This window comes from Bacteroides sp. A1C1 (assembly GCF_004328515.1).
Taxonomy (GTDB): Bacteria; Bacteroidota; Bacteroidia; order Bacteroidales; family Bacteroidaceae; genus Bacteroides; species Bacteroides uniformis.
In genome coordinates this window covers 2,191,514-2,249,184 of the sequence record NZ_CP036491.1, presented here as the reverse complement: position 1 = coordinate 2,249,184, position 57,671 = coordinate 2,191,514, and the positions used below count along the sequence as shown (strand labels likewise).

Below are 57,671 nucleotides of genomic sequence, written 5' to 3'. Positions count from 1 at the left end.
CAGGTTCCTTTTCTCCGTCAAAGTAAAAATAGAGCATATTATCTGTCGGTGTAGGCGTCCAAATACGATTGATTACTCCAGGGCCCTCCATTTCTGCAATCACCAGTTTATCCCCTTCCTTTCGGAGGAAAGAATAAGTTCCGGCAAAACCATCGTCGTTACCCCATGTTCTGTCATAACTCGAAAACTGCTCCACATAAGAATCGGTACGATACTCGGGCAGTTTATCCACTCTTTTCAACAATTCCAACTCATCTGTCCATCTGTACGGGTTTTGAGCTGTAACATACATCCCTGCCAGCAGAAAAGCGAACAAGAAAATCAAGAAACTTTTTTTGTTGATATTCATTACATTTAATTTATAAATCCATTGATAGAGAAAAGGCAGGAAGGGATATTTTGCTTCCTAGCACCCCTTCTTGCCATTTTCCCTTTCAATGAAAGGATTAATAATAAAAGTTATTCTATACTATCCATGAAAATCCAATCAATTCCCCTCGGGCATTACCACCATAACATTTATACCAAAGAATTTAGCCCATTGGGTGTTGTCAGGACCTGGTTGCAATTCAATATTGACAGTTCCGTCTTCAGCCGGTTCAATACCTTTTACAGCTGCTACTCTGTCCGGATTGAAATCGTTCACTAAGCAAGCAGAGCCTTCATTAGCTCCTATAACTCGATATTCAGTCTGTGTATTACTATCGTTTATATGTCCATAAAAAGTAAATGTATATTTTTCCCCCTTAGTCAAACCGGACATCTTGAAACTACTTACAGGAATGGTTATACCATCACTAAAGAACATATCTTCAGAAGCAGTCTTTGGGAAGCCCAATGTATTTTCCAAACCACGTTCCAAAGTACCACTAAAGCCTTTTTCTACCACCAGGCAGAACGGCGTAGTGTTTCCCTTGTCATCTTTCAAGTTTTCCAGTGCAGGATCACCTGGGAACCGATAATTATTAAACGGAGCAGGAGATTCTATAGGACCAAAGTCTATGTAAATACGAGCAGGAGATTCCTTATAGTCCAGCAATTCAGTGATTATTTTACTATTGACAATAGCATTGTGTGCAGCCGCCTTTGACAGTTTCACATCATATCCAATCAAGTTATCGGGACTATAAGAAACTTCATTCTTTCCGAATAATGCTTCAAACCAAGTACATGCTGCAGCAAATTTAGCTGTATTTGCATTCAAATGGAAAGCATCTTGTAACATATCTTCACCGATATAACTTGTACGACCATTCTGAACAGTTGTTCCAACAGGCACAACTAAATCAATCTGTACCGATGATTCCTTGGCTGCCCATACAGCTTCTACAATCGCATTATACATTTTAAACTGATCTCTGTCATAATTGGCAAAACCATCTTCGGCAGCAGACTTTGCATAAGCCCAAGGTTGATGCAGCAAATACTTCACATCAGGATTGGTAGCCAAACCATCCACAAGTTCCATTAGCTGCGGCAAATATGTTTGATATCCATCCTTCAGACCAGCCATAGCCATTGATTCTTCAAATGCAATATAATCCCAGTTTTCACCTTTAATTATACTTTTCAATGACTGGTTGCTTTGAATACTCGAACTACCATCTACTGCAATACGATTATACTGATATACTGCCTGATTGTCTGTAACATTCTTTACATGGTCTTCCAAAGAAGCGTTTTCAACATACATATTACCTATAACCAAAGAAATACCAGCATCCTTAGCTATATCATACAAATAATTTGCAGTCGCATCATTGGCCAATCCACTACCAATAGTCAAAATTTTGACAGATTTTTCACCTTCGGTAACTGTCAAGTCAGCAAAATACATCAATTTTTTATCTGCAGTTTCCACTTTTATAATCGTTTTTCCTGCAGCAATAGCTGTGATAGCACCTGCATTACCATCTAAACTTTCAGCGGTCGCCACATTGGGATCAAGCACACTCCATAACAGCTTATATGACTCACCTGCTATTTCATCGACAGTTGCAGTGACTTTAATTTTCTCACCAACCGTCAAGTAGACTGACGATTGGTCAATACGTACAAATTTACGGTTAGACAAATCCACATCATTATCATCCGAACAAGATGTCAATGCAAGAAATGTCAACGCCATCATCCAAAAAATGAATTTCATTGATTTCATAGTCATTCTCTATTATTTTATTGATATCCGGGAGCCTGTCTCAATTTAGGGTTTATATCCATCTGCTTTTGTGGAACAGGCCATAAATACATTCTTTTGTTGAAGGTACGGCTCTTATAAAAAGTTCTCTTATAGAAAGCTTTTGGATTACTGTCATCATCGCTTCTTTCAGAACCATCATGGTTCATTCCGTACAATTTACCACCCAAATACTTTTCTCCAAGTTTCCAACGACGGATATCATGGAAGCGGACACCTTCACAATTGAATTCTACGCGACGCTCCTGCTGAATTGCAGCACGCATCTCCTCTTTGTTAAGCCCTTCTTTCAATGCCGGAATTCCAGCCCTTTCTCTGATCAAATTCACATATTTATAAACATCATCATTCGGAGACGGCAAATATTCATTCAATGCCTCGGCATATCCCAGATAAGCATCAGCCATCCGATACAAGATACCGGGTTGATAAGTATATTTCTTATCAATAGGAGATACATCCAACGAAATACGCTTTCTTACATTATAACCATTTTGAGGGGAATCAAAGGTCATATCTGTATCCAAACCACCCTGCAAAAAGTTCACATTCCGATTGGCAACCCCTAACCAGGCATTATTATATATCACCGATACATAAAAACGAGGTTCACGATTACAATACATATTGTATGTGCCTTCCATTGTTATAGGATTCATACCAGTTTCTTTATTGCTCAATGCTGTAGGACCACCTCCCGGCCATTGAGTATATCGCAGCTCAGCTTCAGTGGAGAACCCTTTTTCTACATAGCCAGAATTAGGATTGATAATCGGCGATCCGTCTTCATTATAGCCCCAAATAGGAACCTCACCATTCTTCATATAAAAAGCATCTACCAACTCCTGAGTCACTCCCATTGCAGCATTACCTTTGATACCTTTGGGCAAGTGGTGATCTTGCCAGTACTCAAGGTCCTGATTGAAAGGCCTACCAAAAATAATTTCAGTATTTCTATCGGAGAAACGCTTCAATGACATATTGTAATAAGACATAAAGGGGTCAATGCTTCCATCCGGATTCTTTTCATAATATAGTTTATACCCCGCAGCTTCTGCAGCATTAATTAGTTCCAAATGAGCATCAGCAGCTCTTTTCCATTTATTGATATCTTCTGAAGAAGCAAACAAATTTTCCCCCTCGGAATTCTTCCAATCCTTTAAATCAGGATTACCATTGAACAACGGACTTGCAGCATAAAGTAATGTTTTTGCCCTAATGGCCAAAGCCATAATAGAAGTCGCTTTACCCCAATCTGCATTACTAGGATAAACTGCCGGTAAATTTTTTGAAACGTCCAGCAACTCTTTATCGATCCAATCAACAATCTGGTCATAAGGAACCTGAGGGGTCATTAGCTCTGATTCCGAAGCATCTACCGGATAAATCACTCCAGGAGTAAATGGAATAGGTCCATATAACTCAATCATCAATGAATAATAGTAGGCTATCAGAAAGCGAACTTCATTCTTCATCTGATTTACATAAGCCTCCGTCAAATCTATTTCAGGTATGACTCTTACTTTCTCCAAAAAAATTAACCCCGCACGTATTCTTTTGGGAAGCTCCACCCAATAATTAGGATTCCAGTCGGATATTGGGCTCCAGTTACCTGTAGTATAGGCATAGACATTAGCCCAACCGTAAGGACTCCAATCCTGAGGAATAGTTATATCATCTCCCATAATATTATAACCTTGATCCTTAAAATATCCCCACATAGGACTTGGGACTGATGAATACACACCCGCCAGCCAATCTTCTGTTCTAACCTTATCCGAGAAAATCATTTCCATAGTCAACTGATCATCCGGAGCTTTATCAAGAAAATCATTACAGCCAGTCGCCATCACCATAAAAAGTGATAAAAAAGCTGACACTACTATTGATTTATATTTTTTCATGTCTTGTATCTTTTTAATTGTTGAAATTGATGCTTAATCCGATTGATATAGATTTCATTTGCGGATATCTCAATCCATCGTTTGTTTCCAGCTCAGGATCCCAAAGTTTGAATTTGGAAAAAGTAAGCAAATTGGTGCCTCTCAAGAACAGACGGCAGTTTCTAACCCCAATTTTATTCGTCCAAACAGGAGGAAGAGTATAGCCTAACTCTAAATTCTTCAATCGCAAGAAACTCATATCACGCAACCACCAAGTAGAGGGCCGTTCATTATTAGCTACCGCCTTGTCTCCCATACGTGGCCAGAATACATTCTGATTAGGATTTTCGGGAGTCCAGCGATCATCGATATTTGAATAGATATTACCTGCTCCCAAAGAAGAACCTGGCAACCAGGTTTCACCTCCAAGTATTCTGTCTGTGTTACCAGTTCCTTGGAAGAAAATGCCCAAATCAATTGATTTGTACCTTACTGTCGCTCCAAATCCATAAACGATTTCAGGAACAGAAGTACCACCAATAGAAGTCTCATCTACAGCGGTAATCTCACCATCCCCATTCAAGTCTCTATATCTAATATCACCAGGACGCAGATTACTGGCGTCACTAAAATTCTGTTTAGGAATACCTTCTTTCAACCTTCCATTCTCATCAAAATCATCTTCGGTAAACAGCCCTTCAGCAATTAAACCACGTAATTGTCCGACTGGCTTACCTGTAGCAGAACGATAAGTACCGATAATTGATGCAGGTTCATCAATTTCTATCACTTTGTTATGAGCATATGTATAATTTGCCATTACTGAAATCAACCAATCTTTATTAAATTGATGGTTAACATTTAACGACATATCAAAACCTTGATTGTTTACCTTACCAAAATTTGCCCAAATATTTCTGTTAAATCCTGCAGAACCAGGTACATTTGTCCGTTGCATGAAAATATCTTCCCGTTTCTCTTTAAACACGTCCATCACCAAATTTACGCTATTATTCCATAACCCTAAATCCAGACCTACATTCATCTTAGTTACTGTTTCCCAAGTTAAATTGTCAACGCCTATTTCACCCTCTGAACGCCCCAAACGATACACGTTCGCATCCGTACCCCAAGTATAAGATCCCGTATCAACAATAGTAGAAATATAGGCAAATCTACGGTTACCCCCAATATTGCTGTTACCAGCTTTTCCCCAACTGGCTCTTAGCTTCAAATTAGATATAACGTCAGATAAAGGTTGCATAAACTTTTCTTGTGAAGCAATCCAACCCACAGCTACAGCAGGGAAAAAGCCAAAGCGTTTGCCAGGAGCAAAGTTTTCAGAACCATTATATCCAAAATTCAATTCCGCAATATAGCGGCTATCGTATGTATATGAAAATCTTCCGGCTATTCCTTGGCTACGGTAAGGAAGAGTTTCTCCCTTGTCATAATCCTTTTGGTTATACAAAAACATGGCATTTACATCGTGCACCTTGTCAAAAACACGATTATACGAAAGCATACCTTCCAAATAAACACTTTGGTCACCCCATTCCGCACCTTTAGCATATCCTAAGAACTGCTGTCCGTTTTCCTGAATAGTTGTTACTAAATCACCATTCTCATCACGCGATGTAGCCGGATTGTAGTAATCAGGATTCTTTGATCTGCTTACCGAATTTGCAGAAAATTTGTCAAAAGAGAAAGTCACCTTTGCTTTCAGTCCTGGTGTAATAAATTTCAAATCCTGCTCAATAGAAGTCAATGATTCAATCTTATTATGATTCCATTTTTCATATCCCCGTTGAGTAGCCCAAGCCCAAGGATTCTGTTTATTGGCTACACGTGGAATACGACCATCAGAATAAATGGCAGGATGCACATAGGGAGGAACACGCATCGCCTGATAGAAAATACCGGTATTAGTCTCCTCACTTCCCGGAGGAGCATTTCTTGTCTGAAGAAATACACCTAAATTGGCACGGAACAAAGTGGTAGGAGTCAAGTTCACATCCACATTTGAACGAACCGTATAGCGGCTGACTTTGAGAGAAGAATCCCACTCCTGGTTTTTGTCACGTTCAATAATACCACTTTCATTATAATATCCTACCACCAATGAATAACGCAAAATATCAGTACCGCCATTCACACTTACATTGGCTTTGGTATTGTTGGCATGGTCTTTGGATACAAGATCCCACCAATCTATGTCCGGATATAGTTCAGGATCTGTCTGATTCTTATAATTCAGTAAGGTAGCATCGCTGACAAACGGGGCTCTTCCTTGTTCAGCATACATTTCATTAATCAATTCCAAGTACTTCACACTACCGATATAATCAGGAACTTTGATAGGTTGCGTAAAAGAGTGTTCAAAACGCACATCTACCTGAGGCTTTCCAATCTTACCGCGCTTGGTTTCAATCATTACCACCCCATTGGCACCACGCACACCATAAACTGCACTGGCAGCAGCATCCTTCAAAACAGAGAAAGAGGCTATTTCCTCAGGATCAATATCATGCAAAGATCTTTCTATACCATCTACTAAAACCAAAGGATTAGTATTTCCGGTAAAACTACTGATACCACGAATCCAAAAATCCGAATTATTGAACCAAGGATCACCACTTCTTTGAACTGCAATGACACCAGGAAGCATACCTGCCAAATTATTACTTAAGGAGCGGCTGGGAGCCGCAGCAAGTTTAGCCGGTTCTATATTAGTGATAGAACCAACCACAGAAGCTTTTTTCTGTGTTCCAAATCCCACTACCACCACTTCATCAAGGGCAGCAACGTCCTCTTCCATAGATACGTCAATAATACCCTTAGAGCCAATTGGTAACACTTTGTCTTTAAAACCTATATAAGAAAATTTCAAAGAAGGTTTTTCACCACTTAACACAATTGTATAAGTACCATTGATATCAGTAACCACACCATTGGAAGGATTATCAGCTTCTGTAACATTTACTCCAATAAGTAACTCACCTTGTGCATCCATCACACGTCCGGTCACCTTCTTGGGCGACTGAGCAAATATGTAATGCATATTCCCGATAGAGATTAAAAATATCAGGAGATATTTTATTAGTAATTTTTGAAAAATGTTTTTCATATTAAATTTTTATTGACAATTAATTAACTATATAGAAACCATATAATTTACTGCTAATATCATAATCTTGCCACTATAATGGCAAAGTCGTGTCAATGTATTGGCAACATTGTGCCAACACGATGGCAAAGTCTTGCCACTTTGTTGGCAAGACTTAAAAAATAGTAATACTTAAATATGGACCTATACGAAAAGAGGAGAACTATTTATTCATTTCCCCAAAGAGTTGCTTTATTACCCTTAGCTTTACGCCAAGCGTCACGCCAACGATGTATGTCCATGTGATTGATGAAAGGCTTCGGTGCCCTCTGGGCTTTCGTAGGAGCTGCAGGAAGAGATACTGCTGAATCCTGATACCAATAGGCAACGGTTGCCAAATCCAAGGTCAAGTTATTATTAGAACCATGCTCTATCGTGCCTTTAACACTCTTCTCAAAGAAGATGGGATCAGCTATGAAAAAACGGTAAACATGGGTACGTCCCAACCAGCCGATGTCATTATTAACACGCGGATACCCGAAATAAGGATGCGAGAATGCCTCTTTAGGACACCAGGAAGTATTGAAAAAATCTTCCGTACCCGTTCCTATCAATGAAGGTGTTTTTTCTCCGTCAATGAACCACATATCATCCCCTTCACCATACCACATAGTAGTAGGACAGTGCACATAGTAGTTAATACCTACAAAATGGCCTTTTCCTTGTGTCTCTACAAATACGTAATTGTCCTTACCGGTAGTATTCGGTTTCTGCTCTCCGGTAAGTCCCCATTCCGTCTCACCTTCGGGAAGGGCCTCTGTGAGGTTATGGTTGTACCATGCATGGAATCTGCCCATATCTTTGGGAAGTTTGTCCATCTCCAAATAATCTACGTAGAAATAGAAGGCATCAATGTTCCTGTCACTTTGATTTTCGATTTCAATACGTGCGCCTTTCTCAAAAGGCATAGTGAAATAGCATGACATACCAGTACCGTTTTCAGGACCTGATGAAAGAGGCAATGATGCATAATTATATCTTTCGTCCCATCCCTGCCCAAAGAAAGGTCCGATAGGAGACTCTACCGAGGGATAGTCGTTTCCATCCCAATACATACGGATGATGATGTCATTTCTGCTCAACGTGGGAGGAGGAGGCGCAATGGTCACCCAAATATGGTTGATGGCTCCTGCCCCCTTGATGTCCGCAATAATCCGCTTTTCACCTGGCTTGAAAGGTTCCAGATGGTCTCTGTTACCTCCCGTGGGGTCGGTACTGGAGATTCTCTTGTTTTTTACACCCGACTTCAACTTTGCCAAGTCAAACATTTCGTTCGTCATGTTCGACTGTGCAAATACAGTAGGAAAGTACAATCCCAAAACAAGGGAAAGTAACAAACTGAATTTTGTAATTTTTCTCATGATTTTTTGTTTACATTGATTAATTAAATGATTAGTATTCCAATAAATAAGGTTTCTCATTGAATGTTTTCCACAGCAATTCTCCAAACAATGTATTGGCCCATGCAAACCAGCTCCTTGTGAATTTCTTGGGGTCATCCTTATGGAATGACTCATGCATGAATCCGGTACCAGCATGCGTTTTCTGGAGCATCTGAATACACCGCCGTAACTCTTCATCATCTTGAGCGGTCAGGGCTTTCATTATCAGACTCATCGGCCATATCATGTCTGTACCAATATGATGTCCTCCTATCCCTTCAAAATAAGAGCCTTTAAAGAAATAAGGATTGTATTCCGACCACACAAATCTTCTGGTATTGGCATAAATTGCATCATTCCTATCAACACCACCCAGATAGGGTAATGCCAGCAGATTAGGGACGTTGGCATCATCACTAAGATAAGCCGATCCAAAGCCATCTATTTCAAAAGCATAGATTTTACCAAACTTCGGATGATTCACCACGGCATAAGTCTGCAAAGCATTATAAACTTCTTTACTCAACGCCAACAGTTCATCAGCCAGTACATTGTCTTTGGTTATCTTTTGAACCATTTCGGAAGCCTGCCTCAAACTGGCCACCGCAAAGAAATTGGACGGGACGAGAAAAGGAAAGATAGTGGCATCATCACTAGGCCTGAAAGTAGAGCAAATCAATCCGACCGGATTTACTTTATAGCCCACTCCACCCATAGGAACAGCATCTATAGCCCATTCCGAAGTTCTGCGAAAACTATAAGGTCCGTTACCATCTTTTCGCTGTTGTTCCTTGCAGACCCTTAAAATTGTCTCTATCGCCTTCTTCCATTGCACATCGAAAGGAGCAGTATCATTTGTCTTTTTCCAGTATCCATATGCCAGACGAATGGGGTAACAAAGGGAATCCAATTCATACTTACGTTCGTGAATACCCGGTTTCATCTCTGTATGATCGCTGTTCCATCTTGTATACTTCGTATCATCATCATAGAAAGCATTAGCATACGGATCCTTCAATATGAAGGAGGTCTGCTTATTGATAACGCCAATAATCAATTTCTGCAGATTCTTATCTTCAGACATGAAATCCAAATAGGGATATACTTGAGCAGAACTATCCCTCAACCACATAGCATCAATATCACCGGTAATCACATATGTATCCGGCCGGCCATCCTTTTCTGAATAAAAAACAGTTGTGTCCAATGTATTCGGAAAACAATTTCCAAACAACCAGCCCAGTTCTTCATTTTTGACCTTCTGCTTAAAAGTAGCAATGGCCTTTTCAATGGCAACACTCATGAAATTCCTTTCTGATTCAGGCTTTCTTATTGTTGGAAACGATGAAAAAGAGGTAGCTGTCGAAGCTAAACCTGGATTTGCAAACAGCAAGCTTTCATTCAGTGCATATCCCGCTCCCAAAAGGCCCACTCTCTTTATAAAACTTCTTCTGTTCATGTTATAAATCTATTGATTAAAAATATTATCCTGAAGCAACCTTCTTATCCTAACAAACTAACAACTGATTGAAATACAATTTCAACTGATAAACATCACCCTTATAACCTTCTGATATGTAATAGCGCTCCTCCATCCCTTGCCAGATTCAGTTCAATGATATCCTTTCTTGTAACTTTCCGCACCAGTCTGTCCAGATTGTTTGGATTCCGCTCCACATCCTCCGCATCGGTATAGATCGTTGCTTGGTAGCCCCCCTCACTAAGGAAGTCCAATTTCAATTTCAGATTCCTTTCCGTACCGTTGTTTAGCAAGCCTACCCACCAGTCCGAACCGCTCCTGCGGGCCACCGTGACATGCTCATTCATTTTTGCCAGCGGAACTCTTATCTCATCCCACGTTCCCGGCACGGTACGGAGCACCTCGAACCCCGGTTGACCTTCATAAGCCTTTGGCGTATCGCACAACGAGGTGAGATGGTTTTCCAAAACCACATACATGGCCAACATATGGCAGCGTGTGCTCATTACATGAGGATTTACATACTGTATCTTGAACTCCGAGCGCGGCAGTGCCCTGAACCCTCCCAGGTGATAGTCCGTCGCTCCCGCCAGCATCCTGGTGAAGGGTATCGCAATGTCATGATCCGCATTCACCAGCGTGTCCCACTTGCATACCTCGTAGTTGAGCGTCCCCTCCCTCGTGAACTCATTCGGATAGGTCCTCACCAGCCCTGAGGGCTTGCTCGATCCGTGGAACTGTATGAAGAGCCTGTGCCTTGCCGCACATTCCAGTATCTCCTCCTGGATACGGATCATTTCCTGGTCATTGCGGTCCATGAAGTCCACCATGAGTCCCCTGACCCCCCATTTCTCATACAGCGTGAATGCCTCCTCCAGCTTGTCATAGAGCGGTCTCCAGTGTACCCACAGATGTATGCCCACCCCCTTGCTCCTTGCATATTCCACAATTCTTGGCATGTTCAGGCATGGTATCGGTTTTGTGATGTCCGCATTGGGTCCCGCCCATCCGAAATTGAAGTTGTCATCATAGTACCAAGGAGTTTCCGCATATCCGTAGATTCCATGTACATCCAAGCCATTGCGCGCAGCAAAATCAATGTAGTACTTGTTCGTGTCGAAATTGTTCCCTGGAGAGAACGTGCTGTCCGGCACGACATTCCCGTTCCACCATGTGAACGTGGTCCGGCAAGGCTTAATCCATGAAGTGTCTTCAATCCTGCATGGTTCGTTCAGACTTGTTAGTATGTTCGTCTCCAGTAATCCTCCTACCCGGTCTGCAACGGATATCACGCGCCACGGGGTACGGTGTGGGAAACTGTCTATTTCAACCTTTATTTTTTCCTGCCCGAGTTTTGGCGAGAGCTTTCCCACCAGTCCACTCTTCTCCTTCACCAGGTACATTCCCGCGTAGTCCCTTATTGCCGCCTCTGTTATTGCCAGGGCCACCCCATTGTCGAATTCGAATGTGGCGGGCATCTCTATCAGCCTCTTCCTTGCGACCTTGTCATATCTTACATGACTGTATACCCCTTCGTGTGTATTTACATACCCGGGCAGGTACATGAGCAACGCCATCGGGTTTCCTTGTAAGTTGAACTGTGTCCTTTCATCGTACATCACGTATGAATTCCATGTTTTCTGCTTGGGAAATTCGTATCTGAATGCTATCCCATCATTGAATGCCCTTACAGCCAGGTTCACCGTTCTCTCCTTCCCGTTCTTCTCCACCAGGGGGACTATCATCTCATTGCAGTGGTTTCTTGCCTTACTGACCTTTCCTACTACCAGCTCGTATGTCTCGTCTATCTTCCTCCTTTGTACCTTTCCCGCCTTGAGTCCTGCCCCGAACTCCCCGCTGTCGAACTCGAATCCCAGCCTTGAGTCCTCCAGCAACTGCTGTTTCCCATATTTCACGCTGTAAGCCACTTTCTCAGGCGCTATGTCCAGCACAAGCTTCAGCTTCCCGTCGGGAGATGCCACAGAGAACTTCTGCTGGGCTGAAGCGGTACCAAGGCAGAATAGAAAGGAGCATATAATAAAAAGTTTATTCCGTATCATTTCTTTTGACTTTTACAGTGTATTCTACCAATGAGAACTCAATCAATAATCTTGCCCGAAACACTATAGCGCTTCACATCAATAGTACCATAGACAACCTCCAAAGAAGGCTTCCCATGTTTCCATTCAATAGTACCAAACCCAGTATCAGTACTGATGAAGCTCTTGAAATCGCCAATCTTCGAATCTATATACATCGTACCATCAACAGCATCATACCTTACTCCCGTAAGCCCCTGCAACATGCCATAACTGGCCATAGCACGCGCATACCAATGACCGCACTCTATCTCATCAAACGGATTTCTCACCCTTCCGTCATACCGCTTCCGGCATTCACGGACAATATCCAAACCCTTCTCCACTTCACCCTTCATCATCAGATGGCTCGCAACCTGATACTCGATACCGGTCCAGACCTCATTACTATATACGAAAGGCAATGACAGCATGCCGCCTTTTGGCCATGTGCAAAGTAAAAGACCGCCATCCTTCCCACAAGCATAAACTGGCCGCTGGGGATTGAAATGGTCCGTCAGATCATGTTTCAGATTATACTTGTGAACAGCTACCAGATGACTCTTTACCTTTGCATTGTCAAGTACCTCATCCAAACCACATACAGAAGCCATCCACATGCCCAAAATACCGTCGGACAAACAACCGGTACCATATTGGTATTTCGGTCCCTCCTTCTTGAGAAGTTCCATGGCTTCCTCCGAATAACCGCCGCCAAAGGACATTACCTCCACCGGATTGGGAGCCTGAAGGCCCTCCCACTGGATTTTCTGTATGAAGTACTCTCCATCAAAAAGAGAAGTCTCCATATACTTCTTGCCCTTAGCCAGTATAGCTGTATACTCCTTAACAGGTTCCTTCAATGTTTTTCCCATCTCAATAAATGCAGTCAAAGCACCCAAATAGAAACTGGTACACATTCCGTCTGGTCCCCAAAACTCAATATCATAAGTATTGTGATGCGGTTCTTCAAGATAGCCCTTACGCAAAGGGTCCCAGGTACGGATACAATAGTCAAGACTCTTCTTCACCAAGGGGAAGAGCTCTTTCATCCACTGGGTATCCCCGCTTATACGCCATTCACGATATACCTTCATGATGCCCCCCAACTGCCCGTCGGCCGCAGCATGGAAGTTATGCGGAGGTGCAGAAATAGGAAGATTGACTCTGAAGTTCTGATGGCCTTCGGAATTCTGTGCAACGTTGAATTCTGTCTCGCGCAAAGTTCTCTCCAAAGATGGGAACAAATGAGGCAAGGCCTGTGCATAGTTCCATACATGCGTACAGCTTCCGTGGCAGGAACCAAAAGAATCTTGGCAACCTTCCCAAGCCCAGAACCGTCCGTCCCACTGACGCAACACGGTAGGAGATTTTAAAATAGTCAGATTGGCGGCAACTGCCTCCACTACTTCTGCCGGCAGAGTGGAGCTGTAAAATGCATCACTGAACAATTCACTGTTTTTCTTCAACATTCCACTATTCACATCCCAATAACCAACAACGTCATGCAGGTTCTTGAAACGTTCCGAATACCAAGGTCTGTACACAGTCTCTGTATTCTCCTCATCCGCCAGAAATTGCTTTTCCTCTTCAGAAGAGTCTATCACCTGCCAATCACCCCAATTGACCCCCTCAAAATCAGCAAGCAATGTTGCTGCGGAAGACAAGCTATAAAGATTCTCGTTCTTATTGTCCGTCAAGACAAATTGGTCAGCAAGAATATGTCCCCAAGGATATACATCCAGGTCAATAACCTTCACAATGGCCTTCTTACCCTGATAGGCCTTCAGATCCCACACCACTTCATTCAGAGTCTCCGTCTGATTACCTACTGCTGTTTCTACAATCTTTCCGTCCACTACAAGATTCACGGAAGTACGGTCTGTCTGGTTACCTCCACCTACCAAAAACTTCAAGTATCTTTTTCCAATATTGAATTCCGAAGACTGAATGATACCCGTCAATCCGTCACCACCTTTATCGAATGAATTCAGCAATTGCCGACCGACAAAACCGCTTACAAGCTGCTGGCCGGAAGCTGTACCCTTGCAAGGACTTCCAACAAATGCCTGCCCCTCCTTTCGCGCAAAACCGATAGATAAATTGGAATCCGGCAGATACCAGCAGAAGTTTACTTTGACTGTCTTTGCCTCACCTGGCTGTAATGCCATCGGAACATAAACAGAAGCTCCTGGAACAGCACCGTCAACCGGTTGATTACTAGCAATTCTTCCATAACGGATGTTGTCCCAAACAACTGTCTGAGGATCAAACCACGCACCACGGAACCAACAATGGTCTACAACCGCATTATCATTATCCACATAGATTGCCAGTCCGGAACCCTCTTGATTGGATTCCAGAATAAATCCATTCCTTATGCCTTGGATAGTTCCCTGCCCATCTATGAAATTCTTCGTATTATAGGAAAATATTGCTTCAATGGCTTCATCCGAAGTATTCGTAAAACGGTATTCCAACACTCCCACCGGTAGACTGGAGTTATCTGCATCTGTTGGGATAAAAGGACTCCAGCCCGTAATCCTGGCTTCCAAAGGCATATCCTTATCTTTCAAATCTATCAAGGCAAAGGGGAAACGTGTCTGGAAAACGGCCTCCTCAAAACGAGGAAGGCCATATGTCTTATCCCCTCTACCCAGACCACTCTGGTCAGGACCGAACAGCTTCCAAGTCGGCACTTGGCCTTCCAACACCTTTGCCCCGTTCTGTACATCCTTCACACAAATAGCAGCAAAAGTATACGGTTCGTTCATCACATCCGGATGGTTTCTGAGCGAAACATGGGAAATGGCCCCCGTACCCTCAAGACAAAACATTCCGGCACCGATACCACCAATAGGGAATGCAATCTTATCCAGGTATGCATGCCCGTATTTATCGTTAAACAGTCTCTCACCACTGTTATGGGCCTGAGTTCTGGCCGGAAACAGCATAGCCACATTCAAAAAGGCTAATAAAGCTAAAGTCCTTTTTACCATAATGACAATTATTAAAAGTTAGTATTATTATTCTATTTTCCCGAATTTATCCAGGATACGATTATAGGCTTCGGCTGCTGCTCCATTTCCCCAATCATAGATTGTAAACTCACCCATACCTTCACCTGCCGGATTTGTACGGCCGCCATGCCCGTAATTTTCCATCATGAATCCATAATCCTCTGAAGCAAAGAACGGATGAACTTTTTCCCATTGCTGTTTGGTTTGAGGATTTTCAGTACAATACATCATTACAAAAGATGCCTTAAGTGCAGCATATCCCCGTTCTATATACTCTGGCTTATCAAGAAGTTTTCCATATTGAATGATGAGTTCGGAAAAAAGACTTTCGCGTGAATCATTCCATTCACCATCGGCATTCAACACACCAAAACCACCCAATACATTTACATACATGTATGGCGGCTGCCACGATGCTTGAGTCATCAGCAATTCATCAAGTGTACGCTGCCCATAATCAAGATATTCTTTATTTGAGGTAAGACGATAGCACTCCAGTAAGGCTTCAGCTGTCCAGAACATTGAAAAATTATTCTGTTTATGCATATTGTTCCGCAAAACCTTTTTACCTACCAAGTTATCCGAACCGTAACGAGAACAAGACCAATAGGTTTCAAAGTCTTCCCACTTCCCAACCGGGATAATTTCATGGATAACTGCATTCATAGCTTTAAATGCTGCCCGTTTATACTCTTCCTTATGTGTAAGCTCATACAGTTTAAGTAAAAAAGTAACTGATAAAGATGTTTCAGGAGAAGCATTCAAATGGTCCATCGGCTGCATTGTCTTTAAGTCAAGCCAGCCAGGGAAAAAACCATTTTCATACTGTATTCCAAGTAAAGCCATCGCATAATCTTCTGCATAAGCCAAAAGACGGGTATCTTTTTCTAATTCATCATACCACCGAAGCATCAGCAATGCTGTCCAACTCATATCAAGAATATGATACGGAGATTCTTTCGGATTCCAGGTATAAGGATTTCTGTTGGAATTTCCCCAATAATAGGTATTCCACCCCTTGCTCCGATTATACTTTTTACCATCAATCTCTACTTCATGCATTTCCGTACCGATAAGTCCATAGAAAAAACCATTCCTCTGCGGAAATGACAGAGCCAGTTCTTTTGTCAAATTTGCTTTTGCAAGAAGCTCCCTATTACCGATTCTTCTTGCATATCGATATAATCCACTTGCAGAACGCAATGAACTGAACCATGCCTGATTCCAGATAGAACGAAATTCACGTTCATTAATCTCTCCCGGATAATTAGGACTTTGTGTAACATTCACAATAAATACGGGAGCACCCACTTTTTTCCCATCTAACTCAAATTGCTGCCACACATTTTCTGACCATGAATTAAAAGCCCAATTATAAGTATGTTGCACATACTTTTCCAGGCTCTCCTTCACCGGATTACCTTTCACATATGCAGTATGCCCCCATCGACTCCACATAAATTCTAACGGCTTCTTGAAAGGATTCCGCAATACTTCCTTGCTATCAGAATACATCAAATAAAAGCCTATTTCAATATCTCCTTTTGGATAAGTAGTTTCTTGATCACGCTCAAACAGAACGTGTTCGGATACATGGTTATTGCACATTCCGAGAATAAGTGTATTAGAGGATGCGTCCATATCCATATACCATCGTACAGGAGTCCCCTTCTGCATAATATCCAAATCGGGGATAAGAATAAGAGTTTGATGATCGTCTGCTACAATAAGGGCAGGAGAACGGAATACATGTTGATCGATGACATTTCTATCAGTAGGAGTAAGATGTGGCGCCCAATGGAATGAAGGTAAAAAATCCGGCTTTACCGCTATACGCCAATCACCTTGTTGAACAGAGTTTTTAAGCGAAAAAGAAAGGTTTATGTACAAAGTGTTGTTATCTATCACTTTCACATGGCTTTTTCCTCTCTCAATTCCTAATAAATCATACTGTATAGCATCAATAGCTTTACTAAAATTCTTCGGAAAAACACCCTTATTCAACTCAATTCTCTCTTGTGCATCCCAATGCTCTTGAGCACAGATGCCTATGTTGGACATTATCATCCAAACAAAAGTTATAATTAATGTGCGTGTGTTCATGATATTATATTTGTCAATATAATTAAAACTCTCCCATATCAGCCAATTCAGCCTTCATTAAAAAAACATTATAAGGCATCCACATTGACATCGTAAAATATAAATTATCACCAGTTACCGAAAACGGATGAATGTAAGAACCATACAATTGGGCATACTCTCTACCATTAGCAAGCTCATAGGGTTCACTCCATGGGCCAGTTATGTCTTCTGCCGTACGCATAGTTATATTATATCTATCTGCATTGAAATAAGCAATTATCCATTTCTTATGTGTTTCATTATATATAAAAGAAAGTTCACCAACCTTATCTTCTATTAATACTGTTGCCTCATTTTCATTGCCTTTTATCCATTGATTAGTAGAAGCATTCCAATATTCATAAGCTGTCTTATTCTCAATATCTGTTTCATGAAATCGTGCTAATTTAGCATTGCTATCCCTCCCCGTTTGAGTACCTATCATATAAACATATCCATCTTTCTTAAAGTACCCTACCTGACCAAAAAAACTATAAGATGAGAAGGTTATATCTTTACATTTAGCCCATGTCAAACCATTATCAGCCGACTTATATATTCCCGAATAATTTGTAACCCATCCTGTCCAATTTCTCATATTAAAATAATGCACATAATCTATTCCATTAGCACGAATAGCAGCTGTTGGGATAGAAGTCCAATCACCATTACCTGACGAATCTTTTCCTCCATATATTATCTCGCGGGCATACCCTTTATCATCAGTAACCATATTGCTGAATGACAATCCATCTTCTAAATCATTATCCTCCGAGAAAGCCAGCACATTACTACGCCAACTCCCTCCGTTAGGTCCAGGATTAGCCGGATTAGGCTTAAAGTCATACCCAAAAGTATCACCAAAGAAAATTCCATATTTTCCGGGCTGCATCTCCCAAATAATGCCAAGATCTGTTCCTCCTACATTCCATTTTGTCGCAGTATTATTAGGACTTGGAAAGTTTTCTCCATTTATTATACTCCCTGTAACACGAGCTATACGAGTAACATTACGAATAAAAAAACCCCAACGGTTATCCACATTCAAAGAGAGCTCTTTCGACATATTACCATCTTTGTAAAAGGCAGCCAATACTAGCCGAAAATTCTGTGGATCTGTTTTTTGAATGGTATAATTGAAAATATAATCAGACGTAAGTTCGCTTTGATTTATCTTAGCTGAATAGCTGTCACCTACACTCTTTCTAACCAGCAAATAATCTATGGCATCAATATCCTTAAAATTCAATGTTGTTGATACAATTTTTGTATCCTTATTTGGAATCAAATAAGTATCCAAAGGTATAATTTCATCAATAGGAATATAAGTTTCAGTTTCTTGTTCAGAAGTACAAGAAACGAATAAAAGTATAAACGAAGAGAATGCTATAAATAATATGTTTTTCATGTCTATTGATTCATTTTTCAATTTATCGTAACCAGATAACCCATTCTTCTTATATCGCGAATATTAAAATAGAGAGTGAGCTGACTCAGAAAAATACCAGTAAAAACCCACTCTCTATCATTAACTACAAAATTCTTCTCGAAACTATTCGACATTAACTATTACACCCTCAGAGGTAACAGTAGATGTACGTCCTGTTTCTTGGTTTTCCTCAGTAAAAGTACCTACCAATTTAACAATATAGCGATACTTTTTAGCAGGATCAATAGTGAAAGTATGAGAAGTCTCCTCATTTACCAAGGTTATTCTATCTCTATAAATGTTATTTTCCACTATTTGAATCTGTACTGAAATAGGACGTCTGAAGTCTTCTGGAATTACTGAAGGAATACTCCAAGTCAATGTCACTGCAGTAGCATTATCTTGATTATACTGCACATTCTCAGGCATAGGCATGAAATAATTCAAGCCCTTGTCATCAAGCACATCTCTGTCATAGCAGCTGGACAGTGATAACACTACCAACAATATTGTAAAAATGGTTACTATCTTTTTCATAATTTTCTTCTTAATAGTTAAACATTAATATCCCGGATTCTGCGTATAGTTACCCTTTGAATAATTCATTTGTGGTTGGGAAATTGGGAAGTACTCATCACGACCGGCAGTAAAACGAGCATCATTGAACCAATCGAAGCGAGTTCTTTCAATAGCAAAGTACTCATTCATTGTCTTTTCCAACAACCCCCAACGCTGCAAATCAAAGAAACGATGACCTTCGCAAGCAAATTCAAGACGGTTTTCCCACATTAAGGCTTTCCATGCAAAGTCCTTAGTCCAATTACAGTTAATACCCGGCTGATAAGTAGCAATATGATAATTCATTGTATATGAACCGTCAGCTTGAGTCAAACGAACCAAACTATTGGCAGCACGAGTACGAATCTGATTAATATATGGCAGGGCTTCCATTTCTCTATCCAATTGAATCAAAATCTCAGCTTTCCACAGCAACACGTCATCGTAACGAATCATCTTTTTATTCATAGAATTAAATTGCCATCCATCATAAGCAATACAACCACAATCAGGATGTGGCATATCTTTGATGGGTTTCAAGAAACTATAAGTAATCGGATCACGAGTAGCAGTTGAATGGAATAATAAATCAGGATCATACTTCCAAGGCTGTCCAGGAGCTACGATAGTATGGCTAAATCGGGGATCCCATGTATACTTATCAAAGTAAGGCTTAGCACCAGAATTAACGATATCCAAATTATAAGAACCATCTGAATTTTTAATATATTGACCATAATCATCCTCATTATAATCCTCGAAACGGGGTAAACCGTTTTCATCAGTCTTAAACGCATTAGTCAACGTATAGCTAGCATGGTTAAAGTCACAACACTTAAATACAAAATTACCAGGTTGTGTTTCGGGCCACATCCATGGATGATTCAAACCTTCAGCGCGATTAAATCGACCTGCCGTACTAAAATTATTATCAAGAGAAAATTGTAATTCCCAAATGGATTCTTTAGTAGCGTTATCATACTCTACCAAAAAGTTATTACCAAAATCAGATTCCAAACCTACACGACCACCTTCTTGATCAATAATTTTATCAATATAAGGCAAAGCCTCTGCAAGTAATTCCTTATTGATATTTATCACCTGATGACGGTCATCCTGCTCGTAAGCCATATTTAATATTGTCCTAGCAACCATAGCAGTAGCAGCATTACGACTTACACGACCTTTATCCATCTGATCCAAAGGCAATAATTCTTCAGCTTTCTTAAAATCATCAAGAATACGTTGCCATAAGTAGAGATCATTCCCTTTATCCAGTTCACGGTTAGGCACTGCTTCAAAAGCATCTGACATACCTACTACATTCTCATCAATATAAGGTACATATTTCCAAAGTTTTTTCAAACGATACAACGTAAATGAACGGATAAAAAGCATTTCACCCATAAAACTGTTCTTATTAGGCAATTCTTCTTCCGTAAAATCTGCCATTCTTTGAATTGCTGTATTACATCTTTGAATAACTTGATAAGAATTATACCAAGTTCCATCCAATGCACCGGTATTAGGATTTACATAAGTAAAAAGTGATATATTACCAAAGGAACCTACGGCATCAGCAACACCACCACCACCTTTATAACAATCATCTGAACGCATAGAACCACTCCACCAATACATATAAGGAGAGGAATCCAATGAACCCATCTCACACATACGAGCATAGGCTGCTGTGACAAAACCTTCTATATCGCTAGGTTTGTTAAGTATATTTTGGTCCAAAACTTGTTTAGGATTGATATCCAAATATGAATCACAACTGCTGACTCCCAACAGAGAGCATAGAGCAATTGACAAGGTTATATATTTGCTTTTCATAATAATTTATTAATTAAGTTTAAAAAGAAACATTGATACCGAAATTGAAAGTAAACGGTGTCAAATAATGATAAGAAGGTCTTTCAGGATCGAAACTTGTATATTTGTCATCTCCCCAAAACTTCTTCAAAGTAAATACATTGTGTGCAGCAGCATACAAACGCAAGTTACTCATATGCATTTTTTGGATAAGTTTAGTCGGGAATGTATAACCTAATTCAATATTTCTCAACTTAATGTATGAACCATCTTCTATGAACCAAGAAGAGAATCTTTGTTCCTGATTGGCAGTATTATTCGAGATAGCCGGAATATCAGAATTCGGATTGTCAGGTGACCAACCGCCCAACATACGAGTTGCATGATTTTTCCATGCAGGATTGGTGAAAAGCCAAATATCACTCTCTTTCTTCCAGTCGCTATTTACATCATTACCGAACATACCCTCAAAGAACAAGTTCAAATCAAAGCCCTTATAAGCGAAATCAAAATTAAGACCTCCAAAGAAATCCGGGTCATAGCAACCTATCCAAGTTCTATCATATGTTTCATTGATTACACCATCCCCATCCAAGTCCTTGTAGCGAATACGTCCAACTGCTTTACCTGGCTGGTCTGCATGAGCATCAACTTCCTCTTGAGTTTTGAAAATACCATCAGCTACCAAACCATAAGCAGAATTTGGAGAACGGCCTAAAATCAAATCGTGTACACCATCACCAGCATACTTATTGATTACATTGGAAGGAAGGTCAGTCAATTCAGTTTTGTATGTACCAATATTGGCACTAACAGCCCACTGGAATTCACTGGAGGGGTCACTCTTGAAAGATACTGTAAATTCTACACCTTGGTTATTCATACTAGCACCATTAACCCAAGGTTCACCACCTTCACCCATTGCTGCGATATATGGAGTCTGGACCAAGATATCATTTGTTTTCTTATAGTAATAGTCAAAAGAACCAGTCAAACGTTGATTGAAAAATCCAAAGTCAACACCAAAGTCTGTTTGTTTGGTTGTTTCCCATTTCAAATCAGGGTTACCAATCCAAGTTCTTCTATAGCCAGACTGCAAAGCACCAGTTTCTTGTCCCTTAATAGGATAAGCAGTATCAAAATAATTAGTAGTAAATGGAGTAGTTGTGTAACCACGAGGTAATCCTTGTACACTACCATTCGTACCCCAACTGAAACGAATTTTCAGATCAGACAACCAGTCCGCATCTTCCATAAAAGTTTCATCCTTAATTCTCCAACCAGCAGAAAATGCAGGAAATACACCATAACGATTATTGACACCAAACAAAGAAGAACCATCACGACGTACAGTTGCAGACAACAAATATTTACCAGCATATGAATAATTGGCCTTAGCAAAAAGAGAGAAATAAGTATATTCATCAGCAGAACTACTTACATCAATTTCATCACCGGTAGCAACACTAAGACCGGCAAAATCACGATCTTCCAAATAAAGTCCTTCTCTACTTGCATAAAAACCTTCTTGTACATAACGGGTAAACTCACTACCAAATACAGCATCAATATGGTGTTTTCCAAAACTTTTATTATAGGACAAAGTATTAGTCCATACATAATTTAACGGATGGGACTGGTTATTTCTTACATAATTTTTATCATTGCCTCTAAAACCTGTCTCCACATAAGCCCCATCTACTGTTCTACTATAAGAGTTACCATAATTTATACCAAACTGAGTTCTAGCAGATATACCATTCCAAATATTCAAATCTGCAAAAACATTACCAATAATTTTCACATAATTATTGATATTATCTTTACCCATAGTCATTTTACGTACTGGATTATCAAAATCATCAAGTCCTGCAGGTCCTGCCCAATTACCATTTACATCATAAACAGGAACCATAGGTGGCATAATCATAGCCAAAAAGGTTTCCCATTGACTTTTATACTGCAAATAAGAAATAGCTAAGTTTTCTCCTACTTTCAAACGATCTTTAATCAAACTATATTCCGTATTAGCACGTACAGAATATTGTTTGAAAAAAGAATAAATTTGTGTACCTTGGTTGTTAGTATACCCTAATGAAAACAAACTTTTAGCTTTATCCGAACCATTAGAAATAGTCAACTGATGATTTGTAGAAACTGCTGTACGGAAAATCTCATCCATCCAATTTGTATCAGTTGCTTTTACCAATTGATTATTATCCAAATATTCTTTCATTTTCATATTATCCAATACCAGCATTCCATTATCACCTCTATGATACTCATACTCAAAGCCATTGGGTAATAATAGGCCTGAGCCATAAGCCCACTCATCATAAGCAGCAGCGCGGAAGGCAGCAGTACCCCATTCTGTGGCGTTCATCATTTCCGGTCTATTTATTATAGAACTTACAGAAACACTACCATTATAGTCAATGGTAGTCTTACCAGCTTTACCTTTTTTAGTTTGGACTAAAATCACACCACCAGAAGCACGTGCACCATAAATTGAGGCAGAAGCAGCATCTTTCAATACCTGAATAGATTCAATATCTCCTGAATTTATGTCACGTAGATTCAGACCTTCAGCTGGCATACCATCCAATACAATTAATGGAGTAACAGCTCCAGACAAAGAAGAAAGACCACGAATTTGAATGCCTATATCTTCTGCAGGATTACCGCCATTGTTGCTAATTTTCACACCGGCCATCTTACCCTGCATAGCTTTCATAACGTTAGCGGAAGTCTTCTTGATGTCTTTTGAATCCGCCAATGCAACCGATCCGGTTAAGTCAGCTTTTTTCTGAGTCATATAACCAGTGTATACAACGACTTCAGACAACATCGTAGCATCACTTTTCATAATAACATCCAAAGATTTCAAGCCTTTAACAGAATATTCTTCTGTTTTTTGACCAATATAAGAAAAGACTAACACAGCATTATCAGAAGGTATTCTTATCGAATATTTTCCCTCCACATCAGTCGTTGTACCTATAGTAGTTCCTTTAACGACAACATTTACCCCAATAAGAGGTTCATTAGTCCCTTCTTCCAGAACTGTTCCTTGTATTACTCTCGCTTGTTGAATCTCATTAGAAGTATCTACGCCATGCTCAGATACTTGAATAGATCCATTTGTCCCCGATGCAGCGGTTGCAAGGGGCAAATTATCCCCTGCATACACTGCAAATGATAGCATTGATGCCAATGCTATGAAACCATTCCTTTTAAAAGAAATCCTCATAATACTTTGATTTAATAGTTAATAAATCTGATTATCCGTTTATGCACCTGTTATATTCGCAATTACTAGTCTGTCAAAGAGTTTGTCTCCAAAATACCGTCTGTTTAATTTGTAAATAAACTCGTTGAGATACAACTGTAAGTATTTCCTTTTGATTTTATGGTAGTTGCCCAGCAATGTCCGTTTTGCATTACTGATTGCGATATGCACCCATTTGAGTGTTTCCTTGGTGGTTTTGGCGTCTGATTTCTCGGTGACGTGCAATTCCACCAGATCGGAGATGTCAACGTAAGAAGTGCTTTTGTCCGAAAATACGATGGCATCATCCTCCATGCAGTCCCTGACCACGCCGTTGATTCCTTCACTTTGATGGCTATCCAGTACCCTGGCCTTGAAATAACGCACATGCTTCTCCTTTTTGCCCGTTTCGATATCTTCCAACGGGGTGCTTTCGGCCATCACCGCAACGTTCTGCTTTCCCTCGGCTCCCCGGCCACGTGTACCCTTGCCTCGCTCGATTTCCTTACTGGCCACCGAAAAGTAACCCTCATCCAGTTCTATCATCCCTTCCAGTGTATACCTTGCATCCCGGTTGCCCATCGCCCTGCGGAGTTTGTGTACCATCGCCCATACCGGTTCGTAACGCTTCAATCCTAATTGCTTCTGGAGTTCGTTGGTGGAGAATCCCTTTTTTGTGCAACTCATCAGGAACATCGTTTTGTACCACACCAGAAACGGCAGCTTGGAGCTCTCCATGATCGTACCGCTGCGCAACGAGGTGCGGAAACGGCAACCTTTGCATTCATAACTCCATTTACCCTGTAACCAATAATGGGAAGTGCCCCCGCATCGCTTGCAGACAACCCCTTCCTTATCACGCTGCTCCTTGAAATGCAAACGACAATCTTCCTCCGAACCGAAATGAGCCGTAAAACTGAATATGTTCATAATCCCTGCTTTTTGAGCGCTAATATACTAAAAATATTAGGTGTGTTTGCGGAGAATCAGATTAATAAAAAAACAACGTAATTTTAAATATCGGGTATACCCAATTTTACCATCTTGGAATTTCCAAATCGTCCTTGCTCGGCAAAGCCGGGAATTTGGCATGCGGCTCGGCCTGGTACCAGAAAGTGGTCGACGAGATATCCGACTTCTGGTTGTTGTAGCGTCCGTCATGACGCCATCCCAAATCCTGTATCGTGACTTTCAGGTCCTTGTCGAAGCGTATCGGGTCAAGGATATGCCAGCGGTACAGCCCGAAAGCGGTCACTGCACGGTACAGCCCGTCGGGACGGATTACCTGGTGCATGCCGGCATAAGGGGTGGTGAACTCCTGGTACTGGCGCGTCTTCTGGTTCTCGAAATTGTACGAACCGCAGAAGTAGTCCTCAGTCCCGGTCCCGCAGATAGTCGGATATTCCCTGTCACCGTCCATGTAGAACTTGATTTCCCCTCACCCCACCAGCAGTTGTCGTTTACACGCCACGCCAGGTAGGTACCCACGTACTGTCCCTTGCCCTTCACACCGTCAATCAGCGTGTGCAGCGACCCCTGGGTCGGGTTAGAGCGGCGGAACTGCGCGTGGAAGTAGGCCTCGTCCTCAGGAACTTCTGTCAGGGTGTAGTTGATTTGGTAGTACAGGCGCATCTCCTCGGCGGTGTTGATGTTCTCCAGCGTGATACGGGCTTTCTTGCGGAAAGGCATCTTCCAGTAGCAGTTGAAGGCGCTGCCCGGATTCACGCAGACGGCCAGTGAGGAGAGCTGTGCATATTCATTGTATGCGCTGCAGAAGAAGTCACCCACCGGACATTCGACGGAAGGCTCCTTCTCGTCGTCCCAGTACATTCTCAGGATGGAGAAGCGCCAGTTCCCGGTCGGTGTCATCCAGATCTGCTGGATGGCTCCCGGACCCTCGATTTCCGCAATCGTGATTGTCTCTCCCGGTTTCACGATGATGAAGGGGTTTACCTTCCAACCCTTGCCCAGGTCCTTGGCCGCATGGTGGGCGTTGGCCACATTCCGCTGGTCCTTGTCCCTGACCGGGTCGGCCATGCCGCCCTTGCCCTTCTCGCCCGTGAAGTTCTCGGGGCTAATGGAACGTGTCTTCGCATCGGACAGTCTTGACAGGTTACCCATGTTCATGTCCAGACCGTTGAACGGGTAGTTGCTTTGGGCGTAAACACTCACGGTGACCATGCATAAGGCCGCTAAAATTAATGATTTGATTCTCATGTTTTAAATAGATTAATGGTTTGTATACTTAGTTAATGGTTTCAGCAAGTTTTGCCAGTTCAAGATATTTCTTGTATAGTTTTTCGTAGATGAGGGCTCTTTTTTCATCCGGCCGGTATTCAGCTTCGATGTCCGACCCCATGTGCCTTGTCGCTTCATTGATATCCTTGTACACCCCTGCGGCAACTGCCGCGAACATTGCCGCTCCCAAGGCACAGGTCTGTTCCGAGCGGACCACACGGATAGGCATGTCCAGCACGTCCGCCAGCGTCTGCATCACGAAGGGCGCCTTCTTGCTGATACCTCCGATGGCATTGACCGAATCAATGCGCAGCCCCTGGCCCTTCATATGCTCCACAATACGGCGGGAACCGAAGGCGGTGGCTTCCACCAGCGCACGGAATATTTCCGGGGCGCTGGTACCCAGTGTGAGTCCCGCAACGGCACCCTTCACGTTCTGGTCCGCATCGGGGGTACGGCGGCCGTTCATCCAGTCCAGGGCGACAACACCGTCCTCGGAGGGTTCCATGTCTTGGGCCTCACGGGTGAGTTCCACCAGCATGCCGTCCAGAACTTTCTGCCTGGCCTCTCCTCCGGGGATATCTTTCAGTGTCCATGCCAGCATCTTCCTGAACCAGGCGTAGATGTCTCCGAAAGCCGACTGTCCGGCTTCGAAACCGATGAATCCCGGAAGCACCGAACCGTCCACCTGGCCGCAAATTCCCTTGATACAGCGTCCACCTACCTCGTCTTTGCCGGCAACCATGATGTCGCAGGTGGATGTTCCCATGATACGTGTCAGTATCCCCGGGGCGACGGATGCGCCTACGGCTCCCATATGGGCGTCCAGCGCCCCCACAGCCACGGCGATTCCTTGGGGAAGTCCAAGCCTGTCTGCCCACTCGGGTGTCAGTTCCCCTGCCTTGGTGTCGCTGGTGTGGGTTTCTGTGAACAGATGGGGGAGCATTTCCTTCAAGGCCGGATTAAGTTCTTCGAGAACTTCGCCGGAAGGAAGACCCCAACAATAGTTAAGAAGTATCTCTTAAGTTGACATTAAAAGATTGTTTTGAGATTTTATACTATGAAAAGTTGTATATATATAAAAAATGAGAACAGTAGAAATAGAGTATCTATTTTCTGCTGCTCTCATTAGAGTAATAAGCTATTTAGTAAGTTTTGTAATTTATCCTTTTCTTATTTTTATCCACCTTTTATCCTTTTCTGTTCTATAAATTAAGAACAAAAGAGGGGATAAATAAGGAGGAAAAGAAGTTCTACCCAAAAAGTAGTCCGTTCTTATTTCATAATGTGGTTTATTAATTCTTCCGGTGAAAGAGGTGTGATACCAAAAATATAGCTTTGACCAGACTGAAATGGTTCAGTCAGTTCAAAGTTCTCATAAGCGATACCACCAGGTATCGGAGATTTACTTGCCCAATAAGTATAACGACCATTCACAACTCCTTCTAACTCATTACTTGGATTGGAACAATACCAATATTGCGTTGCTTTTTTACCAGTATATTTCCAATGTGTATGTGTATCTTCAGCATATACAGCTTTTGTAGGGTCTTTCTCATCAGGTGACGCTATAAACCATACACCTCCATTTTTATCTTTTATCATTTCTGCCACTGGAGTATGGTTATGTTCTGTGAAATTAGAATCTTTATAGCTCGGCCATAATTGGCCGGCTTCTTTCGTTTTACCATCTGCGAGATGTAATGTCCTAAGTCTTGCTTTGTTTCCCATAGTAGCTGTGAGTATAAAACGATTTAGCTCATCTGACTCTTCCGTGGTATACGTAGTTAATTCAAACTCATAAGGCTTTCCTTCTGTGAATTTAGTCCGGACATAGATATCCGCACCATTATCAAAAGTTTCACAAAAGAAATACACAGTAAGTGTTTCAACTCCATTTTCCTTTGCTATTACTCCGTGAGCTGGATAATATTGATCTGGGAATGAGGGAGCTTCAGGAGTATTCCCACTCCAAAAACGTTTTCCACGAACATTATCAAGTTGACTCCATTCCAATTCTGAGAGCCCCCTATTATTTTTTGCTTTATCAATTGGTTCAAAAGCAATGAAATTGGTAACAACAAATTCATCATGTTCTAAATAAGGTGTATAGATACGAATTAGCCCACGTGGACCTCCTAATGGAGCAATTCCTATTCGGATACCATTTGCAAATCCCCAAATGGGTTGTGCTTTTGTATTTTGAGCAGGTTGTAACCATATTCCATTTTTTTCTGGAGTTGCTAAAGTTTCCGGAGCTATTTGTAGGTTAGTCTGTCCATAAAGGTAGTGTATTCTGCATGCAAAGAATAAAAGTGTAAATAGAATCTTGGTTTTCATGATTTTAAAAGTTTAAAATTAATTTTTATGTGTCGTTTATGGTAGTTCATATCGTTTTTAGCATGATTTGGTACTGCAAATATAAAAATGTTATAACGAATTAGCAAAATAATTTGCAGATTTAATTTTTATGTTTATATTTGCATCGTGAGAATACGATAAGTACTACTGATTCAAGAGGTAACCTAAAAGTATAATACTATTATATAGCAAAAACGTTACACAAATATATGTCGTCACTAAAAAAAATATCGCTGAAGGATATTGCTGAAGCTGCAGGCGTTTCAACAGCATTAGTTTCGTTCGTTTTGAATGAGAAAAAGAAAGAGTATCGCGTGGGAGAAGAAACTGCCCAACGCATATTGAAAATTGCCAATGAAATGAACTACCAGCCTAATCTTGCGGCCAAAAGTCTTCGTAGTGGCAAAACAAAAACAATAGGATTAGTGGTTTCTGATATTTCCAACCCATTTTTTTCTCAATTAGCGCGTGTATTGGAAGATGAGGCAACCAAACGGGGATATACCGTACTTTTTGGAAGTTCAGATGAGGATAAGGATAAGATGACCCGTGTTGTTAGTAACCTTATTAATAAAGGGGTAGATGGACTCATCATTGTTCCTTGTGACAATTCTGAGAAATCCATCGCTTCACTTGTGAACAATAATATCCCTATTGTTTTGTTCGACCGCTATTTTCCGGAAATCAATGTCAGCTATGTGGCGTTGAATAACTTCAATGCTTCCTATATATCAACCAAACATCTTTTGAATGCAGGCTATAACGCTCCTTGTATGGTGGCTTATGATGTCAACCTTATCCATATGAAAGAGCGTATCCGTGGTTATAAAAAGGCTATGGATGAAGCCGGTAAGAGAAACTTGGCTAACGTGGTCTTTTTGAGGCAGGATGCTCCCAGAAAGTCCGCAGACCGTTTGTTGCCTAAAATGATTGATGGCGGTGTAGACGCTTTTCTTTTTGCCACTAATATGATTTCATTGGCTTGTTTATATACAATAAAGGACATGGGAGAGGGAATTATTGGTAAAATAGGTTTAGTGGGTTTTGACGGTAATCCGGTATTTGACTTTTTTGATGCCCCTATATCCTATATTCAGCAGCCTATAGATGTTTTAGTACAGAAAGCACTTGAAATACTGATAGATATCATTATTAACGGTAATACAGTGCAGTCTGTGCTTGCCGAGGGAGAATTTATTGAAATGGCTCCTTAGGAGAGCTGTTTTTTTTACATGATAGCTTAATCGATTTAGTTAATTTTTATATTAATCTCAATAAAATCAGTTGAACCATGAGAAATTCAAGATTAATCGGTGGAAAGCCGAAAATTGGTATCAGACCTATTATTGACGGTCGTCGTGGAGGTATCCGTGAGTCATTGGAGGATATGACTATGGCCATGGCCCATAAAGTGGCCGAGCTTTATTCTTCTGTCTTACGTCATAGTGACGGCACTTCCGTAGAGTGCGTCATTGCAGATACAACTATTGGTGGAGTGGCTGAAGCTGCCATGGCGGCTGAAAAATTCCGTAATAGTGGAGTCGGTGTTGTACTTTCTGTAACTCCTTGCTGGTGTTATGGATTCGAAACTATTGATATGGACGGAGAAATGCCAAAAGCCATCTGGGGCTTTAATGGTACAGAACGTCCGGGTGCGGTTTACCTGGCTTCAGCATTGGCAAGCCATACACAGAAGGGATTGCCTACTTTTGGCATTTACGGACGTGATGTACAGGAGGTGACCAATATGGAGATACCGGAAGAGGTACAGGAAAAATTGTTGCGCTTTGCCCGTGCAGGTATAGCTGTGGCTACAATGAAGGGGAAATCCTATCTTTCAATCGGCAGTGTATCCATGGGCATTGCAGGCTCTATTCCCAATCCTGATTTCTTCCAAGAGTATTTGGGCATGCGTAATGAGTATGTGGATGCCAGTGAGATAGAACGTCGTGTCCAGTTGGGCATTTATGACCATGAAGAGTTCGCACGTGCCATGGCATGGACAGAAAAGTATTGCAAGAGTAATGAAGGGACAGACTTTAATCCGGAACATCTGGTATATTCCCGTGAAGAGAAAGATGCCCGTTGGGAATACGTGGTAAAAATGACTCTTATTTTCCGTGATATGATGATTGGCAATCCCAAATTGGCTGAAATGGGGTTCAAGGAAGAGTCAATGGGACACAATGCGATTGCTGCGGGTTTCCAGGGACAGCGCCAGTGGACGGATTATAAGCCTGACGGTGATTTTTCAGAAGCTATACTGAATACTTCTTTCGATTGGAACGGTATCCGTGAAGCATTTACTTTCGCTACGGAAAATGATACGTTGAATTGTACTTCAATGCTCTTCAATCATCTATTGACCAATACTGCACAGATATTTGCGGATGTGCGTACTTATTGGAGTCCGAATGCCATAGAACGGGTAACGGGTAAGAAATTGGAAGGTAAGGCGGCAAACGGTTTCATTCACCTGATCAACTCCGGCTCTTGTACGCTTGATGGAACAGGCTGTCAGACACGTGACAATAAACCGGTAATGAAGCCTTTCTGGGAAATTACGGAAGAGGAAGTAGAAGCTTGTCTTTCTGTAACCAAGTGGCATCCGGCCAGTCGCGAATATATGCGTGGCGGTGGTTATTCTTCCCAGTTCCTGACTCGTGGTGAAATGCCGGTAACAATGTGCCGTTTGAATCTCGTAAAAGGTCAAGGTCCGGTATTGCAGATTGCCGAAGGCTGGACAGTAAATTTGGATAAGGATGTTTTCAAGGCTATCAATGAACGTACTGACCGTACATGGCCTTCCACTTTCTTCGCTCCACGTCTGACAGGTAAGGGGTATTTCCGTGATGTATATACTGTTATGAATAACTGGGGGGCTAATCATGGCGCTATCAGTTATGGTCATATCGGTGCTGACTTGATTACTCTGGCTTCCATGCTTCGTATCCCGGTATGCATGCACAATGTTTCTGAGGAAAATATTTTCCGTCCCAGTGCATGGACTGCTTTTGGCGAGGATATGGAAGGCAGTGACTATAGAGCTTGCAAGAATTATGGACCTCTCTATAAATAAAGGAAACAGGCGTTATGTTGAAATCAACCAAACTGAAAAACACTCTGCTGGTAGGTGCAACTGCAATACTTGTATCATGCGGCGGACAAAAAGAAATCAAGATGGGAAGTTATGCTTATGATGCCCAGTTCTTAAAGGACCACGGCATTGAATATACTGAATTGGTATCTGCTGATGGGAATTCTAAAGTGATGGTTATTCCTGCATGGCAAGGCCGTGTAATGACTACTTCTGCTTCCGGCGATGAAGGTGATAGTTACGGCTGGATTAATTATCGTTTCATAAATGAAGGCAAAGTCAGTTCTCAATTTAATCCGGTAGGAGGTGAGGAACGCTTCTGGCTTGGTCCGGAAGGTGGTCCGTTCTCACTTTATTTTAAGGAAGGACAAGAGCAGATTTATGATAATTGGATAGTTCCTCCGGTACTTGATACTGAAGCTTTTGACATAAAGTCGCAAGACAACAGTAGTATCCGTTTTGTGAAAGATACTCGTTTGACAAATGCTTCCGGTACTACTTTTGATATGAATATTGACCGTACTGTATCGTTGATGGATGCTGGTGAAGTGGCTGCCGATTTTAATATCCAGCTTACAAATGATATGAAAATTGTAGCTTACAAGAGTGAGAATAAGATTACCAATACAGGTGACAAGGCATGGACAAAAGAGGGTGGTCTTGTATCTGTGTGGATGCTCGGCTGTTTTAATCCTACACCGACCACTACTGTATTCATTCCTTATAAGCAAGATGCGGAAGGAACAATTGTAAATGATGAATATTTCGGTAAGATACCGGCGGATAGGTTGATAAAGGAAAATGGTATTATCTATTTCAAGATTGACGGGCTCTATCGTTCCAAGCTGGGATTGCCGGCTTCACGGGCAACGGATATTTGCGGAAGTTATGATTCATCGAAAGGCGTACTCACAATCCTGTGGTGTAGTCTTCCCGAAACTCCTTCAGTCTACGTAAATGGCCAATGGGGACCTCAGGAAGATCCGTTTGCCGGCGATGTAATCAACTCTTATAATGACGGTCCGGTAGAAGACGGTTCTATAATGGGACCTTTCTATGAAATTGAAACGTCTTCTCCTGGTGCGGAGCTGGCTCCCGGTGCCTCATTGGTCCATACGCAAAAGGTGATTCATATACAAGGTAAGGATGAACAATTGGTTCCTATCGTGCAAGATTTATTTGGAGCAGATTTGAATGTAATAAAAACAAAGTTTCAATAGGGTAACTATATAATGGAGAATTCGTATGGAATCAAATAAAATAATACCGAAAGGAATCCTCTTCCCATTCATTCTGCTTACTACTCTTTTCTTTGCCTGGGCTGTGCCGAATAATCTGACAGATACTATGCTTGCAGCTTTCAAGCGCATCATGAGTATGAGTGATTCAAAAACAGCTTGGATACAGGTAGTGTGCTATTTGTTGGGATATGGATGTTGTGCTGTTCCCGGTGCCTTGTTTATCAAGAAATACACTTATAAATCAGGCGTGATGCTGGGACTTGGTCTATATGCATTTGGGGCTTTACTGTTCTATCCTGCCATGCTTAGCTCGGGAGTGAATGTTGATTTCAGCTTCTTTATGTATCTGCTGGCAATCTTTGTTCTCTTTGCCGGACTTTCAGTTCTGGAGACGTCTACTAATTCTTATGTATTGGCAATCGGTCCTGAAAGTACCGCGACACGCCGTTTGAATCTGTCTCAGGCCTTCAATCCGTTCGGAGCGATTACGGGAGTGGTGATCAGTCAGATTTTCATCCTCTCACAACTGAATGGAATGACAGCGACAGAGCGTGCCCAACTTCCGGCTGAGGAGCTGGCCGCCATCCAGGGGCAGGAATTGAATGCTGTTACTACTGCTTATGTGGTACTTGGTCTGGTGATGTTGGTGCTCTTACTTGCTATTCGGCTTACCAAAATGCCTAATCTTAGTGAAAAAGGTGAAAAAATAGAGTTTGGTGCCACTCTTCGTCGTCTTATAAAGAATAAGAATTATGTATGGGGTGTAATAGCACAATTTTTCAATATTGGTGCACAGATAGCCGTATGGTCATTCGTGATCCGTTATGCTATGGTACAGCTGAATTTTGACGGTGTATTGGCTTCTTTAGGAGATTCTGCTTCTGCAGATGCTGTTGTAAATGCATTACGGGGAGTGGAACCGGTAGCTGCCGCATTCTATAATTGTTGTGAATGGCTTGGATTGAATGATTTGCTGCCACGTACAGCAGAACAGGCTGCAGCTACTTACTATATCATGTCACTTATTCTCTTTGTAGTAATGAGATTCGTATGTACTGCCATGATGAAATATGTGAAAGCTTATAAACTCTTGATAGGACTTGCGCTTCTTGCTGTAATGTGTTGTTTGGGTGCCATGTTCGGCAAGGGCAGTTTCGGCGTCTATTGCCTGATGGGCATTTCTGGTTGTATGTCATTGATGTTCCCGACCATTTATGGTTTTGGTCTTACAGGTTTGGGGGATGATACTAAGATTGGAGGTTCATTCATGGTAATGGCTATTGCCGGTGCTGCCGTTCTGACCCAAATTCAGGGTATTGTCTCCGACCAGACGGGTAGTATTATGGCTGCATATGTTGTACCGGCCGTTGCTTTTGCAGTGATTGCCTATTATGGGTTCTTCATTGCAAGAAAACAAGAATTGACAGCCAAATAATGCTTTAGACTATGGAATCAAACAAGAAATACGTTATCGGTCTTGATTTTGGTACGGATTCTTGTCGTGCACTGGTAGTGGATACATATACTGGCCGTGAAATGGCTACGGGGGTAAGTTTTTACCCCCGTTGGAAAGCGGGACTTTACTGCGATGCACACAACAATCGTTATCGCCAACATCCATTGGATTATATTGAATCCATGACAGAGGCTGTACATATAGCTTTATCTGATTTGAAGGAAGAAGAAATTACTTCTATTTGCGGATTATGTTTTGACACAACTGGTAGTACTCCTGCTTTAACCGATAAGGCAGGAATGCCATTAGCTTTGCGCCCTGAATTTGCAGAAGAACCGGATGCTATGTTTATTCTTTGGAAAGATCATACAGCTGTTCGAGAAGCTGAGCAAATCAACGCACTGATCAATCAACGCAACCTTGATTATTTGCTTTATGAAGGTGGTACTTATTCATCAGAATGGGTATGGTCAAAGGTTTTACATATTATTAACACAAACGTCGCTATAAAGGATGTTGCTTATGCTTGGGTAGAACATTGTGATTGGATGACCGGATTAGTAACTGGTAATACTATTCCGGAACAGATCTTTCGTAGCCGTTGTGCTGCTGGACATAAAGCAATGTGGCATGCCAGTTGGGGTCTTCCTTCCGGCGAAGTTCTCGAAGAACTTAATCCGGCCTTGAAGGAAATGCTCCCCCATCTGTTCACAGAAACCCACACCAGCGACACCAAGGCAGGGGAACTGACACCCGAGTGGGCAGACAGGCTTGGACTTCCCCAAGGAATCGCCGTGGCTGTGGGGGCGCTGGACGCCCATATGGGAGCCGTAGGCGCATCCGTCGCCCCGGGGATACTGACACGTATCATGGGAACATCCACCTGCGACATCATGGTTGCCGGCAAAGACGAGGTAGGTGGACGCTGTATCAAGGGAATTTGCGGCCAGGTGGACGGTTCGGTGCTTCCGGGATTCATCGGTTTCGAAGCCGGACAGTCGGCTTTCGGAGACATCTACGCCTGGTTCAGGAAGATGCTGGCATGGACACTGAAAGATATCCCCGGAGGAGAGGCCAGGCAGAAAGTTCTGGACGGCATGCTGGTGGAACTCACCCGTGAGGCCCAAGACATGGAACCCTCCGAGGACGGTGTTGTCGCCCTGGACTGGATGAACGGCCGCCGTACCCCCGATGCGGACCAGAACGTGAAGGGTGCCGTTGCGGGACTCACACTGGGTACCAGCGCCCCGGAAATATTCCGTGCGCTGGTGGAAGCCACCGCCTTCGGTTCCCGCCGTATTGTGGAGCATATGAAGGGCCAGGGGCTGCGCATTGATTCGGTCAATGCCATCGGAGGTATCAGCAAGAAGGCGCCCTTCGTGATGCAGACGCTGGCGGACGTGCTGGACATGCCTATCCGTGTGGTCCGCTCGGAACAGACCTGTGCCTTGGGAGCGGCAATGTTCGCGGCAGTTGCCGCAGGGGTGTACAAGGATATCAATGAAGCGACAAGGCACATGGGGTCGGACATCGAAGCTGAATACCGGCCGGATGAAAAAAGAGCCCTCATCTACGAAAAACTATACAAGAAATATCTTGAACTGGCAAAACTTGCTGAAACCATTAACTAAGTATACAAACCATTAATCTATTTAAAACATGAGAATCAAATCATTAATTTTAGCGGCCTTATGCATGGTCACCGTGAGTGTTTACGCCCAAAGCAACTACCCGTTCAACGGTCTGGACATGAACATGGGTAACCTGTCAAGACTGTCCGATGCGAAGACACGTTCCATTAGCCCCGAGAACTTCACGGGCGAGAAGGGCAAGGGCGGCATGGCCGACCCGGTCAGGGACAAGGACCAGCGGAATGTGGCCAACGCCCACCATGCGGCCAAGGACCTGGGCAAGGGTTGGAAGGTAAACCCCTTCATCATCGTGAAACCGGGAGAGACAATCACGATTGCGGAAATCGAGGGTCCGGGAGCCATCCAGCAGATCTGGATGACACCGACCGGGAACTGGCGCTTCTCCATCCTGAGAATGTACTGGGACGACGAGAAGGAGCCTTCCGTCGAATGTCCGGTGGGTGACTTCTTCTGCAGCGCATACAATGAATATGCACAGCTCTCCTCACTGGCCGTCTGCGTGAATCCGGGCAGCGCCTTCAACTGCTACTGGAAGATGCCTTTCCGCAAGAAAGCCCGTATCACGCTGGAGAACATCAACACCGCCGAGGAGATGCGCCTGTACTACCAAATCAACTACACCCTGACAGAAGTTCCTGAGGACGAGGCCTACTTCCACGCGCAGTTCCGCCGCTCTAACCCGACCCAGGGGTCGCTGCACACGCTGATTGACGGTGTGAAGGGCAAGGGACAGTACGTGGGTACCTACCTGGCGTGGCGTGTAAACGACAACTGCTGGTGGGGTGAGGGGGAAATCAAGTTCTACATGGACGGTGACAGGGAATATCCGACTATCTGCGGGACCGGGACTGAGGACTACTTCTGCGGTTCGTACAATTTCGAGAACCAGAAGACGCGCCAGTACCAGGAGTTCACCACCCCTTATGCCGGCATGCACCAGGTAATCCGTCCCGACGGGCTGTACCGTGCGGTGACCGCTTTCGGGCTGTACCGCTGGCATATCCTTGACCCGGTACACTTCGACAAGGACCTGAAGGTCACGATACAGGACCTGGGATGGCGCCATGACGGACGCTACAACAACCAGAAGTCGGATATCTCGTCGACCACTTTCTGGTACCAGGCTGAGCCGCATACCAAATTCCCGGCCTTGCCGAGCAAGGACGGTTTGGAAATTCCAAGATGGTAAAATAAAAGTTTAATTAAAAAATATCTAATATGAAAAAGATCTTAGCTTTAGGGGCTATTACTTTATTCTCACTTAGCTCTTGCCAGAATCAAAAGGCAAATGCAATACAACAACAAAGTGAGTATATAAAAGAGTACAAAGGAGACTATTTGAATCGCATAGCATTTCCTATTGGTGGAATGGGTGCTGGTATGTTTTGTCTGGAAGGAACCGGAGCCATTTCAAATATGTCAGTCAGGCATCAACCCAACATTTTCAATGAACCTTGTATGTTTGCCGCCGTACATGTGAAAGGTTATGAAAACGGCTCAAAAGTTCTGGAAGGCCCTGTCCCTGATCGCAAGAAGTTTGGTGGTCCAGAATCAGCTTTGGGAGGCCCTCTCACTTCCTGGGGACTACCCCGATTTGAAAACGTAAGTTTCAGTTCACGCTTTCCTTTTGCAACCGTTCGTTTATCGGACAAGGATGTCCCTCTAGATGTAGAACTAAAAGGATGGAGTCCATTTATTCCGACTGACCAGGATAATTCCAGCTTACCCGTCGGAGCCCTTGAGTATACCTTTACCAATACATCAGATCGGGATATAGAAGCTATTTTCTCTTATAATACACGTAACTTTATGGCCATGAACGGTGCTCCACAGTCCATTCGGTCAATTAAGAACGGCTTTATTCTATCCCAAGCAGCTTCTGATAAAGATAAACACTTGAAAGGAGATTTTGCAATCTATACAGATATAGACAATACAAAAGTAAATCATTGTTGGTTTCGTGGTGGATGGTGGGACCCCCTGACCATGGCCTGGAATGCTATAGCAGATGGAAACATAGTAGAAAATGCGCCTATGCAAGGAGAGGCTCCCGGAGCATCTTTATATGTACCCTTTAAAGTAAAGGCAGGTGATACATATTCCATCCGCTTACATATGGCCTGGTATGTTCCCGATTCTGACATTCGCATTGGCGCTGATGCCGTTACCGAAAATGATAAATCATCAGAATGCCCTACTGTGACAAAAACAGAAACTCCTCAGAATTATCGTCCTTGGTATAGTACACGTTTTAGTAGTATTGATGAGATAGCAACATACTGGTCATCACAATATGACAATCTTAAGAATAAAACAGAATTATTCACCAACACATTCTATGATACAACTTTACCAGCAGAAATTATTGATGCCGTAAGCTCCAATCTCTCCATCCTGAAATCACCGACTGTCATGCGCCAACACGATGGCCGCCTATGGAATTATGAAGGATGTGGAGATACCTGGGGCTCCTGCCATGGTTCTTGTACACATGTATGGAACTATGCACAAGCCATTCCTCATCTTTTCCCTGCAATGGAAAGGACATTGCGTGAAAGTGAATTTTTCATAAGCCAAAATAAGGAAGGCCACCAAATGTTCAGGACAAATATTCCTATCCGTGCTGTAAAACATGACTTTCATGCAGCAGCAGACGGACAATTGGGTGGTATTATCAAAATCTATCGTGATTGGAGAATCAGCGGGAATACCGACTGGTTGAGAATGATGTATCCACATGTAAAACAAAGTCTCGATTATTGTATAAATACGTGGGACCCCCGTCGGGTAGGTGCTTTGGAAGAACCTCACCACAATACTTATGACATAGAGTTTTGGGGAGCAGACGGCATGTGCACCAGCTTTTATACCGGAGCTTTACATAGCTTTATTAAAATAGGAAAAGCTTTGAATGAAGACGTTTCCCAATATGAAGCTCTGCTGGCAAAAAGCAAAGACTATATGGAAAATAAACTATATGACGGTGAATACTTTATCCAAAATATCCAATGGCAAGGTCTGAAATCTCCCGACCCGATTGCCATAGCCGAAAAGAACTGGAACAGCGACTATTCAGAAGAGGCGCGTGCCATTCTCCTGAAAGAAGGTCCTAAATACCAATACGGAAAAGGATGTCTGTCCGACGGTATTATAGGCTGTTGGATGGCATTGGTTGCCGGTATGGACGAACCCATTGATAAGGCTAAGGTAAAAAGCCATTTGAACTCCATCTATAAATACAACCTACGCCGGGATTTAAGCGATCATGCCAATCCCCAGCGTCCCACTTACGGATTGGGCAAGGATGGCGGTGTATTATTGTGTACTTGGCCAAAAGGGGGTAAACTGAGCCTTCCGTTCGTTTACAGTGATGAAGTGTGGACCGGAATTGAATACCAAGTGGCCTCTCACCTGATATTTGAGGGTGAAGTCGAGAAAGGTCTTGACATCGTCCGCACAGTACGCAAACGCTACAATGGCAAAGCGCGGAATCCGTACAACGAATACGAATGTGGAGGCTGGTACGCACGCGCATTGTCAAGCTACAGCTTACTTCAGGCATTGACCGGCGTCCGTTATGACGCAGTTGACAAAACATTATATATAGATTCTAAGATCGGTGACAGTTTTAAAACATTCCTATCCACAAATACAGGATTTGGTACAATTGAACTACAAAAAGGGAAGCCTGTCATCAGTGTTGTTTTTGGTAAGGTAGATGTTAGGTCTTGTGTCGTTTCTGGTAATCAGACAAGCTTTGAATATCAAAACTGATTAGAAATACTTAACATTAGGTAATTAAGGTAATGAAGATTGTTTTTCAGGTTATTTCTAAACAACTAAAAAAGATTTTATGAAACGAATTAAACTCTTGACACTATCGTGTCTAATGTCGCTTTCTCTACCCTCTTTTGCCCAATTTTCACCTGACCACAAGGTTTCGCTGGACAAAGGTGATATAAAATCATTCATAGGGGATAAAGAAAGTAAAGGTGAAAGAAAGGTATACAAAGGTGATGAACTCACCACTATCGGTATGCCGGTTGGTGGTATTTGTGCCGGGCAATTGTATGTCCGTGGAGATGGTACACTGGCCAATTGGTGGATTGCAAACAATGCCTATAATACTGGCTACGGCATTGACTGGTTGTTAAACTTCGACACTCCACTGGGTCCTTGGAAGGTTTGCTACCAGACCTTCGAGCCTATGAGCTATATTGACCAAGGATTCAAAATTACAGTAAACGATGGTAATAAAGCCATAACAAAAGAACTGAATAAAAAGGATTTTGATGATATCTCCTTTATAGGTGAATATCCTATCGCTTTTGTTGAATATGCCCAAAAGAAGCAGGAACTGCCTGTCAGAGTTTCTGCAGAATTCTATTCGCCATTCATTCCACTGGATGCCAAAAGTTCTGCCACTCCAGCCACAATAATGAAATATACCGTCAAGAATACGTCGGATAAAAAGGTTACCGCCGATCTGGAAGGATGGATGCAGAATCTGGTATGTATTGATTTGAAAGGGCGTGCGGATGGAATGTTGCAGAATAAGGTTATTGACAATAATGGCTGGAAATCTGTCTACATGGACATGAGAGTGGATAATCTTCCGGCCAAGATTGCCGGTAAAAACCGAAAATATGAAGTATTCGATAACTTTGAGTCCGGAAATTACAATCGCTGGAAGGTAGAAGGTACTGCTTTCGGCAGAAAGCCTGCCTCTGGCGAACAATGTAACCAAAATAATTTTGGCGGCAACTATGGAAGTTTCCTGGCAAACTCTTATACAGATTACGACAAACCTACCGGTAAACTGACTTCCAGAACATTTACAATCAAGAATAAGTATATTTCGTTCAATATTGCAGGCGGTGCCCATCCGGGAAAGACTTGTATAAACCTGGTCGTTGATGGAAAAGTAGTAATGTCTGCAACCGGTAATAATAACGAAGATTTCCTCCCACGCAACTGGGACGTATCCGAATACAAAGGAAAGAAAGCATACTTGGAAATTGTTGATGCTGTTGATGGGGACTGGGGACATATTAGCGTAGATAATATAGAATTCTCCAATTCTCCTGTAGATGCCCCTACCATCACGATAGACAAATCACACGCCTACTTCGGTAACTTAGCTCTATCTGTGTTTGATGGCAATGCAACCGGAACAGCAGATGACTCGGAAAATAATCTGGAATATGCAGAAGCAGAACTCGGTAAAAAATTGAATGGAGCATTGACTTCATCCATGACTCTACAACCGGGAGAATCCAAAGAAGTTATCTTCGTACTTTCTTGGTATTTCCCCAACCGTCCTCTGAGTTACAAAGGATCTGAGTGGAACAAGCCATTACCTCCCAATAGCCCAGCTATCGGTAATATGTACGCCAACTGGTATAACTCCTCTTTAGATGTAGCGAACCAACTACGTGAAAATTATGCAGAGTTGTCCAAAAAGACACATGATTTCCATGATACATATTACAATCAGACCACTTTACCATACTGGCTTGTGCAACGTATCATGATGCCTATTTCCACATTGGCAACGGAAACTTGCCAATGGTGGGCTACGGATAAGTTTTGGGCTTGGGAAGGCGTCGGTTCTTGTGAGGGAACTTGTACACATGTCTGGGGTTATGCACAAGCAATGGCAGCTTTATTCCCAGAGTTGGAACGCAATTTGCGCGAAAGAACTGATTATAGTGTATCTCTCCAAGAGGATGGAGGTATTTTATCACGAAACGGAGAACACGGTATTCTAATTGACGGGCATGCAAGTGTTATCTTACGCATGTATCGTGAACATTTGATGTCCAAAGACAATTTCTTCCTGGCAAGAAACTGGGATAAGATAAAACGTTCCATCCAGTATATAATCCGGGAAGACGGAAATGAAGACGGTCTGATTGTCAAGACACAGCCAAATACTTATGACATTTCGTTCAACGGTGCCAACACATACGTAGGTGGACTTTACCTGGCAGCATTGAGGGCCGGTGAAAAGATGGCTTATATTATGAAAGACACTACCACAGCTAATTATTACAAGAAAATATATACAGCAGGTAGCGAAAACACAATGGATCGTTTATGGAACGGTGAATATTTCTTCCAAGACGTAGATGAGAAAGAATACCCTAAATACCAATACGGAAAGGGTTGCTTAAGTGACCAACTTTTTGGACAAACATGGGCTTCTCTCTATCGCTTAGGTGATATTTATCCGACAGAAGCTATCAACAAGGCATTACAGTCCATCTGGAAGTTCAACTGGACCAATGACGTAAAAGCCCAAAGTGAGGCTCATCTTCCTGAAAGATATTACGCACACGCTGGAGAACCCGGATTATTTATTTGTACCTGGCCATACAGCAAGCACCCGGGTGAAGACGGTGTTAGATATCGTGATGAGGTGTGGACTGGTATTGAATATCAAGTTGCTACTGAAATGATTAAACGTAACATGATTGATGAAGGTTTGGCTATCGTAAAAGGTATCCATTCACGCTATGATGGCAAGAAACATAACCCATGGAACGAAATAGAATGTGGCGACCACTATGCACGTGCCATGGCATCTTACGGAGTGTTACAAGCTGTACAAGGGTATTGGTATGATGGTCCAAAGGGAATTATCGGATTTGATCCTAAGATTGAAAAGAATGACATAATTGGATTTTTCAATGCTGCCGAAGGTTGGGGAAATATCTCACAAATCCGGAAAAATGGAAAACAGACCAATAGTATAGAAGTGAAGTATGGGCGTTTATATCTTGACAAACTACAGGTAACTTTACCTGAAGGGATGAATGCCAACATAGTAAAAGCATCTGTGAACGGTAAAGTAATTCCTGCCAGTCTCACCAATACAAACGGCTATACAGAAGTTTCATTGAATGGACTGCAAATATGCGCTAATGACAAACTACAAATAGATTTTGAATAAAAAAATGGCATGCGTTCTCAAAATAACATCTTAGTAAAGATGTTATTTTGAGACACATAGCCCTAATAAATACAATATCTTTTTTTGTTACATTAAATCAATTAATTATGAAATCAGCATGTAAAAACAGATTTCTAGCGACATTCCTGCTCGCAATCTGCTTTATAATGGGCACCCCATTATAAAGCAGCAAAAAGTAGTACATGGTGTAGTTGAGGACTTAGAAGGTAATCCTATGCCAGGTGTTTCAGTAATGGTAGAAGGAACAACTACCGGAACTATTTCAGACATGGACGGTAAATATGAAATTGCAGTCCCAAGTGGAAAAAATCTAATTTTCTCCTTTATCGGAATGAAATCTGAAAAAGTAGAAGTAGGAGGAAAAACAGTTCTAAACATAAAATTGAAAGAAGATGCCGTAATGCTCCAAGAAGTTGTAGCAATCGGGTATGGAACAAAAACCAGGGCTACAACAACCGGTGCAGTAGACTTAGTGAATGCCGACAAACTGACTAATAAGCCATTAACCAACACTGCAGAACTTTTACAAGGTGTTGTTCCTGGTATGGAAATCAGAAGAACAAACCAGGGTAAAGTCGGTGAAGAAGGTTATGATATCCGGTTACGAGGAGTAACTTCCCGTTCTGATCCAGGTATTTTAGTCGTTGTAGATGGTATTCCATACAGTGACAACAATGCAAATGCGCTGAACAAGATTAATCCGCAGGACATTGAAAATATCACAATCTTAAAAGATGCACAAGCTGCCATTTACGGTGCACGTGCTGCCGGCGGTGTTCTATTGGTGACTACCAAAAAAGGCAAAACAGAGAAACCAACCATAAGCTATACGGGCAACTTTAACTTTAATACACCTGCCAGTGTTCCTCAAAAGGTAAATGTATTGCAACACATCGAAATGATGGGTGAACTATATGCCAACGATGGCATTTCCAATCACTTCTTCACTCATTTACTTCCTTATGTAAACACTGCAGACATTTATTCCAAGAATCCGGAAGTCGTCAAAGGACCATTCGGTGATACTCCCGACTTAGTATTAGGGTGGCATGACTGGTGGAAAGAAATGTACGGAACCGCTTTTGATCATTCTCATAACTTGTCAATATCTGGTGGTTCGGAAAAATCCAACTACTATGCTTCCATCGGTTATCTGGATCAGGGATCTATGTTTAATTATGGAGAACACAATAACAAGAAGTATTGGGGACGATTTAAATACGAATATAATCTGAATAAGTATATTAAATTGCGTTCCAATGTATATGTAGGTCGTAAAAAAGTGACAGAACCTTATGACATCAATCAATTGGCTTGGTTGACATACTGGACCTGGAACTGCCAGCCTACTTTCAACCCACAAGGGCAATATTATGGTTCCGGTGGCTTCGGTAATCCTATTGCGTTTGCAGAACATACCGGTAACCGGTGGAAAACCTATTATTCCTATTATACCCAACTGGGCTTTGATATCACACCTCTTAAAAACTTAACCATTACGGGAGATATGTCATTAAACTACGACATCAGTGATGAGAAGTATTATCGCAAAAGACACCAAACCTACCACTGGGACGGTTCTTTGAACTACGATGTCATAGATTATTGGTATAGTGGAAAGACAAAAACAGAGTCCCTCTATAACAGAAACGAACATATTGTTACCTCCTTGCATGCAAATTATGATTTCAAAATCACAGACCAACACATGTTCAATGCAATGTTCGGCGCTTCTCACGAGGAGTTCGATGCCAGAGGATTCAATGCTTACCGTTATGATTTAATTACTGATGAATTACCGGTATTAGGCCTGGGAGATTCAGAACAGCAATATAATGGAGAATATAATAATGCCTGGGCTATCACTTCCATCTTTGGGCGTTTAAGCTATAATTGGGATAACCGTGTTTTTGTAGAAGCCACTTATCGTAATGATGGTTCCTCCAAATTTGCCAAAGGTCACAAATGGGAAGATTTCTGGGGAGTATCAGGCTCATGGATCATTTCCAACGAGAATTTCTTTACTCCAGCTAGAAATTATCTAAATCACTTGAAACTCAGACTTTCTTGGGGCCAATTGGGTAATCAGGCTGGTATCGGATTGTACGATCATTATCAATATATTAATATTGGAGGTACATATCCATTCGGTAACTCTAATAATCCGCTAAAAGTGCCAAATGCATCTTTGGGAGCTATGCCAGCAGTGGACAGAACATGGGAAACTATCGAAACTTATAATGCCGGAATTGATTTTGCAACACTGAACAATCGACTGAATGGTACCTTCGACTACTTCATCAAAGATAATAAGAATATGTTTTATGCCGAAGAATTTCCTACAATATTAGGTACGAGTGCCCCTTCTATCAATGGAGCTCACGTTAGAACCAATGGTTGGGAACTTACACTAAACTGGAAAGATAAAATCGGTAAGGTAGGTTATAGAATCGGATTCAATCTAAGTGACAATAAAACAAAAGTTATTTCTTTAAGTGATTCCCGAAATCCGGGTCACGGTTTAATGGGCTTTGTAGAAGGCTATCCAACCAATTCATTCTTTATTTATGAATTTGATGGCTTCATCAAAGACGAAGCAGATCTTGCAGACTATAAAGCCAAAATGAAAGGTGGAGTTCCTACTAACCTAAGAGTAGGTGATGCAAAATATATAGACAAAGACGGAGATGGTGTTTTGGAACCGACATTATATAAGGAAGGTGATCCTAACTCTGGAGATATTGTATACAAAGGTACAAATAACCAAAGATACTTGTATGGCATAAATTTAGGATTAGACTGGAAAGGTATCGATGTCAGTGCGTTTCTGCAAGGTGTAGGTAAATGGGACTGCATCAATGGAACCTATGCCGGTGGTGGTGAAGTTTGGAAACAGTCATCTCAATATTTCTATCACAACACATGGAGTCCCGATCGTACAAATGCAGAATATCCTCGTCTGACATAAGATGGCGGTATTCACGGATATAACTATCAATGGTCGGATGCACCCTATAAATTTTTCAATAACAGATATCTACGTTTGAAGGAAGTACAAATCGGGTATACATTCCCGACAACACTTACAAAAAAAATTGGTGTTGAAAAATTGAGAGTTTACGCAACGGGGATGAATCTACTTGAATGGGACAACCTACCAGATGGATTTGATCCGGAAGCCCCCTATACAGAGAATCTGATACCTTTCTCTAGAACTTATTCTATAGGTGTGAATGTACAATTTTAAAAAAGACAGATGATATGAAAACACATAAATACATACTGGCAGGATGCTGTTTACTTCTATTAGGCGCTACAGCTTCATGTGAAAAAGATTTAGACTTATACTCGCAAGATGTTATTTCTGAACCAGTATATTTTGCGAGTGCAGAAGACTTCAAACGTTATGCAAATCAATTTTATTATGGTTTGCCCACTTTCAATGCAGATGATGATATGTCTGACATAACCAAACCAACAGGTTTCAATAATGTAAGTAACAGCTCATATATAGCGGGAACTACCGACGGAACCTGGGATGGAGCTTATTCAGCCATACGTTATATCAACTATGGACTTGAAAGATGTGCAACCGCACCAGATGAATTGAAAAATGAAATTAAAGTTTATGAAGCTGAAATGAAATTTTTCCGGGCTTACCAATACTTTAATTTGTTAAAACGGTTTGGCGGAGTACCTTTAATTGAGAAAACACTTACATTGGAAGACAAAGATTTGCTATATGGACCACGTGATAGCAGAGAAACAATTGCTGCTTTCATTAAAAAGAATCTTGATGAAGCAATTCCAGAGTTACCACTTGAATCAGCAATATCAGCAGATGACAAGGGGCGTATATCCAAAGGAGCTGCCGAAGCAATGAAAGCCCGTTTTTCACTTTTCGAAGGAACATGGAGAAAATATCATGGATTACAAGGAGCAGAAGCCTTTCTAGATGATGCCATTTCGGCTGCAAAAAATGTGATAAACAGTAACGAATATGAGCTGTGGGATCATAGGGCTGAATTGGGAGACTGGTCTTACAAATACTTCTTCACACTCTCTAAAATAAAATCAAATCCTGCCGGTCTAACAAAGGTCGACAATAAAGAAACCATTTTAGCACAACGTTATGATGAAGATCTCAGAGAGTCTCCACGTTACGAACATTCCGGTACCTTATGTCCGACAAAAAAATTAGCAGACATGTATTTGGATAAAAATGGATTACCTATCACTCATCCAAATTCTGTATTCAAAGGTTATCAGAAAATAACATCCGAGTATGAAGACCGTGACCCTCGTATGGATATTTTCTTCGTAAAACCAGGTGAACGCTTCTGGCTATTTTCACAACCGATGTACAATCCTGATTGGAATAATCCCGATGATCCGAACAGAGGTATTGTATACAATGTAGATTTCGGTTTCTGGACACAAACCGGATATAGAAATGTAAAATTGGAAGCAGAAGTAAGTTTTCCATTAGGTTGTGACTGGCCGATTATTCGGTATACAGAAGTATTATTGATTTATGCTGAAGCTTTATTTGAAAAGAATGGCAATATTTCTGATTCAGATTTGGATATCAGCATCAACAAACTGAGAAATCGAGTTGGTATGCCCCATCTTACCAATGCTTTTGTAACCAGCAACGGATTGGACATGAAAGAAGAAATCCGTCGTGAGAGAACCATTGAACTGAGTTTGGAAGGTTATAGACTTGATGACTTAAGACGCTGGAAAACAGCAGAAGTTGAACTTAACCAACCTTTAAGAGGAATCAAATACAAAGGAACCGAATACGAAACCGACGGTCGTTGGGACAATATCGGTTATGAAGTAGATGATGAGGGAGTGATTGTTCTGGAAAAAGCTTCAGACAGAAAGTTTGACCCGAACAAACATTACCTATTCCCATTACCAACCAGACAAATACTATTGAATCCACAATTGGAACAAAATCCTGGTTGGAAATAAATCAATGGTTGATTGATGCCCCAATTCCCGGCTTTCTGTAGAAAGCCGGGAACTATAAAAATCATCTATCTGTAAAAACCCAACAAAAAGTAAAAATATGAAACGTAGTCTATTGCTATTACTATTATACATTCCTTTCTTGTCTGCATTTCCCCAACAAATTGACGGAGAACTATACAATCTAACAAAAATAAAAAACGGCTACCGTTCTAAACGGATAAGCAGTTATGACAAGAATGGTTATAATGGTGACCGTATCGTAGGAATCAAACCTAATGAAAAGGTTACAATCTGTGATATCCAAGGAGCCGGAATCATTAATCATATATGGTTCACCATAGCTCCTCCTCCTCATTTGGTAAATCGTAATGATATCATTCTGCGAATATATTGGGATGAAAATGATTATCCTTCGGTAGAATCTCCAATAGGTCCCTTTTTCGGACAAGGATGGGATGAAAGCTATAATTTTACCTCTTATGCGCTATCTACTGGTCCAGCCAACGGAACAGGTATGTCTACCTATTTTATGATGCCTTTTGAGAAAGGTGCACGTATTGAAATTGAAAACCAAGCTGATAATGTGATTGATAATATTTTCTTTTATGTAGATTATTATGAAGTGGATAAGCTACCTAAAGATATAGGACGTTTTCATGCATGGTACAATCGTGAAATTACCAATCCGGTAAAAGATCCTAAAACCGGAGGAGAAATAGCAAACATTGATGGAAAAGAAAACTATGTCTTTGCAGACATTAAAGGAAAAGGTCATTTTATAGGATTAAACTATTATGTTCAAAACCCCTCTACAGCTTGGTATGGCGAAGGTGATGATATGTGGTTCATTGACGGAGAAGAAATTCCTTCAATGGTAGGAACCGGAACTGAAGATTTTTTCAATACTTCTTGGTGTCCCAAAGAACCTTTCCAAAGTCCTTTCTTCGGATATCCCCGTGTAAACGGTGAAACTGGATGGTTGGGACGTACTCATGTATACCGCTTCTTCATCACTGATCCGGTATTCTTTGAAAAATCTCTAAAAGCAACTATTGAACATGGAACATCCAACGATATGGATTTGGATATTGCAACCGTTGCTTATTGGTATCAGGACAAAGCTTGCCCCATACCTACCATCCCCAATAAAGCAGAGCGCAAACTGAAACCTTTGATTAACTTCTGGCATATCCATCAAATGCGTCAGGCTTGGAAAAAGACTAAGAGCGACAATTCCTGGGGTGACGAATAATCAGAAAAACAAAAGAAAAAATGAAATATATATATTTGATTACAGCCCTTCTAATGGGTTGTACAACCTTCGTTTTTGCCCAATATAAAGGCTTAGACGTAGTAAAAATAGCTGATTCACAACAACCCTATGTAAGCGAAAGTATCCATATTCCCGACATAGAAGGATACAAGACTTTAAAATGTGATTTCCATACACACACTATTTTTTCTGATGGCACAATTATGCCCGAAGAACGTGTATGGGAAGGGAGCAGACGAGGACTGGATGCAATAGCCATTACCGAGCATATAGAATTCCGCCCGCACGATTCATTTATCAAAGCTGATCACAACGAATCATACAAAATAGCCAAAGGAGTAGAAAAAAGCGCCAACATAATAGTAATACCAGGAGCTGAAATCACCAGAGACAAACCCCTTGGGCACCTCAATACACTATTCCTTAAGGATGCCAATGCTCTAGATGTAGAAGATCCATTAATTGCCATAGACAATGCCCTGAAACAAGGGGCCTTTATCATGTGGAATCATCCAGGATGGCCCAATGATACCAGTACAATCTACAAGGTACATCAAGAATTGATAAAGCAAAAGAAAATACATGGAGTAGAATTAGTAAACGGATTTGAATTTTATCCCATAGCTTTCAACTTCTGTAAGGACTATAACCTGACTTATATGGGAAATACAGACATTCATGGTGTTTACAATCAAACTTATCGAACAGATAAGCAATATGGACCAATGACCATTGTCTTTGCTCATGAACGTTCTGCAGAAGGAATAAAAGAAGCTTTGTTTGCCAATCGTTCTGTCGTTAAATTCGGTGATATGCTTATTGGGTCGGAAAATAATTTAAAAGCACTTGTAAAAGCTTGTCTACCTTACAAAATAAGGTTAATCAAAGGAAATGAAGCTATTATGGAGATAAATAATAAATCTACATTAAGCTTTTATATGCAATTAAATAACAAGACTATATCCATTTTAGGATCTAGTTACGTCGAATTTAAAATACGTTTAGATGACAAAATAAGATTCACTAATACATTCATAACGGACAATTGTCAATTGGAAATAGAGATTGCTGGACTCAAATAAACAATTTCAAACACTTTAATACTCACTCATTATGATATCAATATACAAAAGCAGATATTCAGCAATAATATTATTTGCTATTTGCCTCATAATGGAAATTCCATTATGGGCACAACAAAAAGCCATACAAGGTACTGTCAAAGATATAGAAGGTAATCCAATGCCTGGAGTTACCATTATGGTAGACGGAACCAACATTGGTACAATAACCAATACAGATGGAAAATACTCTATAAATATACCGGAGAAAAGAAAATCACTTACTTTTTCTTTTTTAGGTTATATTTCTCAGACGCTAGATATAGTCGGACAACAGACAATCAACGTCGTCTTGAAAGAAGATTTAATGAAAATAGAAGAAGTAGTAGTAATTGGCTATGGGCAACAAAAAAAATCTGATTTATCAGGAGCCATTGTCAACGTAGGGGTAGACAAATTGGAAGATGTAGCCTCACCTAACCTTGTATCCGCACTTGGAGGTCGTTTAGCCGGTGTATATGTTCAGCAAAACGGAGGAGGTCCAAATCCTACGACATCTATCCGAATAAGAGGTACAGGAACTCTGAATGACAATAATCCTCTAATTGTCATCGACGACATTATCGGTGCAGATTTGGAATCGGTTAATCCTACAGATATTGAAACCATGACAGTTCTTAAAGATGCTTCAGCAGCAGCCATCTACGGTTCAAGAGCTGCAAGTGGAGTCGTACTCATCAAAACCAAAAGAGGTAGAAGTGGAATGAGACCTACCGTAAAATTTGATGCATATTATGGTTTCTCTGCACGTTCTAAAAAGTTAGATATGTTATCAGCTTCACAACTGGCCACAATATACAATGAAGCAAGTGACAACGATAATACTCCAAGATTGGAAGAATTTGCAAATCCTTCTGCCATGAAAGATGTCACCGATTGGCAAGATGAAGTATTCAGAACAGCCTCTATGCAAAGTTATAATGTATCATTGACTGGAGGAGGAGAAAACAATAACTACAATTTAGGTTTTACTGCCCAAGATAATGATGGTATTCTAAGAAATACCTATAATAAAAGATATACATTACGAATCAACTCGGACTATAAATTAGGGAAAAAGTTCAAATTCGGTGAGAGTATCAATTTAAGTTTCAAACAAAGGAGAGGTGTAGATACCCGTGGAGATAATGTTGGAGCTATGATTCAAACATTAGCTTATCACCCTGATGTTCCAGTATACAACGAAGATGGCACCTATCATGGTGTATTCTCTTCGAACTACGGTGATTTAAGAAATCCGGTCGGAATATTTGAAAGAAATACTCAAAGAAACAGATTTTTTCAATTAGAAGGGAATGCTTACCTACAATATGAGATATTACCAGGATTTTCTGCCAAGGTCAGTGGTTCGCTGAAAGTTATCGATAATGATACAAAAACATTTAATGTAAAAGAACCAGAACCGGGAAAACCCAATTTAGTAAATGGATTAACCATGTTCAGAGCCATTAATATCGGTTGGATTGGAGAAGGATTCCTCTACTATGACAAAAGCTTCCAACAACATAAAATCAATGCCATGATGGGATTCTCTGCCATGAAAAATACGGGAGAAGACCTTTCCGCTTCCAAAAGCGGCTTTGATTTTGAGTATCCCACTTTTCAATACTTAAATGCCGGAACACTTAATCCTGTATGTTATGGCGGATACGGTGAAGACGGATTAGTCTCTGGATTATTAAGGTTGAATTATTCATATGCCGACAAATACATCGTTGCATTGAATATGAGAACAGACGGCTCCTCCAAATTTGCCAAAGGAAACAGATGGGGATATTTTCCCTCTTTCTCCGCTGCATGGAGAATGACACAAGAAAAATTCATGAATAACATTTCATGGCTCGATGACTTAAAATTAAGAGTCAGCTATGGCAGTCTAGGCAACCAATCCGTGGCATCTTATGCTTATATGGCCACCTACACTACTTCACTTCCGGATGGAAGATACACTTTCGGCCCAGGTACTCAAACCTTGTACCAAGGTTATTATGCAGGTGTAATGGCCAATCCAGATTTGAAATGGGAGACAACCACTCAGACTAATGTCGGAATTGACGCAGCCTTACTAAAAAACAAACTATTGCTGACTTTAGACTACTATGACAAGCGTACAAAAGACATCCTTATCAATCCTCCTGCTTTAGGAGCATATGGAAGTATAGGTAACCAATTAATAAACGGTGCAACTGTACACAACAAAGGATTTGAGGCAACAATCACATACAGAGACCAAATAAGAGATTTCTCATACGACGTTTCCTTCAATATTTCATCCTATAAAAATAAAGTAGTCTCATTAGGAAATGATGCTCAACCTATCTATGGACCTAAATTCAGGGACGCTTATTCCATTACCCGAACAGATGTGGGCAATCCCATCGGATACTTCTATGGGTATAAGACCGATGGTATCTTCAAATCAGAAGAAGAAGTAAAGACATATACTAATTCAAAAGGAGAACTGTATCAACCATTGGCTAAACCTGGTGACTTCAGATATGCAGATATCAATAATGATGGTGTGTTGGATTCTGATGACAGAACTAATCTCGGGGATGCAATTCCTGATTTTTGTTATGGATTGAATCTCGATTTGGGATATAAGAATTTTGACCTGAACATATTTATGCAGGGTGTTCAAGGTACTCAAATATGGAATGCTATCCGCTATACATTCGGTTTCACAGGATTAAAGTATAATTATTTTTCCGAAATTATGGGTAGATGGACTCCAGACAATGTGAATGCAACAGTACCACGGGCTACTTGGATGGATCCTAATAATAATAAAAGACCTTCGGACTATTATCTTGAAGACGGTTCTTATTTAAGAATGAAAAATATATCATTAGGATATACTATTCCCAAAGCATTGACCCGTAAAGTCGGTCTAGAAAAAATCCGTTTCTATATCTCAGCACAAAATCTATTTACCATCACCTCCTATTCCGGATACGACCCCGAATTAGGCATAGACACAGTAGGTGCTGATTTGGAAAGTAATGTAGATAGAGGACAATATCCTCAATCCAAGTCTTATTCATTCGGTGTAAATCTTGTTTTTTAAACTTATATAATTATGAAAAAAGATATTTATATAGCATATGTATTCCTTGGAATGACACTTATAGGATGTGATAACATATTAGACTCAACTCCAGCTGTAACCATCAGTGAAGATTTATTCTGGCAGACAGAAGATGATGCGGAAAAAGCCATTATCGGAGTTTATGGTCCTTTAATGGACGAATATTATTTTGCTGGACATACCGAACCGGTATGGGATGTACAAAGTGATGATTTATACCGAGCTGGAGACTGGGGAGACGATGCTCAACTCGAAACATTCAATGCTAATCCTGAACAAGGAGAACTTTTTGGACGTGGGTGGAAATTAAAATTCGAAGGAATAAAGAGAGCTAATGATGTTTTGAGAAATGTCCCTTCTATGTCCATTGATGATAAAAAAAAGAATGAGATATTGGGACAAGCATATTTTATGCGGGCTTTTCATTACTCAAGGCTGATGTTAATACATGGGGGACTGCCTCTCTATGATGAAAATCTACCAATCAGCGAATACAACAAACCACGAGCAACTCATGCCGAAACTTATGACTTTATAGAAAAAGATTTAGAAAAAGCAGCAGAACTTCTGCCGTTGTCATGGCCGGACACTGACTTGGGAAAACCAACCAAAGCCTCTGCTTGGGGACTTCTCTGCCGCTTTTATCTATATGAAGAAAAGTATCAAGAGGTAATAAATACAGCAAACAAAATCTTTGAACATAAGGACATATATAGTTTAATGACAAACTATGGTGACAATTTCCTAGTCGAAAAAAGAAATGAAAAAGAAGTACTATTTGCCGTAAAAATGATGACTATGGCAGACAGTCCCGCTTGGCCATTCAATCTTTACTTCTACCCACATGCTTTCGGAGGTTGGAATTTTTTCCATCCAGAACAATCGCTGGTAGATGAATTCGAATATCTCGACGGAAGTCCAAGACGTAAAATCAAATTCCAAAAAGAAGATGCAGAAAATTGCAAATATATATTTACCGATAATGGAGAAATAGTAAATTGGCAGAAAGAATTTGCCAAAAGAGATCCTCGTCTAAGAGCAACAGTAGTTACTTGCGGAGAATCTTTCAACATGGATGGAACAATATATACATTTCCGGCAGGCGATACCATGACAGGCTATTGTTGTGGCAAATACATTGATCCCAACCATCATGCCGGTTTATGTAATCTTCACTACTGTATTGTAAGAATGTCCGATATTTATCTGATGAAAGCCGAAGCTCTGTTAAAACAGCAAGGTAATAGCAATGCAGAAATTGATGGTTTGGTAAATGAAGTAAGACGCCGTGTCGGTCTGTCCGATATATCCAATTGCACAATGGAGGATATCATTCACGAAAGACGTTGCGAATTTGCTACAGAAGGACTTAGGCACTATGATTTAATTAGATGGAAATTGGCTAAAACTGTATACGCTACCGACAATGGTCCTGATGGTCCAAGAACTTTCGTTGAAGGAAAACATGAATTACTTCCTATTCCTCAATCTGAAATAGATTTAAGCCAAGGAGTTCTGATACAGAATCCAGGGTATTAATTTAATTGTTGACTTTACAAATTCAGTTATGATAAAATCATTGAATGGCCGTTTTATAGTTTGGGGAGGAATAATCATGTATGTATTCCTTTCCTGCACTCCCATTGCAAAAAAGAGCTTTGACTATTCGTCTGAATTAGCATCCCTTTCCAGATTGGATTTATTACCAACCTTCCGTTCCAATTGTATAGTAGAACAAATATCCAGTTATGACAGAACCGGAGGAAATGATGATGGTTTCAATGGCACCTACTCCTATATCCGAAAGGAAGAAGGGAAATTGGTTATTGCAGACCTGAAAGGTCCAGGCATTATCAATAGAATATGGACTCCTACTCCCACTAATGACTCATTGGAATTTTATTTTGACGGAGAAAAGAATGCCAGTTTACGAATTTGTTTTCAAGACTTGTTCTCCAATAAACAATACCCATTTATAGAACCCATATGTGGGGAAGGAGTTGGAGGTTTTTATTATTATCTTCCTATACCATACAAAAAATCTTGCAAAATAGTTATGAATGATCCTTTGATGAAGTTTTATCAGATTCAATACCGCAATATGCCCGGATATGAAATAGAAAGCTTTTCTACCAATTTATCTCCAAAAGCAAAGAGTACATTGAAAAAAGTCTGTCAAACATGGAAGACTTTTGCAAAATCCGATATTAATACCTTTGCACAAGGAAAATCTGAAAATTATCAAGTAGAAGAGCTTTCTTTCTCTTTGTCCCCAGGCGAAGAAAAAGTTTTCTTCGAAACAAAGATTCCCGGACGAATACTCGGTTTTGAAATAAATAGTAATCAACCTTTTCAGAAAGATATATCGTTAAATGCAATATGGGATAAGGAAACAATTCCAGCTATAAATATTCCTTTGCAAGAGTTTTTTGGTTATTCTGCAGAAAAACCTTCCATGAATAGCATGATGATAGGCAGCGAATCAGGAAGACACTACTGTTTTATTCCTTGTCCATTTGACAGTACCGCTCAAATGAAATTATTGTACCGTGCAGGAAAAGAAGAAAGTATATCTATCTCCACAAAAGTATATTACAATACAGAGACAAGAGACAAACAGAGTGAAGGTAAACTATATGCTTTCTGGCATCGTGAAATCAATCCCAAAGAAGGGGAATATTATGATTTCCTCTCTATCAAAGGAAAAGGGCACTATATAGGCACCATTCATAATGCACAAGGTTTATATCCAGGTAATATGGTATTTTTTGAAGGAGATGATTCTACTTATGTAGATGGAAAGATGCGCATTCATGGAACCGGTTCCGAGGACTATTACAACGGAGGATGGTATGATTTGCCAGGAAAATGGAATGCGGCCAAGAGTCTTCCATTGCATGGTTGTCTTGATTATCATTTGGAAGCGGCACGTACAGGAGGATTTCGCTTCTACACTACTGATAAGCTTTCTTTTGAGAAAGAATTCCATATGGGAATAGAACACGGAATGGAAGGAAATACTCATCCTGTTGATTATTCTTCGGTTGCTTTTTACTATTTGAAAAAATAGTTTGTCTTTTATTATTCGGTTCTTTGAGATTCTTATAGCCACAGTTCATTTTCAATTGCCATTGACCAACTTCTGTGATTTATCAGAATTTTAAAGAACCGTTTCATTTTTTTCCTGCCCAATATACTCCTCCCAATATCAGCATCGCCCCCATCAAAGCAACTATAGTAAGCTGTTCGCCAAGCAGAAAAGCAGAACCTACCAGAGTGAAGAGAGGATTCAGATAAATATAGTTGGAAGCTCTTATTGTTCCCAGCTGTTTTAAGACTACGTTCCAGACTACAAAACAAATCAAGGAAGCCAATACACCCAGGAAAAGTAAATTGAACAAAATAACCGGCTCGAGAAGACGGACAATGTCGAAGTTCCAGGGATGAATCAGAAATGCAGGAAGAATAGTCAATACCCCATAAAAAAATATCTTACGGGTAATAAAAATTATACTGTAACGGTTGGACATTTTCCTCATTATTAAGCTATAGAATGCCCAAGAAAAAGCTGCAAGTAAAGTAAGGAAATCACCCAAAGGAGAAATCTTTAATACAAAACTACCATTATAAACCACCAATGCCACACCAACCAATGCCAATAAAGAACCGCCCATCAATCCACGGGTAGCCTTTTCCTTTTTATAAATCCACAAAGAAAGAATGGTCGTGAGCAATGGTGCCGTACAGACAATAAATGCCACATTCGTCGCCAATGTAATCCCCAA

32 protein-coding genes and 1 pseudogene (2 of these 33 running past the window's edge) are annotated in these 57,671 nt (G+C 41.2%); 15 read left to right on the top strand and 18 right to left on the bottom strand.

All coding sequences use genetic code 11. The features are described from left to right. The 17 genes and pseudogenes from EYA81_RS09165 to EYA81_RS09085 form a co-directional block, all read right to left on the bottom strand. On the bottom strand, window positions 1–349 hold the 5' end (the start) of the coding sequence (locus EYA81_RS09165) for a glycoside hydrolase family 172 protein (protein WP_117599913.1). The gene continues 1,595 nt to the left of window position 1, outside the view; only the first 349 of its 1,944 coding nucleotides appear in the window; it begins with the start codon at window positions 347–349; its stop codon lies beyond the left edge, outside the window. 138 nt (window positions 350–487) lie between these two features. After that, complete coding sequence (locus tag EYA81_RS19195) at window positions 488–2,158, bottom strand: DUF4886 domain-containing protein (RefSeq protein WP_147335085.1); 1,671 nt, start codon at window positions 2,156–2,158, stop codon at window positions 488–490. A gap of 17 nt (window positions 2,159–2,175) precedes the next feature. Then, a complete protein-coding gene (locus EYA81_RS09155) occupies window positions 2,176–4,101 on the bottom strand; it encodes a RagB/SusD family nutrient uptake outer membrane protein (protein WP_117599915.1) in 1,926 nt (641 codons plus the stop codon). 13 nt (window positions 4,102–4,114) lie between these two features. Further along, window positions 4,115–7,207 carry a TonB-dependent receptor gene (locus EYA81_RS09150; RefSeq protein ID WP_117599916.1) on the bottom strand — a complete coding sequence of 1,031 codons (3,093 nt, stop codon included), beginning with the start codon at window positions 7,205–7,207 and terminating at the stop codon, window positions 4,115–4,117. 206 nt (window positions 7,208–7,413) lie between these two features. After that, window positions 7,414–8,607, bottom strand: a complete 1,194-nt coding sequence (locus EYA81_RS09145) for a glycoside hydrolase family 172 protein (protein ID WP_117599917.1) — start codon at window positions 8,605–8,607, stop codon at window positions 7,414–7,416. Between the two features lie 31 nt (window positions 8,608–8,638). Continuing rightward, on the bottom strand, window positions 8,639–10,087 hold the full coding sequence (locus tag EYA81_RS09140) for a glycoside hydrolase family 125 protein (protein WP_129643314.1): 1,449 nt from the start codon (window positions 10,085–10,087) through the stop codon (window positions 8,639–8,641). A 101-nt stretch (window positions 10,088–10,188) separates the two neighbouring features. After that, window positions 10,189–12,168: a glycoside hydrolase family 97 protein gene (locus EYA81_RS09135; protein WP_131225656.1), complete on the bottom strand. Its 1,980-nt coding sequence runs from the start codon at window positions 12,166–12,168 to the stop codon at window positions 10,189–10,191. A 38-nt stretch (window positions 12,169–12,206) separates the two neighbouring features. Continuing rightward, window positions 12,207–15,185, bottom strand: a complete 2,979-nt coding sequence (locus tag EYA81_RS09130; protein ID WP_117967123.1) for a GH116 family glycosyl hydrolase — start codon at window positions 15,183–15,185, stop codon at window positions 12,207–12,209. Between the two features lie 27 nt (window positions 15,186–15,212). Continuing rightward, on the bottom strand, window positions 15,213–17,309 hold the full coding sequence (locus EYA81_RS09125) for a hypothetical protein (RefSeq protein WP_129643318.1): 2,097 nt from the start codon (window positions 17,307–17,309) through the stop codon (window positions 15,213–15,215). Between the two features lie 22 nt (window positions 17,310–17,331). Further along, complete coding sequence (locus tag EYA81_RS09120; protein ID WP_117967117.1) at window positions 17,332–18,738, bottom strand: DUF4185 domain-containing protein; 1,407 nt, start codon at window positions 18,736–18,738, stop codon at window positions 17,332–17,334. Between the two features lie 144 nt (window positions 18,739–18,882). Further along, window positions 18,883–19,296, bottom strand: coding sequence for a DUF4945 domain-containing protein (locus tag EYA81_RS09115; RefSeq protein WP_117967114.1), 414 nt, complete (start codon window positions 19,294–19,296; stop codon window positions 18,883–18,885). Between the two features lie 24 nt (window positions 19,297–19,320). Then, window positions 19,321–21,156, bottom strand: coding sequence for a RagB/SusD family nutrient uptake outer membrane protein (locus EYA81_RS09110; protein WP_118696544.1), 1,836 nt, complete (start codon window positions 21,154–21,156; stop codon window positions 19,321–19,323). Between the two features lie 19 nt (window positions 21,157–21,175). Next, window positions 21,176–24,385, bottom strand: coding sequence for a TonB-dependent receptor (locus EYA81_RS09105; protein ID WP_129643320.1), 3,210 nt, complete (start codon window positions 24,383–24,385; stop codon window positions 21,176–21,178). A 39-nt stretch (window positions 24,386–24,424) separates the two neighbouring features. Next, entirely contained in the window at window positions 24,425–25,333 is a 909-nt protein-coding gene (locus EYA81_RS09100) for an IS1595-like element ISBbi1 family transposase (protein WP_005807145.1), read from the bottom strand. Between the two features lie 106 nt (window positions 25,334–25,439). Further along, window positions 25,440–26,584: pseudogene (locus EYA81_RS09095) on the bottom strand (glycoside hydrolase family 172 protein). A 64-nt stretch (window positions 26,585–26,648) separates the two neighbouring features. Next, entirely contained in the window at window positions 26,649–27,587 is a 939-nt protein-coding gene (locus EYA81_RS09090) for an FGGY-family carbohydrate kinase (protein WP_230391800.1), read from the bottom strand. Window positions 27,588–27,916: 329 nt separating this feature from the next. After that, entirely contained in the window at window positions 27,917–28,981 is a 1,065-nt protein-coding gene (locus tag EYA81_RS09085) for a hypothetical protein (protein WP_117967158.1), read from the bottom strand. Window positions 28,982–29,211: 230 nt separating this feature from the next. On the opposite strand from EYA81_RS09085, the gene EYA81_RS09080 reads away from it, so the two are divergent. From EYA81_RS09080 to EYA81_RS09010, 15 genes are all read left to right on the top strand, one after another. Beyond that, entirely contained in the window at window positions 29,212–30,216 is a 1,005-nt protein-coding gene (locus tag EYA81_RS09080; RefSeq protein WP_131225655.1) for a LacI family DNA-binding transcriptional regulator, read from the top strand. A gap of 77 nt (window positions 30,217–30,293) precedes the next feature. After that, the gene (locus EYA81_RS09075) at window positions 30,294–32,081 is read left to right on the top strand and encodes an L-fucose isomerase (RefSeq protein ID WP_129644206.1); all 1,788 of its coding nucleotides are present in this window, start codon (window positions 30,294–30,296) and stop codon (window positions 32,079–32,081) included. Window positions 32,082–32,095: 14 nt separating this feature from the next. Then, window positions 32,096–33,319: a DUF6786 family protein gene (locus tag EYA81_RS09070; protein WP_129644209.1), complete on the top strand. Its 1,224-nt coding sequence runs from the start codon at window positions 32,096–32,098 to the stop codon at window positions 33,317–33,319. A gap of 25 nt (window positions 33,320–33,344) precedes the next feature. Next, window positions 33,345–34,775: an L-fucose:H+ symporter permease gene (fucP, locus tag EYA81_RS09065; RefSeq protein WP_129644212.1), complete on the top strand. Its 1,431-nt coding sequence runs from the start codon at window positions 33,345–33,347 to the stop codon at window positions 34,773–34,775. Window positions 34,776–34,786: 11 nt separating this feature from the next. Continuing rightward, on the top strand, window positions 34,787–36,427 hold the full coding sequence (locus EYA81_RS09060) for a ribulokinase (RefSeq protein ID WP_117967164.1): 1,641 nt from the start codon (window positions 34,787–34,789) through the stop codon (window positions 36,425–36,427). A 64-nt stretch (window positions 36,428–36,491) separates the two neighbouring features. Then, entirely contained in the window at window positions 36,492–37,637 is a 1,146-nt protein-coding gene (locus tag EYA81_RS09055) for a glycoside hydrolase family 172 protein (protein ID WP_370293451.1), read from the top strand. Between the two features lie 29 nt (window positions 37,638–37,666). After that, window positions 37,667–40,222 (top strand): GH116 family glycosyl hydrolase, encoded by a 2,556-nt coding sequence (locus EYA81_RS09050; protein WP_129643578.1) that lies wholly within the window; start codon window positions 37,667–37,669, stop codon window positions 40,220–40,222. Window positions 40,223–40,301: 79 nt separating this feature from the next. Beyond that, window positions 40,302–43,403: a GH116 family glycosyl hydrolase gene (locus tag EYA81_RS09045; RefSeq protein ID WP_129643575.1), complete on the top strand. Its 3,102-nt coding sequence runs from the start codon at window positions 40,302–40,304 to the stop codon at window positions 43,401–43,403. A 130-nt stretch (window positions 43,404–43,533) separates the two neighbouring features. Beyond that, window positions 43,534–46,392 (top strand): SusC/RagA family TonB-linked outer membrane protein, encoded by a 2,859-nt coding sequence (locus EYA81_RS09040; RefSeq protein WP_370293450.1) that lies wholly within the window; start codon window positions 43,534–43,536, stop codon window positions 46,390–46,392. A gap of 293 nt (window positions 46,393–46,685) precedes the next feature. Continuing rightward, window positions 46,686–48,404 (top strand): RagB/SusD family nutrient uptake outer membrane protein, encoded by a 1,719-nt coding sequence (locus EYA81_RS09035; protein WP_129643534.1) that lies wholly within the window; start codon window positions 46,686–46,688, stop codon window positions 48,402–48,404. A gap of 97 nt (window positions 48,405–48,501) precedes the next feature. Beyond that, on the top strand, window positions 48,502–49,656 hold the full coding sequence (locus EYA81_RS09030) for a glycoside hydrolase family 172 protein (RefSeq protein ID WP_129643532.1): 1,155 nt from the start codon (window positions 48,502–48,504) through the stop codon (window positions 49,654–49,656). A gap of 20 nt (window positions 49,657–49,676) precedes the next feature. Next, window positions 49,677–50,759, top strand: coding sequence for a PHP domain-containing protein (locus EYA81_RS09025; protein ID WP_129643529.1), 1,083 nt, complete (start codon window positions 49,677–49,679; stop codon window positions 50,757–50,759). A gap of 31 nt (window positions 50,760–50,790) precedes the next feature. Further along, window positions 50,791–53,865 carry a TonB-dependent receptor gene (locus tag EYA81_RS09020; RefSeq protein WP_131225652.1) on the top strand — a complete coding sequence of 1,025 codons (3,075 nt, stop codon included), beginning with the start codon at window positions 50,791–50,793 and terminating at the stop codon, window positions 53,863–53,865. Window positions 53,866–53,877: 12 nt separating this feature from the next. Next, a complete protein-coding gene (locus EYA81_RS09015) occupies window positions 53,878–55,425 on the top strand; it encodes a RagB/SusD family nutrient uptake outer membrane protein (RefSeq protein ID WP_117599923.1) in 1,548 nt (515 codons plus the stop codon). Between the two features lie 28 nt (window positions 55,426–55,453). After that, window positions 55,454–56,956, top strand: a complete 1,503-nt coding sequence (locus tag EYA81_RS09010) for a glycoside hydrolase family 172 protein (protein ID WP_117599924.1) — start codon at window positions 55,454–55,456, stop codon at window positions 56,954–56,956. A gap of 103 nt (window positions 56,957–57,059) precedes the next feature. Here the strand turns inward: EYA81_RS09010 and EYA81_RS09005 are convergent, their stop codons facing one another. Then, window positions 57,060–57,671 carry the 3' portion of a DMT family transporter gene (locus tag EYA81_RS09005; protein ID WP_117599925.1) on the bottom strand. It continues 267 nt past the right edge of the window, so only the last 612 of its 879 coding nucleotides appear in the window; its start codon lies beyond the right edge, outside the window; its stop codon occupies window positions 57,060–57,062.

Coding starts and splice junctions, on each gene's coding strand:
- EYA81_RS09055 (WP_370293451.1), top strand. CDS start 36,492: ATGGTCACCGTGAGTGTTTACGCCCAAAGCAACTACCCGTTCAACGGT.
- EYA81_RS09025 (WP_129643529.1), top strand. CDS start 49,677: ATGAAATATATATATTTGATTACAGCCCTTCTAATGGGTTGTACAACC.
- EYA81_RS09145 (WP_117599917.1), bottom strand. CDS start 8,607: ATGAGAAAAATTACAAAATTCAGTTTGTTACTTTCCCTTGTTTTGGGA.
- EYA81_RS09070 (WP_129644209.1), top strand. CDS start 32,096: ATGTTGAAATCAACCAAACTGAAAAACACTCTGCTGGTAGGTGCAACT.
- EYA81_RS09105 (WP_129643320.1), bottom strand. CDS start 24,385: ATGAGGATTTCTTTTAAAAGGAATGGTTTCATAGCATTGGCATCAATG.
- EYA81_RS09085 (WP_117967158.1), bottom strand. CDS start 28,981: ATGAAAACCAAGATTCTATTTACACTTTTATTCTTTGCATGCAGAATA.
- EYA81_RS09075 (WP_129644206.1), top strand. CDS start 30,294: ATGAGAAATTCAAGATTAATCGGTGGAAAGCCGAAAATTGGTATCAGA.
- EYA81_RS09125 (WP_129643318.1), bottom strand. CDS start 17,309: ATGAACACACGCACATTAATTATAACTTTTGTTTGGATGATAATGTCC.
- EYA81_RS09135 (WP_131225656.1), bottom strand. CDS start 12,168: ATGATACGGAATAAACTTTTTATTATATGCTCCTTTCTATTCTGCCTT.
- EYA81_RS09100 (WP_005807145.1), bottom strand. CDS start 25,333: ATGAACATATTCAGTTTTACGGCTCATTTCGGTTCGGAGGAAGATTGT.
- EYA81_RS09015 (WP_117599923.1), top strand. CDS start 53,878: ATGAAAAAAGATATTTATATAGCATATGTATTCCTTGGAATGACACTT.
- EYA81_RS09045 (WP_129643575.1), top strand. CDS start 40,302: ATGAAACGAATTAAACTCTTGACACTATCGTGTCTAATGTCGCTTTCT.
- EYA81_RS09050 (WP_129643578.1), top strand. CDS start 37,667: ATGAAAAAGATCTTAGCTTTAGGGGCTATTACTTTATTCTCACTTAGC.
- EYA81_RS09115 (WP_117967114.1), bottom strand. CDS start 19,296: ATGAAAAAGATAGTAACCATTTTTACAATATTGTTGGTAGTGTTATCA.
- EYA81_RS09130 (WP_117967123.1), bottom strand. CDS start 15,185: ATGGTAAAAAGGACTTTAGCTTTATTAGCCTTTTTGAATGTGGCTATG.
- EYA81_RS09035 (WP_129643534.1), top strand. CDS start 46,686: ATGAAAACACATAAATACATACTGGCAGGATGCTGTTTACTTCTATTA.
- EYA81_RS09150 (WP_117599916.1), bottom strand. CDS start 7,207: ATGAAAAACATTTTTCAAAAATTACTAATAAAATATCTCCTGATATTT.
- EYA81_RS09155 (WP_117599915.1), bottom strand. CDS start 4,101: ATGAAAAAATATAAATCAATAGTAGTGTCAGCTTTTTTATCACTTTTT.
- EYA81_RS09020 (WP_131225652.1), top strand. CDS start 50,791: ATGATATCAATATACAAAAGCAGATATTCAGCAATAATATTATTTGCT.
- EYA81_RS09110 (WP_118696544.1), bottom strand. CDS start 21,156: ATGAAAAGCAAATATATAACCTTGTCAATTGCTCTATGCTCTCTGTTG.
- EYA81_RS09060 (WP_117967164.1), top strand. CDS start 34,787: ATGGAATCAAACAAGAAATACGTTATCGGTCTTGATTTTGGTACGGAT.
- EYA81_RS09090 (WP_230391800.1), bottom strand. CDS start 27,587: ATGCTCCCCCATCTGTTCACAGAAACCCACACCAGCGACACCAAGGCA.
- EYA81_RS09120 (WP_117967117.1), bottom strand. CDS start 18,738: ATGAAAAACATATTATTTATAGCATTCTCTTCGTTTATACTTTTATTC.
- EYA81_RS09030 (WP_129643532.1), top strand. CDS start 48,502: ATGAAACGTAGTCTATTGCTATTACTATTATACATTCCTTTCTTGTCT.
- EYA81_RS09010 (WP_117599924.1), top strand. CDS start 55,454: ATGATAAAATCATTGAATGGCCGTTTTATAGTTTGGGGAGGAATAATC.
- EYA81_RS09080 (WP_131225655.1), top strand. CDS start 29,212: ATGTCGTCACTAAAAAAAATATCGCTGAAGGATATTGCTGAAGCTGCA.
- EYA81_RS19195 (WP_147335085.1), bottom strand. CDS start 2,158: ATGAAATCAATGAAATTCATTTTTTGGATGATGGCGTTGACATTTCTT.
- fucP (WP_129644212.1), top strand. CDS start 33,345: ATGGAATCAAATAAAATAATACCGAAAGGAATCCTCTTCCCATTCATT.
- EYA81_RS09140 (WP_129643314.1), bottom strand. CDS start 10,087: ATGAACAGAAGAAGTTTTATAAAGAGAGTGGGCCTTTTGGGAGCGGGA.